The sequence below is a fragment of the Streptomyces sp. DvalAA-14 genome (genome assembly GCF_900091855.1).
GTDB lineage: Bacteria > Actinomycetota > Actinomycetes > Streptomycetales > Streptomycetaceae > Actinacidiphila.
The window spans coordinates 1-57,671 of the sequence record NZ_FMCH01000423.1 but is presented as its reverse complement, the minus strand read 5'-3'; the positions used below and the strand labels follow the sequence as shown (position 1 = coordinate 57,671).

General features: G+C 71.4%; 45 protein-coding genes, 1 tRNA gene and 1 pseudogene (1 of these 47 running past the window's edge). 24 read left to right on the top strand and 23 right to left on the bottom strand.

The window, feature by feature from the left end; all coding sequences use genetic code 11:
* From GA0115240_RS22790 to GA0115240_RS22760, 7 genes are all read right to left on the bottom strand, one after another.
* Window positions 1-293 carry the beginning of a DedA family protein gene (locus tag GA0115240_RS22790; protein ID WP_093739110.1) on the bottom strand. 595 nt of this gene lie to the left of the window's left edge, so the window shows 293 of its 888 coding nt (coding positions 1-293); it begins with the start codon at window positions 291-293; its stop codon lies off the left edge, out of view.
* Window positions 294-395: 102 nt separating this feature from the next.
* Complete coding sequence (locus tag GA0115240_RS22785) at window positions 396-1,145, bottom strand: SDR family NAD(P)-dependent oxidoreductase (protein ID WP_093739108.1); 750 nt, start codon at window positions 1,143-1,145, stop codon at window positions 396-398.
* 426 nt (window positions 1,146-1,571) lie between these two features.
* The gene (locus tag GA0115240_RS22780) at window positions 1,572-2,861 is read right to left on the bottom strand and encodes a citrate synthase (protein WP_093739106.1); all 1,290 of its coding nucleotides are present in this window, start codon (window positions 2,859-2,861) and stop codon (window positions 1,572-1,574) included.
* A gap of 124 nt (window positions 2,862-2,985) precedes the next feature.
* A complete protein-coding gene (locus GA0115240_RS22775) occupies window positions 2,986-5,211 on the bottom strand; it encodes an SF1B family DNA helicase RecD2 (protein ID WP_093739104.1) in 2,226 nt (741 codons plus the stop codon).
* A 290-nt stretch (window positions 5,212-5,501) separates the two neighbouring features.
* On the bottom strand, window positions 5,502-6,377 hold the full coding sequence (locus tag GA0115240_RS22770) for a sugar phosphate isomerase/epimerase family protein (RefSeq protein ID WP_093739102.1): 876 nt from the start codon (window positions 6,375-6,377) through the stop codon (window positions 5,502-5,504).
* The gene (locus tag GA0115240_RS22765) at window positions 6,374-7,525 is read right to left on the bottom strand and encodes a dihydrodipicolinate synthase family protein (protein WP_093739100.1); all 1,152 of its coding nucleotides are present in this window, start codon (window positions 7,523-7,525) and stop codon (window positions 6,374-6,376) included. Before GA0115240_RS22765 ends, GA0115240_RS22770 begins: the two co-directional genes overlap by 4 nt.
* Entirely contained in the window at window positions 7,522-8,673 is a 1,152-nt protein-coding gene (locus GA0115240_RS22760) for a Gfo/Idh/MocA family protein (protein ID WP_093739098.1), read from the bottom strand. Before GA0115240_RS22760 ends, GA0115240_RS22765 begins: the two co-directional genes overlap by 4 nt.
* Before the next feature lie 292 nt (window positions 8,674-8,965).
* Between GA0115240_RS22760 and GA0115240_RS22755 the strand changes: the two genes are divergently transcribed.
* From GA0115240_RS22755 to GA0115240_RS36305, 3 genes are all read left to right on the top strand, one after another.
* Complete coding sequence (locus GA0115240_RS22755) at window positions 8,966-10,054, top strand: LacI family DNA-binding transcriptional regulator (RefSeq protein ID WP_093739096.1); 1,089 nt, start codon at window positions 8,966-8,968, stop codon at window positions 10,052-10,054.
* 54 nt (window positions 10,055-10,108) lie between these two features.
* Window positions 10,109-10,906, top strand: coding sequence for a sugar phosphate isomerase/epimerase family protein (locus GA0115240_RS22750; protein WP_093739094.1), 798 nt, complete (start codon window positions 10,109-10,111; stop codon window positions 10,904-10,906).
* 309 nt (window positions 10,907-11,215) lie between these two features.
* Window positions 11,216-11,566, top strand: a complete 351-nt coding sequence (locus GA0115240_RS36305; RefSeq protein ID WP_141708934.1) for a hypothetical protein — start codon at window positions 11,216-11,218, stop codon at window positions 11,564-11,566.
* 133 nt (window positions 11,567-11,699) lie between these two features.
* Here the strand turns inward: GA0115240_RS36305 and GA0115240_RS22740 are convergent, their stop codons facing one another.
* Together GA0115240_RS22740 and speB are read right to left on the bottom strand one after the other, a co-directional pair.
* Window positions 11,700-15,506, bottom strand: a complete 3,807-nt coding sequence (locus GA0115240_RS22740; RefSeq protein WP_093739090.1) for an ABC transporter ATP-binding protein — start codon at window positions 15,504-15,506, stop codon at window positions 11,700-11,702.
* A 148-nt stretch (window positions 15,507-15,654) separates the two neighbouring features.
* On the bottom strand, window positions 15,655-16,614 hold the full coding sequence (speB, locus tag GA0115240_RS22735) for an agmatinase (RefSeq protein ID WP_093739088.1): 960 nt from the start codon (window positions 16,612-16,614) through the stop codon (window positions 15,655-15,657).
* Window positions 16,615-16,793: 179 nt separating this feature from the next.
* Between speB and GA0115240_RS22730 the strand changes: the two are divergent.
* Window positions 16,794-17,595 (top strand): annotated as a pseudogene (locus tag GA0115240_RS22730) (phosphatase).
* 7 nt (window positions 17,596-17,602) lie between these two features.
* Here GA0115240_RS22730 and tesB read toward each other — a convergent pair.
* The 3 genes from tesB to GA0115240_RS22715 all read right to left on the bottom strand — a co-directional run bounded on the left by tesB (window position 17,603) and on the right by GA0115240_RS22715 (window position 20,411).
* The gene (gene tesB, locus GA0115240_RS22725; RefSeq protein ID WP_093739086.1) at window positions 17,603-18,475 is read right to left on the bottom strand and encodes an acyl-CoA thioesterase II; all 873 of its coding nucleotides are present in this window, start codon (window positions 18,473-18,475) and stop codon (window positions 17,603-17,605) included.
* A 30-nt stretch (window positions 18,476-18,505) separates the two neighbouring features.
* A complete protein-coding gene (locus GA0115240_RS22720; protein WP_093739084.1) occupies window positions 18,506-19,663 on the bottom strand; it encodes an acyl-CoA dehydrogenase family protein in 1,158 nt (385 codons plus the stop codon).
* A 79-nt stretch (window positions 19,664-19,742) separates the two neighbouring features.
* A complete protein-coding gene (locus tag GA0115240_RS22715) occupies window positions 19,743-20,411 on the bottom strand; it encodes an SACE_7040 family transcriptional regulator (protein ID WP_093739082.1) in 669 nt (222 codons plus the stop codon).
* Window positions 20,412-20,495: 84 nt separating this feature from the next.
* On the opposite strand from GA0115240_RS22715, the gene GA0115240_RS22710 reads away from it, so the two are divergent.
* The 8 genes from GA0115240_RS22710 (at window position 20,496) to GA0115240_RS22675 (ending at window position 32,130) form a co-directional block, all read left to right on the top strand.
* A complete protein-coding gene (locus tag GA0115240_RS22710; RefSeq protein WP_176725146.1) occupies window positions 20,496-22,124 on the top strand; it encodes a carboxyl transferase domain-containing protein in 1,629 nt (542 codons plus the stop codon).
* Window positions 22,125-22,222: 98 nt separating this feature from the next.
* The gene (locus tag GA0115240_RS22705; protein WP_093739078.1) at window positions 22,223-24,226 is read left to right on the top strand and encodes an ATP-binding protein; all 2,004 of its coding nucleotides are present in this window, start codon (window positions 22,223-22,225) and stop codon (window positions 24,224-24,226) included.
* Between the two features lie 176 nt (window positions 24,227-24,402).
* Window positions 24,403-25,350 (top strand): hydroxymethylglutaryl-CoA lyase, encoded by a 948-nt coding sequence (locus GA0115240_RS22700; protein ID WP_093739142.1) that lies wholly within the window; start codon window positions 24,403-24,405, stop codon window positions 25,348-25,350.
* A 2-nt stretch (window positions 25,351-25,352) separates the two neighbouring features.
* Window positions 25,353-26,519 carry an acyl-CoA dehydrogenase family protein gene (locus GA0115240_RS22695; RefSeq protein ID WP_176725144.1) on the top strand — a complete coding sequence of 389 codons (1,167 nt, stop codon included), beginning with the start codon at window positions 25,353-25,355 and terminating at the stop codon, window positions 26,517-26,519.
* Window positions 26,520-26,617: 98 nt separating this feature from the next.
* Window positions 26,618-28,069 (top strand): pyridoxal phosphate-dependent decarboxylase family protein, encoded by a 1,452-nt coding sequence (locus GA0115240_RS22690; protein ID WP_093739076.1) that lies wholly within the window; start codon window positions 26,618-26,620, stop codon window positions 28,067-28,069.
* 118 nt (window positions 28,070-28,187) lie between these two features.
* The gene (locus GA0115240_RS22685) at window positions 28,188-29,459 is read left to right on the top strand and encodes a lysine N(6)-hydroxylase/L-ornithine N(5)-oxygenase family protein (protein WP_093739138.1); all 1,272 of its coding nucleotides are present in this window, start codon (window positions 28,188-28,190) and stop codon (window positions 29,457-29,459) included.
* Window positions 29,456-30,028 carry a GNAT family N-acetyltransferase gene (locus GA0115240_RS22680; protein ID WP_093739074.1) on the top strand — a complete coding sequence of 191 codons (573 nt, stop codon included), beginning with the start codon at window positions 29,456-29,458 and terminating at the stop codon, window positions 30,026-30,028. The genes GA0115240_RS22685 and GA0115240_RS22680 overlap by 4 nt, the downstream gene beginning before the upstream one ends.
* Window positions 30,025-32,130, top strand: a complete 2,106-nt coding sequence (locus GA0115240_RS22675; RefSeq protein WP_093739072.1) for an IucA/IucC family protein — start codon at window positions 30,025-30,027, stop codon at window positions 32,128-32,130. The genes GA0115240_RS22680 and GA0115240_RS22675 overlap by 4 nt, the downstream gene beginning before the upstream one ends.
* Here the strand turns inward: GA0115240_RS22675 and GA0115240_RS22670 are convergent.
* Window positions 32,087-33,709, bottom strand: a complete 1,623-nt coding sequence (locus GA0115240_RS22670) for a beta-N-acetylhexosaminidase (protein ID WP_093739136.1) — start codon at window positions 33,707-33,709, stop codon at window positions 32,087-32,089. The two genes, GA0115240_RS22675 and GA0115240_RS22670, sit on opposite strands and share 44 nt — an antisense overlap.
* A gap of 343 nt (window positions 33,710-34,052) precedes the next feature.
* Here GA0115240_RS22670 and GA0115240_RS22665 point away from each other — a divergent pair, with 343 nt between their 5' ends.
* Both GA0115240_RS22665 and glmS read left to right on the top strand, forming a co-directional pair.
* Window positions 34,053-34,328 carry a hypothetical protein gene (locus tag GA0115240_RS22665; RefSeq protein ID WP_093739070.1) on the top strand — a complete coding sequence of 92 codons (276 nt, stop codon included), beginning with the start codon at window positions 34,053-34,055 and terminating at the stop codon, window positions 34,326-34,328.
* 194 nt (window positions 34,329-34,522) lie between these two features.
* Window positions 34,523-36,337, top strand: coding sequence for a glutamine--fructose-6-phosphate transaminase (isomerizing) (gene glmS, locus GA0115240_RS22660; protein WP_093739068.1), 1,815 nt, complete (start codon window positions 34,523-34,525; stop codon window positions 36,335-36,337).
* A 162-nt stretch (window positions 36,338-36,499) separates the two neighbouring features.
* On the opposite strand, the gene GA0115240_RS22655 is transcribed toward glmS, so the two are convergent.
* Entirely contained in the window at window positions 36,500-37,021 is a 522-nt protein-coding gene (locus tag GA0115240_RS22655; protein WP_093739066.1) for a universal stress protein, read from the bottom strand.
* A 711-nt stretch (window positions 37,022-37,732) separates the two neighbouring features.
* On the opposite strand from GA0115240_RS22655, the gene GA0115240_RS22650 reads away from it, so the two are divergent.
* The 3 genes from GA0115240_RS22650 to GA0115240_RS22640 all read left to right on the top strand — a co-directional run bounded on the left by GA0115240_RS22650 (window position 37,733) and on the right by GA0115240_RS22640 (window position 39,893).
* Window positions 37,733-39,052, top strand: coding sequence for a helix-turn-helix domain-containing protein (locus GA0115240_RS22650; protein WP_093739064.1), 1,320 nt, complete (start codon window positions 37,733-37,735; stop codon window positions 39,050-39,052).
* A gap of 5 nt (window positions 39,053-39,057) precedes the next feature.
* Window positions 39,058-39,696 (top strand): oligoribonuclease, encoded by a 639-nt coding sequence (orn, locus tag GA0115240_RS22645; protein ID WP_093739063.1) that lies wholly within the window; start codon window positions 39,058-39,060, stop codon window positions 39,694-39,696.
* A 124-nt stretch (window positions 39,697-39,820) separates the two neighbouring features.
* Window positions 39,821-39,893 (top strand) — tRNA-His (locus GA0115240_RS22640).
* Between the two features lie 370 nt (window positions 39,894-40,263).
* On the opposite strand, the gene GA0115240_RS22635 is transcribed toward GA0115240_RS22640, so the two are convergent.
* Window positions 40,264-40,479 carry a hypothetical protein gene (locus GA0115240_RS22635; protein WP_141708933.1) on the bottom strand — a complete coding sequence of 72 codons (216 nt, stop codon included), beginning with the start codon at window positions 40,477-40,479 and terminating at the stop codon, window positions 40,264-40,266.
* A 71-nt stretch (window positions 40,480-40,550) separates the two neighbouring features.
* Window positions 40,551-40,853, bottom strand: a complete 303-nt coding sequence (locus GA0115240_RS22630; RefSeq protein WP_093739059.1) for a hypothetical protein — start codon at window positions 40,851-40,853, stop codon at window positions 40,551-40,553.
* A 233-nt stretch (window positions 40,854-41,086) separates the two neighbouring features.
* Here GA0115240_RS22630 and GA0115240_RS22625 point away from each other — a divergent pair, with 233 nt between their 5' ends.
* The gene (locus tag GA0115240_RS22625; protein ID WP_093739057.1) at window positions 41,087-42,901 is read left to right on the top strand and encodes a discoidin domain-containing protein; all 1,815 of its coding nucleotides are present in this window, start codon (window positions 41,087-41,089) and stop codon (window positions 42,899-42,901) included.
* 153 nt (window positions 42,902-43,054) lie between these two features.
* Here the strand turns inward: GA0115240_RS22625 and GA0115240_RS22620 are convergent, their stop codons facing one another.
* The 3 genes from GA0115240_RS22620 to GA0115240_RS22610 form a co-directional block, all read right to left on the bottom strand.
* Complete coding sequence (locus GA0115240_RS22620) at window positions 43,055-43,486, bottom strand: PaaI family thioesterase (protein WP_093739134.1); 432 nt, start codon at window positions 43,484-43,486, stop codon at window positions 43,055-43,057.
* Between the two features lie 166 nt (window positions 43,487-43,652).
* Entirely contained in the window at window positions 43,653-44,669 is a 1,017-nt protein-coding gene (locus GA0115240_RS22615) for an acyltransferase domain-containing protein (protein ID WP_161302380.1), read from the bottom strand.
* An 85-nt stretch (window positions 44,670-44,754) separates the two neighbouring features.
* Window positions 44,755-45,663: an inositol monophosphatase family protein gene (locus GA0115240_RS22610; protein WP_202451645.1), complete on the bottom strand. Its 909-nt coding sequence runs from the start codon at window positions 45,661-45,663 to the stop codon at window positions 44,755-44,757.
* A gap of 193 nt (window positions 45,664-45,856) precedes the next feature.
* Between GA0115240_RS22610 and GA0115240_RS22605 the strand changes: the two genes are divergently transcribed.
* Window positions 45,857-46,882, top strand: coding sequence for an Lrp/AsnC family transcriptional regulator (locus tag GA0115240_RS22605; protein WP_093739053.1), 1,026 nt, complete (start codon window positions 45,857-45,859; stop codon window positions 46,880-46,882).
* 158 nt (window positions 46,883-47,040) lie between these two features.
* Here GA0115240_RS22605 and GA0115240_RS22600 read toward each other — a convergent pair whose 3' ends face one another.
* On the bottom strand, window positions 47,041-48,063 hold the full coding sequence (locus tag GA0115240_RS22600; protein ID WP_093739051.1) for a LacI family DNA-binding transcriptional regulator: 1,023 nt from the start codon (window positions 48,061-48,063) through the stop codon (window positions 47,041-47,043).
* Between the two features lie 392 nt (window positions 48,064-48,455).
* Between GA0115240_RS22600 and GA0115240_RS22595 the strand changes: the two genes are divergently transcribed.
* The 4 genes from GA0115240_RS22595 (at window position 48,456) to GA0115240_RS22580 (ending at window position 53,445) form a co-directional block, all read left to right on the top strand.
* Window positions 48,456-49,805: an ABC transporter substrate-binding protein gene (locus GA0115240_RS22595; protein ID WP_093739049.1), complete on the top strand. Its 1,350-nt coding sequence runs from the start codon at window positions 48,456-48,458 to the stop codon at window positions 49,803-49,805.
* Window positions 49,806-49,920: 115 nt separating this feature from the next.
* Entirely contained in the window at window positions 49,921-50,874 is a 954-nt protein-coding gene (locus tag GA0115240_RS22590) for a carbohydrate ABC transporter permease (protein WP_093739047.1), read from the top strand.
* Complete coding sequence (locus tag GA0115240_RS22585; protein WP_093739045.1) at window positions 50,871-51,800, top strand: carbohydrate ABC transporter permease; 930 nt, start codon at window positions 50,871-50,873, stop codon at window positions 51,798-51,800. Before GA0115240_RS22590 ends, GA0115240_RS22585 begins: the two co-directional genes overlap by 4 nt.
* A 94-nt stretch (window positions 51,801-51,894) precedes the next feature.
* Window positions 51,895-53,445, top strand: a complete 1,551-nt coding sequence (locus GA0115240_RS22580) for a GH1 family beta-glucosidase (RefSeq protein ID WP_093739043.1) — start codon at window positions 51,895-51,897, stop codon at window positions 53,443-53,445.
* A gap of 164 nt (window positions 53,446-53,609) precedes the next feature.
* Here the strand turns inward: GA0115240_RS22580 and GA0115240_RS22575 are convergent, their stop codons facing one another.
* The 3 genes from GA0115240_RS22575 to GA0115240_RS22565 all read right to left on the bottom strand — a co-directional run bounded on the left by GA0115240_RS22575 (window position 53,610) and on the right by GA0115240_RS22565 (window position 56,707).
* Window positions 53,610-55,124, bottom strand: coding sequence for a cellulose binding domain-containing protein (locus tag GA0115240_RS22575; protein WP_093739041.1), 1,515 nt, complete (start codon window positions 55,122-55,124; stop codon window positions 53,610-53,612).
* Window positions 55,125-55,325: 201 nt separating this feature from the next.
* Window positions 55,326-56,048: a class F sortase gene (locus GA0115240_RS22570; protein WP_093739039.1), complete on the bottom strand. Its 723-nt coding sequence runs from the start codon at window positions 56,046-56,048 to the stop codon at window positions 55,326-55,328.
* Window positions 56,049-56,317: 269 nt separating this feature from the next.
* Window positions 56,318-56,707, bottom strand: a complete 390-nt coding sequence (locus GA0115240_RS22565) for a hypothetical protein (RefSeq protein ID WP_093739037.1) — start codon at window positions 56,705-56,707, stop codon at window positions 56,318-56,320.
* Between the two features lie 335 nt (window positions 56,708-57,042).
* Here GA0115240_RS22565 and GA0115240_RS37655 point away from each other — a divergent pair.
* A partial coding sequence (locus GA0115240_RS37655; RefSeq protein WP_202451644.1) for a multicopper oxidase domain-containing protein occupies window positions 57,043-57,671 on the top strand: 629 nt, incomplete at its 3' end.

The window sequence follows — 57,671 nt, the reverse complement described above, 5'->3', positions numbered from 1 at the left end:
AGCAGTGCCGTCTGACGCGGGCGGCGCTGGATGCGGCGCAGCACCCTGCCGCTCACCGCGTGCCCCGCCCGGTGGATCAGCAAATCGCCCATCAGGGCACTGCCGGCCACCACCAGCAGGACGAGCGCGAGATTCAGCCGCCCTTCGGCCGCCATCACCCCGCCGGTGACAAGCAGCACGGCGTTGGGTACGAGCGGCGGGGCCGTCGTCGCGGCCAGCAGCGCGTACGCCCAGACGACATGTCCACCCCGTAGGTACTCGGCGAGTCCAGAGGTGAAATCCAGTGACGACACCTTTAGACCAACGTGCGCCTCGCCACTCCTCTTCCCGCCGACGCCGACATTCGTGGCGCGTTTTGCCCGCCGGGTGACTCGGCGCCCGAGCGGCCGGGCAGCTCAGCGGCCGAGCAGCTCGCCGCCGTTGCACTGCAGGATCTCGCCGGTGATGAAGCCCGCCTCGGGCGAGGCGAGAAAGAGCACGGCCGCGGCCACATCCGCCGGTCGCCCGACCCGCCCCACCAGGGTGCGGCCGGCCCGGCGCGTCAGTTCGGCCTCATTCAGGCGCGAACCGAAGAACTCGGTGCCCGCGACGGTGCCCGGCGCCACGATGTTGCAGGTCACGCCCTGAGGGCCGAGCTGGGCGGCGAGCGAGTGGTTCCAGGCGTGCAGGGCGGCCTTGGACGCCCCGTAGGAGCCGCCGCCCCGCAGCGCCGCCACCGAGGTCACGGTGACCACTCGGCCGCCGTCGGTGGTGAAGCGGTCCCGGAGCGACTCGGTCAGCAGTACCGCGGTCAGTACGTTCCGTTCGAAGTCACCGCGCCAGCGGGCCAGCACGCCGTGGGGGCCGGCGCCGACCGCCAGCTCGCGGCTTCCCGCGTTGTTCACCAGCACATCCACCCGGTCGGGGAGCTTCGGCAGTACGGCCTCGACGTCGTCGGGATCGGCGAGATCGCAGACGACGGGGGTGATGTCCAGCCCGCGGGTGACACGCAGATCCTCGGCGGTGGCTCGGAGCACTTCCCGGCGGCGGCCGACGATCGTGACGCGGTGCCCGTCCTCGGCGAACCGGGTGGAGATGGCCAGCCCGATGCCGGTGCCCCCACCGGTGACCACGACGTTGCGGACCGCTGTCCCGTTCTCTGCCATGTGCTCCGCCCCTCGAGAAGAACAGCACGCTACGGGATCGCCCGTCGCCGACCGCGCGCGGGGGGTAGCCTGCGAGAGGGGCGTTTCAATGAAGAGACGTAGATCACAGGGCTTGGAACGTAACCATTACGGTGGTTCGTGGGTCTTATGTCTTGAGCACTGCACTCCCGGCGGAGTCAGTGCGGGGGATGCGGTGCGGGCTGTCTTGGGGGACGGTCCGAGTCGCGTCGCCGGGGCGATGCCCGGGGAGCTTTGAGCGGCCCTCCCGGGTCCTCCGTCCCGGCTGCGACGCTGCCGCCCATAAAACGCCCGGTACGGACCCGTGGGGGGATTCGCGCCGGGAGACGGGAGCGCCCCGTGCCGGACCCGTGGGGGGATCCGTCGCGGGGCGCTCCTTTGCTTCCGTCGAGCCGCTAGGCCCTCGGGTCAGCGGGCTTCGACCGGTACGTAGTCGCGGGTGACGACGCCGGTGTAGATCTGCCGCGGACGGCCGATCCGGGAGCCGGGCTCCTTGATCATCTCGTGCCACTGGGCGATCCAGCCGGGAAGCCGGCCGATCGCGAAGAGCACGGTGAACATGCTGGTCGGGAAGCCCATGGCCCGGTAGATCAGGCCGGTGTAGAAGTCCACGTTCGGGTAGAGCTTGCGCGACACGAAGTAGTCGTCGCTCAGTGCGTGCTCTTCGAGCTTGAGCGCGATGTCGAGCAGTTCGTCGGACTTGCCGAGCGCGGACAGGACGTCGTGCGCCGCCGCCTTGATGATCTGCGCCCGGGGGTCGAAGTTCTTGTAGACACGGTGCCCGAAGCCCATGAGCTTCACACCGTCTTCCTTGTTCTTCACCTTCGCGATGAACGAGTCGACGTCGCCGCCCTCGGCCTGGATGCGCTCGAGCATCTCCAGCACCGACTGGTTGGCGCCCCCGTGCAGCGGGCCCCACAGCGCGCTGATGCCCGCGGAGATCGAGGCGAACTGGTTCGCCTGCGAGGAGCCGACCAGGCGGACCGTCGACGTCGAGCAGTTCTGTTCGTGGTCGGCGTGCAGGATGAACAGCTTGTCCAGTGCGCTGACCACGACCGGGTCCAGCTGGTACTCCTCGGCCGGCACCGAGAAGGTCATCCGCAGGAAGTTCTCGACGTAGCCGAGATCGTTGCGCGGGTAGACCACCGGCTGGCCGACCGACTTCTTGTAGGCGTAGGCCGCGATCGTCGGCAGCTTGGCGAGCAGCCGGATCGTGGACAGGTGGCGCTGCTTCGGGTCGAACGGGTTGTGGCTGTCCTGGTAGAACGTGGACAGCGCGCTGACCACCGACGACAGCATCGCCATCGGATGCGCGTCGCGCGGGAAGCCGTCGTAGAACCGTTTGACGTCCTCGTGCAGCAGGGTGTGCTGAGTGATCTCACCCTTGAACTCGGACAGCTGGTCCACGGTCGGCAGTTCCCCGTTGATCAGCAGGTAGGCGGTCTCCAGGAAGCTCCCGCGCTCGGCGACCTGCTCGATCGGGTAACCCCGATAGCGCAGGATGCCCTGCTCACCGTCCAGGAAGGTGATCGCGGACTTGTAGGCCGCGGTGTTGCCGTACCCGCTGTCCAAAGTGACCAGGCCCGTGTCGGCACGCAGCTTGCCGATGTCGAAGCCCTTGTCGCCGACGGTGCTGTCCACAACCGGGTAGCTGTGTTCGCTGTCCCCGTATCGCAGTACTACAGAGTTGTCGCTCACGTCATTCCCTCACCGACGGTGTTGCCTCTTCTTCGAGGTGCCCTGACTACATCCACTGTCCCCCATTTGACACCGAGGTGTGCACTCGGGGTCGGCCATCAAGCCGAAAAGTGGCACGGAGTGCCTATTCTGCGCCCGGGGAGAGCCGGTGGTCGAGAGCTGTGAAACGTCTTCCGGCGGACACCGTGCGCACCGCCTGCCCGATGGCGCGCCGTGACCCGACCAGCACCACCAGTTTCTTCGCCCTGGTCACAGCCGTGTACAGCAGATTTCGCTGGAGCATCATCCAGGCACCGGTGGTGACGGGGATGACCACGGCCGGGTACTCGCTGCCCTGGGATCGGTGGATGGTCACCGCGTAGGCGTGGGTCAGCTCGTCCAACTCGTCGAAGTCGTAGTCGATCTCCTCGTCCTCGTCGGTGCGCACGGTCAGTTTCTGCTCGTCGGGATCGAGGGCGGTCACCACGCCCACCGTGCCGTTGAAGACGCCGTTGGCGCCTTTGTCATAGTTGTTCCTGATCTGGGTGACTTTGTCGCCCACCCGGAAGGTCCGGCCCCCGACGCGTCGCTCGGGCAGGTCCGGGCGGCCCGGCGTGACGGCCTGTTGGAGCAGACCGTTCAGCACCCCGGCACCGGCCGGGCCGCGGTGCATAGGGGCGAGCACCTGCACGTCCCGCCGCGGGTCGAGGCCGAATTTGGCGGGAATCCGCCGGGCCACCACATCGACGGTGAGCCGGCCGGCCGCCTCGGAGTCCTCCTCGGCGAAGAGGAAGAAATCGGGCAGGCCCTGGGTGACGGGCGGCTCGCCGGCGTTGATCCGGTGCGCGTTGGTCACCACGCCGGACTGCTGCGCCTGGCGGAACACCCGGGTGAGGCGCACCGAGGGCACCGGGCTGCTCGGCGCGAGCAGGTCCCGGAGCACCTCCCCGGCGCCCACGCTCGGCAGTTGGTCCACGTCCCCGACGAACAGCAGGTGGGCGCCGGGCGGCACCGCCTTGACCAGCTTGTTCGCCAGCAGCAGGTCGAGCATCGACGCCTCGTCCACCACCACGAGGTCGGCGTCCAGCGGCCGGTCCTTGTCGTAGGCGGCGTCGCCGCCCGGCTTGAGTTCCAGCAGCCGGTGCACGGTCGAGGCGTCCGCGCCGGTCAGCTCGGCCAGCCGCTTGGCCGCGCGGCCGGTGGGTGCCGCGAGGATCACCTTGGTCTTCTTCGCCAGGGCCAGGGCCACCACCGAGCGGACGGTGAAGGACTTGCCGCAGCCCGGGCCGCCGGTGAGGACCGCGACCTTCTCCGTCAAGGCCAGCCGGACCGCCTGCTGCTGCTCGGGCGCGAGGTCGGTCCCGGTCGTGGTGGTGAGCCAGGCCAGCGCCTTGTCCCAGTCCACGTCCTGGAAGGCGGTCAGCCGGTCCTCCGATCCGCGCAGCAGCCGCAGCAACTGGCCCGCCAGCGATATCTCCGCCCGGTGGAAAGGCACCAGGTAGACGGCTTTCACCGGCTCCCGGTCGCCGTCGGCGGCCGGGACGTCCTCGCGCACCACCCCTTGCTCGTCGGCCAGTTCCCCCAGGCAGTCGATGACCAGGCCGATGTCCACCTGGAGGAGCTTGACCGAGTCGGCGATCAGCCGCTCCTGCGGCAGGAAGCAGTTGCCCTGATCCGTGGCCTGCGACAGGGCGTACTGCAGGCCGGCCTTGACGCGCTCCGGACTGTCGTGCGGTATCCCGACCGCCTGCGCCAGCCGGTCGGCGGTGAGGAAGCCGATGCCCCAGACCTCGGACGCCAGCCGGTACGGCTGGTTCTTCACCACGGAGATCGACGCGTCCCCGTAGCTCTTGTAGATCCGCACCGCGATGGATGTGGAGACGCCCACGCCCTGCAGAAAGACCATCACCTCCTTGATCGCCTTCTGCTCCTCCCAGGCAGCGGCGATCAACTTGGTCCGCTTCGGGCCGAGTCCGGGCACCTCGACCAGGCGCTTGGGCTCGGACTCGATGACCTCCAGGGTGTCGGTGCCGAAATGCTCCACGATGCGCTCGGCGATCCTCGGCCCGATGCCCTTGATCAGGCCCGATCCCAGATAGCGGCGGATGCCCTGGATCGTGGCCGGAAGGACCGTCGTGTAGTTCTCCACGGTGAACTGCTTGCCGTACTGCGGGTGCGAGCCCCAACGGCCGTGCATCCGCAGGGACTCTCCGGGCTGCGCCCCGAGCAGCGCCCCGACCACCGTCAGCAGGTCCGCCGCGCCGCGGCCGGTGTCGACCCGCGCGACGGTGTAGCCGTTGTCCTCGTTGGCGTAGGTGATGCGCTCCAGGACGCCTTCCAGAACGGAAAGGTGCGTCGCGGTCTCCGCCATGTCCGGCCTCCCTTCGGGCTGCGGTGGTGATCTGCTCAGAAGGTACCGCCCGCCGAGGACACTTCGTCGGCCCCGGGGCCCGCCCTGTGGAAAACCCGCGGCCGGGCAAACGAAAGGGGTCCGGCACGAAGCCGGACCCCTTTCGCGTTCCCCCTCTTACCCCCGAAGCCCCCCTCGGGCGTTTCTTCCGTCCTGACTCCCTGAACCCCTCCCGGGAGCCTTGATGCCATGTATGACCGACCACCCCCCACAAGGGTTGTAGTACGACCATCAAATTTCTCAAGATTTTTTCAGCGGACGTGCCGCCGGTACCTTTCGGCGATCTCCGCCAGCACCTCCGCGCCGTCCCGGGCCCACAGCGCCGGGCTGAAGATCTCCACCTCGACGGGGCCGCGGTAGCCGGCCGCGTCCACCTGTTCGCGAAATCCCCGCAGGTCGACGCAGCCGTCGCCGAGCTGCCCGCGTCCGAGCAACACCCCCTCGGGCAGCGGGGTCACCCAGTCGGCGACCTGGAAGCAGGCGATCCGGCCGCCGGTCCCGGCCCGTACGATCTGCGCCGCGGCCGTGTCGTCCCACCACACGTGGTAGGTGTCCACGACGACACCGACCTGCTCCGCGGGAAAGCGCTCCGCGACGTCCAGGGCCTGGCCGAGGGTGGAGACCACGCACCGGTCCGAGGCATACATCGGATGCAGGGGTTCGACGGCGAGCCGCACCCCGCGTTCGGCCGCGTACGGGGCCAGGACGGCGATGGCCCCGGCCACCCGCTCGCGGGCCGCGGCGATGTCGCGGTCCCCCGGCGGCAGGCCGCCCGATACCAGGACCAGGGTTCCGGTCCCCAGGGTCGCCGCCTCGTCGATCGCCCTGCGGTTGTCGTCCAGGGCCGCCGCCCGGTCCCCGGCGTCCGACGCGGTGAAGAAGCCGCCGCGGCACAGGGATGTGACGGTCAGTCCGCTGTCCCGCATCAGCCGCGCGGCGCGCCGGACCCCGTACTCCTGCACCGGCGCCCGCCAGAGCCCGACCTGGGTGATGCCCGCCGCGGTGCAGCCCGCCGCCAGGTCGGGCAGCGACCACTGCTTGATCGTTTCCTGATTGATGCTCAGCCGCGCCAGGGGACCGGGCGCCTTCCCGGAGGTCGCCTTCCCGGGGGTCGCTCCGTCGCTCACGCGTCCACCCCGTGAACTGCGAGCAGGCGCCGCATCCGGTCCTCGGCGAGCGCCGGATCGGGGAAGAGGCCGATGCGGTCGGCCAGTTCGTAGGCTCGTGCCAGGTGCGGCAGCGAGCGGGCCGACTGCAGTCCGCCCAGCATGGTGAAGTGGTCCTGGTGCCCGGCCAGCCAGGCGAGCAGGACGACGCCGGTCTTGTAGAAGCGGGTCGGCGGGCCGAACAGGTGCCGGGACAGTTCCACGGTGGGATCGAGGACACGCCGAAAGCCCGGGATGTCGCCCGTGTCGAGGAGGCTGACAGCCGATGCCGCCAGCGGCGCCAGGGGGTCGAAGATGCCCAGCAGGGCGTGGCTGAAGCCCTGTTCGTCGCCCGCGATCAGCTCCGGGTAGTTGAAGTCGTCGCCCGTGTAGCAGCGCACGCCGTTGGGCAGGCGGCGGCGCAGCGCGACCTCACGGTCCGCGTCCAGCAGCGAGACCTTGACGCCGTCGACCTTCTCGGGATGGGTGGCGATGACGTCGAGAAAGGTCTCGGTCGCCGCGTCCAGGTCGTCCGAGCCCCAATAGCCGGCCAGCGCCGGATCAAACATCGGACCGAGCCAGTGCAGGATCACCCGATCGGAGGACTGCCGCAGCAGCCGCTCGTACACCTCCAGGTAGTCGTCGGGCCCCTTCGCGACGGCCGTCAGGGCGCGGGACGCCATCAGGACCGCCTGGGTGCCGGCCTCCTCGACGACGGCCAGCTGCTCCTCGTAAGCGGCCACGACCTCGCCGAGGCTCGCCGGGCCGGCCAGTTGATCGGTGCCGACGCCGCACACGATGCGCCCGCCGACGGACCGCGCTTCGGCCGAGGACCTGCGGATCAGCTCCGCGGCCCCGGCCCAGTCCAGCCCCATGCCGCGCTGTGCGGTGTCCATGGCCTCGGCCACGCCCAGGCCGTGCGCCCACAGGTGGCGGCGGAAGGCGAGAGTGGCCTCCCAGTCGACGACCGCCGGTGCGTCGGCCGCCGCGCACAGCGGGTCCGCCACGACGTGCGCGGCCGAATACACCACGCGGCTGCGCAGCGGCAGATCGGGGGTCCAGGAGACGGCTTCCGAACGCGGCGCATAGGGGCGCGGGAGTCCGGACCCGGACGGCAGCAGGATGCTCACAGGGACAGCTCCGGAACCTCGATGCGACGGCCCTGCTCGGAGGATTTCAGGCCGAGTTCGGCCAGTTGCATCCCCCGGGCGCCGGCCAGCAGATCCCAGCGCCACGGCTCGTCGAGCACCACGTGGCGCAGGAACAGCTCCCATTGCGCCTTGAAGCCGTTGCCGAACTCGGCGTTGTCCGGGACCTGCTGCCACTGGTCGCGGAAGGACTCGGTGACGGGCAGATCCGGATTCCACACCGGCTTCGGGGTGGCCGAGCGGTGCTGCACCCGGCAGTCCCGCAGCCCGGCGACGGCCGACCCGTGCGTGCCGTCGACCTGGAACTCCACCAGTTCGTCCCGGTTGACGCGCACCGCCCAGGAGGAGTTGATCTGCGCGATCGCTCCCCCGTCCAGCTCGAAGATGCCGTAGGCGGCGTCGTCGGCGGTGGCGTCGTACGGCTTGTCCTGCTCGTCCCAGCGCTGCGGGATGTGCGTGGTGGCCAGGGCCTGCACGCTGCGCACCCGGCCGAACAGCTCGTGCAGCACGTACTCCCAGTGCGGGAACATGTCGACGACGATGCCGCCGCCGTCCTGGGCACGGTAGTTCCAGGAGGGGCGCTGGGCGCTCTGCCAGTCGCCTTCGTGCACCCAGTACCCGAACTCGCCGCGGACGGACAGGACGCGGCCGAAGAAGCCGCCTTCCACCAGCCGCCGGAGTTTGAGCAGGCCGGGCAGGAAGAGCTTGTCCTGCACCACGCCGTGCTTGATCCCGGCGGCCTCGGCGAGCCGGGCGAGTTCCAGGGACCCCGCCAAAGTGGTGCCGGTGGGCTTCTCGCAGTAGATGTGCTTGCCGGCCGCGATCGCCTGCGTCACGGCCGCCTCGCGGGCCGCGGTGACCTGGGCGTCGAAGTAGATCTCCACGGACGGATCGGCGAGCACCGAGTCGAGGTCGGTGGTCCAGTGCTCGATGCCGTGCCGCTCGGCGATCGCCCTGAGCGCGGGCTCACGCCTGCCGACGAGTACCGGCTCGGGGACCAGTACGTCGCCGTCCCCCAGCTCCAGCCCGCCTTGATCACGCAGGCTCAGGAGGGAACGGACCAGGTGCTGCCGGTAGCCCATGCGTCCGGTGACGCCGTTCATGGCGATCCGCATCGTCCTGCGTGTCATGGCTGCTCTCCTCGGAGCCGGATGGTGACCCTTGGCAGGGATCAATAGCAAGCGCTTTCTTCCCGATGCACGCTAACCTGCGGCCTCCGTCGGGGCAAGGCCCATCCTGGAGGGGATAGAAAGCGCTTGCTAGAACTTGCTAGAGTCCAGCGGCCAAGGCGAGCAGCGTCCGGGCCGGCCGCTCCCCTCCGCTGCCGCGAAATGAGAGCATGTACCCCGCCGGACGGCGGTCCCCGCCCATCGACCGCGGTCGGCGGCCCAGCGCCCATCCCCCGAGGAGGACCGGACCGAGATGGCAGTGACCCTGGCCGACGTCGCGGCGCGGGCCGGGGTGTCGTCGGCGACCGTCTCCCGGGTCCTCAACGGCAACTATCCGGTGGCCGGCTCCACCAAGGACCGTGTCCAACGGGCGGTCGAGGAACTCGACTACGTCGTCAACGGCCAGGCCCGCGCGCTCGCCGCGGCCACCTCCGACCTCGTCGGGGTACTGGTGAACGATGTCGCCGACCCCTTCTTCGGCCTCATCGCCAGCGCGCTCCAGGCGGAGATCGGCGCCGGCGGCACCCAGCCGGGCGGCAGCAAACTCGCTGTGGTCTGCAACACCGGCGGATCGCCCGAGGCCGAACTCACCTACCTGACGCTGCTGGAACGCCAGCGGGCCGCGGGCGTCGTGCTCACCGGCAGCACGGTGGAGAGCAAGGCGCACGCGGCGGCCGTCGCCACCCGGCTGACCCGGCTGGCCGCCTCCGGCACCCGGATCGTGCTGTGCGGCCGTCCCCCGCTGGAGCCGGCCAGTGACGCGCTGGGCCTGATGACGATCGCCTTCGACAACCGCGGCGGCGCCCGGCGGCTGACCGAGCACCTGCTGTCGCTGGGTCACCGCCGGATCGGCTACGTCGCCGGGCCCGCCGAGCGCAGCACCACACGGCATCGGCTGGAGGGCCATCGCGCGGCGCTGCTGGCCGGCGGTCCCGGACCGGACACCGGCGCGGGAGCGGCGGCCGACCGGCTGACGGTCCACGGCGGCTACGACCGTTCTTCCGGCTACGACGCCACGCTCGAACTCCTGCGCAGGGAGACCGGAGTGACCGCGATCGTCGCCGCCAACGACACCGTGGCGCTCGGGGTGTGCGCGGCGCTGCGGGACAGCGGCCTCAGCATTCCCGGCGACGTCTCGGTGGCGGGCTTCGACGATCTGCCGTTCAGCGTGGACGCGTCCCCCGCGCTGACCACGGTCCGCATTCCGCTGCAGGAGGCAGGGGCGCGGGCCGGAAGGCTGGTGATGGGGCGCCAGGCGCCTCCGCCGGGCGGGGTGGCGACGGTCGCCACCGAACTGATGGTCCGCGGGTCGACGGCGCCGCCGTCACCCGGGCGCCGCTGACATCGCCGCGGAGTCCGGTTGACCTGGCACCACGCGGTGCCTAGTGTCCGGCGAATGAGATTCGCCTTCTCCACCCTCGGGGTCCCCGCACTGCCGATCGACCAGGTGGTGCGGCTCGCATCGGAACACGGCTACCACGGCGTCGAATTGCGCGCGAGCGAGGAGGGACCGGTCCACACCGGGTTGTCGGCCGCCGAACGGGCCCGGGTGGCTGAGCAGTTCGCGAAGGCGGGGGTGGAGATCCTCACGGTCGCCGCCTACGCCAAGGTGGCCGCCCCGGGAGAGGACCGGCCGGTGCTGGACGAGATCTGCGCCGCGATGGAGTTGGCCGCGGACCTGGGGGCGTCGTTCGTTCGGGTCTTTCCCGGCGGCGGGGACCTGCCCCAGGCTTCGGCGGACGGATTCGCGGCACGGCGGCTGGCCGCGGCCGCTCCGATCGCGGGCGACCTCGGGGTACGGGTGCTGCTGGAGACCCACGACTCGCACCGGAACGGGGCGGATGTGGCCAGGGTGCTGGGTCTGGTGGGGCATCACTCGACCGGGGCGATCTGGGACATCATGCACACCTGGCTGGCCGGGGAGCAACCGTCGTCCACCTATCCGGTACTCGCCCCCTACCTGGGCTACGTGCAGGTGAAGGACATCGCTTCCGTGGCCGATACGGCGCCGCTGCCGCTGGGCGCCGGGGTGCTGCCACTGGCCGAGACGGTCGAGGTGCTCAGCCGGGCCGGATGGGACGGCTGGTTGTGCTGGGAGTACGAGAAGCGGTGGCACAGCGCCGCACCGGAACTGCCCGGCCTGCTGACGGCCGGCCGGGAGCTCCTGGAGCGGCTGCTGGTCGAGTCGGCCTGACCGGCTCGGCCCCGGTGGCCGCCGCGCGGGCCGGCCTTCGCCGCTCCCTCGTCGTCGTCCCCCGCCGCCCCAGCAAGCGGGACGGAACCGGTCGGGGGCGGCCGGCGTCCGATCGGCATGCTGACGGTGAGCCCGCGCAAAGTGTTCACGGCCGCCTTGATGGCCGCATCGCTGACGGCGTTCGCCGCCGGGTGCGGTACGGGGGCCGGGAACGGCGTACATCCCGGTGGCGAACCGGCGGACAGCACTCCACCCCCCACACGCGTCGAGTCGTCGCCCTCCGACGGGAAGCCACCCGTCGGCAGGATCGTGTACTTCTCGTCCGCCGCGCCGAGGTCCACCGGGGTGAAGGCGGTGCTGCACGACCAGGCAGAGCTCGGCCGCTTCGCCGAGCGGGCCGCGCCGGGGGACGCCCGGGCGGCGACGGAGATCGCGGCCGGTGGCAAGGGCGCCGACTTCTCGCGGGACCTGCTGGTGGGCTGGACCGCCACCACCGGGTGCAGCGCGGCAACGGCGGCGAACCTCGTCGTGTCGGGGGAGCGGCTGCTCCTGCGGGTCAGCCGGCCGGTACCGCCATCCGAGTGTTTGCGGCCGTTCGCCCTGACAGTCGTGTTCGAGGTGCCGAAGGAGCGCCTGCCGGCCCGGCCGGTGTTCGGCTGAGCGGGATCCGGACCGGCGCCCGGGCCCGCTGGGAGGCAGAGACCCGGGCGAGGACGGAGCCGGGGCGGTGGTGGGGGCCGGGGCGGTGGCCGGAGGTCGGCAGGCGGCGGGGCGGGTGGCGGGCGGCGTCCCGTCAGGCGGCCTCCTGCAGTTCGCCGGTGAAGGTCCGCCAGAGTTCGGCGTAGCGGCCGTCGTGGGCCAGCAATGCCTCGTGGGTGCCGTCTTCGATCACTCGGCCGCGGTCGAGCACCACCACCCGGTCGGCGCGCGCGGCGGTGCTGAGCCGGTGGGCGACGACCAGTGTCGTACGGCGTATGGCGAGCCGGTCGGAAGCTTGATTGACCAGCCCCTCGGAGGCGAGATCGAGGGCGGCGGTGGCTTCGTCCAGCAGCAGGATCACCGGGTCGACCAGCTCGGCCCGGGCCAACGCGATCAGTTGCCGCTGTCCGGCGGACAGATTGCGGCCGCGCTCGGCCACTTCGTGCAGATAGCCGCCTTCCAGCGTGGCGATCATGGCGTCGGCGCCGACCGCACGCGCGGCCGCTTCCACCTCGGCGTCGGTGGCGTCCATCCGGCCGTACGCGATGGCGTCGCGCACGGTGCCCGCGAACAGGTACGGCTCCTGGGGGACGACACCGAGCTGCCGGCGGTAGTCGGTCAGCTCCAGTCCGCGGATGTCGGCGCCGTCCACGAGGACCGCGCCGTCGGTCGGGTCGTAGAACCGGGCGACCATCTTGACCAGGGTGGACTTGCCGGCGCCGGTCTCACCGACGAAGGCGACGGTCTGTCCGGCCGGCACGCGCAGGGAGATCCCCGCGAGAGCCTCGGTGCCGTCGGCGGCACTGCCGTAGCGGAAGTGCACGTCGCGGAAGGTGATCTCGCCCCGGAGCCGGCCCACCGGCTCGGGCCGTTCGGCGGCCGGGGTGGTCGTCGGCTCGCGCAGCAGCTCGCGGATCCGGCCGAGCGAGACGGTGGCCTGCTGATAGCCGTCGAAGACCTGCGAGAGCTGCTGCACGGGTGAGAAGAACAGGTCGATGTAGAGCAGGTACGCCACCAGGGCGCCCGCCGTCAACGTGCCCTCGGTGACCCGGTGCGCTCCCATGGCCAGCACCAGGGCCGCCGCCACGCTCGACAGCAGTTGCACGAAGGGGAAGTAGACCGAGATCAGGAACTGGCCCCGCACCCGGGCGGTGCGGTACTCGTCGCTGCGGCGCAGGAAGCGTTCCGCGCCGAGTCGCTCACCGCGGAACGCCTGGACCACACGGAGACCGGCGACGTGCTCCTGCAGGTCGGCGTTGACGACGGCGACCCGTTCGCGGGCGAGTTCGTAGGCCCGCTTGGACTTGCGGCGGAAGATCCAGGTGGCGACCACCAGAATCGGCAGCGTGGCGAAGACCACCAGGGCCAGCTCCACGTCGATGGCGAGCAGCGCGACCAGGATGCCGGCGAAGGTGAGCAGGCTGACCAGTGCGGTGACCAGACCGGTCTGCAGGAACGTGGACAGCGCGTCCACGTCGGTGGTCATCCGGGTCATGATGCGGCCGCTCAGCTCGCGCTCGTAGTAGTCGAGTCCGAGCCGGTGCAGGTGGGCGAAGATCTTCACCCGCAGGGTGTACAGGACACGTTCGCCGGTCCGTCCGGTGAGCAGCGTCGAGCCCCATTCCACCGCCCACTGGGTGATCACCAGACCGAGGCCGAGCAGCGACGCCACCCACACCGCGCCGAGCGCGGCCTGGCGAACGCCGGCGTCGATGCCGTGCCGGATCAGGATCGGCAGCAGCAGTCCGGCGACGGCGTCCACCGCGACCAGCAGCAGGCTCAGCAGCAGCGGGGTCCGGAAGCCGCGCAGCATGCTGCCCAGACCGAAGTCGGGATCGGCCGCCTGGGCCCGCTGCTCGTCCACGTCGGGGGTGTCGAGCGCGGGCGGCAGGGCGGCCACCTTGGCCAGCAGTTCGGGCGTGGCGGGCATGCCGGCCAGCGCTCCCGCCAGGCCGCCGGGACCACCGGCGCCGGCGTTGCGCGGGGTCATCACACCGGCGGCGGTCGCCGCCGCGTCGCTTTCGGAACCGGCCGGACGGCGGTCCGCCGGCCACAGCTCAGGGGTGATCCCGCCGTTGGCGCGCTCCCGCTCCTCAGCGGCTGCCGCCGCACCCGCCGGGTCGAGCTGCACCACGTCCGCGCCGAGTGCCTCCGGATCGGTGAGCAGCGCGCGGTAGAGGGCGCTGCGCTCCTCCAGTTCCTCATGGGTGCCCACATCGGCCAGCCGTCCGGCATCCAGCACCGCGATCCGGTCGGCGAGCGCGAGCGTGGAGCGGCGGTGGGCGATCAGGACCGTCGTCCGGCCGCGCATGACCTCGCGCAGCGCGTCGAAGATCTCGGCTTCCACGCGGGCGTCGACCGCTGACGTCGCGTCGTCGAGCAGCAGGAGTCCGGGGTCCATGAGGATGGCGCGGGCCAGCGCGACCCGCTGCCGCTGACCACCCGAGAGGGTCAGGCCCTGCTCGCCGACCACCGTGTCGTAGCCGTCGGGCAGCGCGGTGATGAATTCGTGCGCCTGGGCGGCCCGGGTGGCGGCGACGATCTGCTCGTCGGTCGCCTCGGGATGACCGTAGGCGATGTTGGACCGCACGGTGTCGGAGAACAGGAAGCTGTCCTCGGGGACCAGGCCGATCACCGATCGCAGCGCGTCGAAGGTCAGCTCCCGCACGTCGGTGCCACCGACGCGCACCGCGCCGCCGGTGACGTCGTAGAACCGGGGCAGCAGCAGGGAAACGGTGGACTTTCCCGATCCCGAGGAACCCACGATCGCGACGGTCTCACCCGGCGCCACGTGGAGGTCGAAGCCGGCCAGGACGGGCCGCTCCTCGGTGTAGCCGAAGGACACCTGGTCGAAGTCGACGGTGGCGGGCGCGTCGGCCGGCAGGGTGCCGCTGCCCTCCGTCATAGTCGGCTCGGTGTCGATGAGCTCGAAGACGCGCTCCACACCGGCGCGGGCCTGCTGGCCCACGGTGAGGATGACGGTGAGCATCCGCACCGGCCCGGTGAGCTGGGCGAGGTACGTGGAGAAGGCGACGAATGTACCCAGGGTGATCTGACCCCGGGTGGCCATCCAGCCGCCGAGCGCCAGCATGCCGATCTGGCCGAGCGACGGGACGGCCTGGAGCGCGGGGGTGTAGCGGGCGCTGAGCCGGACGGTACGCACCCGCCCGGCGAACAGGCGGCGGCCCACCTTCTCCAGCTTGCCCATCTCCTGCTGCTCCTGGCCGAACCCCTTGACCACGCGGACGCCCGTGACCGATCCGTCCACGATGCCGGCGACGGCGGCGGCCTGCCCCTGGGCGTACCAGGTGGCGGGGAAGAGCCGCTTGCGGCTGCGGTTGGCGATGAACCACAGGGCCGGGGCCACCGCCAGCGCGACCAGGGTCAGCAGCGGGGAGAGCACCAGCATCACGACGAGCGAGAGCACGAAGAGCAGCAGATTGCCGACGACCATGGGCAGCATGAAGAGCAGGCCCTGGATGAGCTGGAGGTCGCTGGTGGCCCGGCCGACGACCTGACCGGTGCTCAGCTCGTCCTGGCGGCGGCCGTCGAGGCGCAGGATCGAGCGGAACATCTCATTGCGCATGTCGTGCTGGACGTCGAGGGCGAGGCGTCCGCCGTAGTAGCGGCGCACGTATGTCAGCGCGTAGACGACGAGCGCGGCCACCACCAGAGCGATCGCCCAGGGCAGGAGCGGCTTGTCGTGCTTGACGATGACGTCGTCGATGATGATCTTCGGGACGAGCGGGACCAGGGCGGTGACGGCCATGCCGCCGAGCGAGGCGCCCAGCGCCAGCAGGACTTCGCGCTTGTACCGCCAGCTGTACGCGGTCAGTCGCCGGAGCCAGCCCTGCTCCGGTTCGTCCTTCGCCCTCGTCACGCGATTCCTCCCACTGATCATCGGATGGGCGGGGCCTGCTCTGCTGCCCCGCCCGACCCTTCCGCCCGAGGCTGCAACGCGCCGGACTGCGCGTTTCATCCTCCCGCAACAGAACCAACGACCAAAGTCGCACATGAGTACGACATCGGTCGTAGTCCCTTCGGGTGATTCAGCGGGAGGCCGCGATCTGCCGGGACATGATCGTCGTCAGCTCGTAGGCCGTGTGGGAGGCGGCCACGGAGGTGATCTCGGCGTGGTCGTAGGCCGGGGCGACCTCCACCACATCGGCCGAGACGAGCCGGCAGTCGGACAGGCCGCGCAGGATCTCGAGCAGTTCGCGGGAGGTCAGCCCGCCGGCCTCGGGAGTACCGGTGCCGGGCGCGTGCGCCGGGTCCAGCACGTCGATGTCGACCGAGACATAGAGCGGCCGGTCGCCGATCCGCTCGCGGAGCTGCTGGGCGATCTCGTCCACGCCCCGGCGCATCACGTCCGCGGAGGTGACGATGCCGAAGCCCATCCGCTCGTCCTCGTCGAGGTCCTTCCGGCCGTACAGGGGTCCGCGGATGCCGACGTGGCTGAGCGCCGAGGTGTCGAGGATGCCTTCCTCGAAGGCCCGGCGGAAGGGCGTGCCGTGGGTGTAGGCGGCGCCGAAATAGGTGTCCCAGGTGTCCAGGTGCGCGTCGAAGTGCAGCAGCGCGACCGGGCCGTGCCGGCGGGAGACCGCGCGCAGCAGCGGCAGCGCGATGGTGTGGTCGCCCCCGAGGGTCATCAGCCGGGCGCCGGTGCCGAGCAGGTCATCGGCGGCGGCCTCGATGGTCGCCACGGCCTCATCGATGTCGAAGGGGTTCGCTGCGATGTCCCCGGCGTCGGCGACCTGCGCGAGCGCGAAGGGCGAGGCGTCCTGCGCGGGGTTGTACGGACGCAGCAGGCGGGATGCCTCGCGGATGGCGTTGCCGCCGAACCGTGCGCCGGGCCGGTAGGAGACCCCCGCGTCGAAGGGCACCCCCACCACCGCGATGTCCGCGGCGCCGACCTCGTCCAGGCGCGGCAGCCGGGCGAAAGTCGCGGGGCCCGCGTAGCGCGGGACGCGGGAGGAGTCGACGGGGCCGCGCGGATCTGCGCTGCTCATGGGCCTGCCTTCCTGGTGGGGTGGGTCCCCGGGACCCTACGTCGCCGCTCGGCCGTCCCGGAATGTACGTTTCCTCCAATTCGGGGCGGCGATTGCGCCTCGGCGTCGATCTTGGGTTCGAGTTGTCCACAGGCCGTCGCACGCGTGTGCGCCGGACGCGGGACAATATCCGCATGCCCATGGATCCCGCGCCCGTCGCCCCCAGCCGTCAGGACCTCGCCGACCACCTCGTCCGTACCCGGATAGCCGGGGACGTGGCGACCAGCCGCGAGAACAACCTGGACCACTACCGCGCGCTCGCCGAGGGCAACCGCTACTACTGGCTGGGACTGGATCTGGGTGACCGCTGGACCGATCCGGCCGACGTGCTGGAGCTGATGGCCGAGCGCTGTGGAGTCGTCGCCGACCCCGGGCACCGGCAGGGACAGGACACCATAGATGTCGAACTGACGATCGACGCGTTGGACCGGATGGCCGAAGTGCTGCAGAAGGCGGTGCGCAACGGCTCCCGGGTGCTGCTGGCCACCGGGCACCCGGCCGGGCTCTTCGCCGTCCACCACGCGCTGGCCGCCGCTCTGCGCAGCGCGGGCTGCTCACTGGTCGCCCCGGCCGAGCGCCACCTGTACGCGGACGGGGGCGAGATACGTCATCTGGCCGGCGTGTTCATGCTGCACCGCGGTGGCGGCCTGGTGCACACCCCACTCCCCCGACCCGATGCGGGAGATCCTGGACGCCCTGGGGCGGGACGGGGAGCCGCTGCCCGACCTGGTGATAGCCGACCACGGCTGGGCCGGCTGCGCGGGCGGGCGCGGCCTGGAGACGGTGGGCTTCGCCGACTCCAACGACCCGGCGCTGTTCGTCGGTGAGGCGGAGCAGAGCATTCGGGTGAGTGTGCCCCTGGACGACAATGTGGCGCCGCACTACTACGCACCGCTGACCGCGTACCTGCTGGAGGCTGCGGGGCTGGACCCCGCGGCATAGGTCCCCGTCAGCGGCGCGGCACGCGGACCAGGCCCTCCTGGATCACCGACACAGCGAGCCGCCCGTCCTGGGTGTAGATGCGGGCGGTGCCCAGACCGCGCCCGCCCGAGGCGGACGGGCTCTGCTGGTCGTAGAGCAGCCACTCGTCGGCCCGGAACGGCCGGTGGAACCACATGGCGTGGTCCAGGCTGGCGCCGACCACGTCGCCGACGGCCCACCCGCCGCGGCCGTGGGCGAGCAGTACCGAGTCGAGCAGGGTCATGTCCGAGACATAGGTGGCCAGGCAGACGTGCAGCAGCGGATCCTCGGCGAGCTTGCCGCGGGTGCGGAACCAGACCTGGGAACGGGGCTCGCGGGCGACGCCGGCGGTGAGGAACGGCGGGGCTTCCACGTAGCGCAGGTCAACGGCGGCGCGGGCCTCCAGCAACCGGTCCACCACCGTGAGGTCGGGGAACTTGTCGGCGTGCGCGGGCAGGAGTTCCTCGGCAGTCGGCAGGGTCTCGGGGTCGGGCGCGGACGGCATCGGCTCCTGGTGTTCCAGGCCGTCCTCGTGGATCTGGAAGGACGCGGAGAGGTGGAAGATCGGCAGGCCGTGCTGGACGGCCACCACTCGCCGGGTGGTGAAGGAGCGGCCGTCGCGGATGCGGTCGACCTGGTAGACGATCGGCGCGCCGGGGTCGCCCGGCCGCAGGAAGTAGGCGTGCAGGGAGTGCGCGCCGCGTTCCTCCGGTACGGTGCGGCCCGCGGCGACCAGGGCCTGCGCCGCGACCTGGCCGCCGAAGACCCGGGGGACGACCGCGGAGCGGCTGACGCCGCGGAAGATGTCCTGCTCGATCCGCTCCAGGTCGAGCAGATCGAGCAGGGACTCGAGCGGGGGCAGGTCCGTCGCCGAGCGGCCGGTCGGCGTCGCTCACAGGCCCATCGACTTGGCGATGATCGACTTCATGACCTCGCTGGTGCCGCCGTAGATGCGGTTGACGCGGTTGTCGGCGTACAGGCGGGCGATGGGGTACTCGTTCATGTAGCCGTAGCCGCCGTGCAGTTGCAGGCAGCGGTCGATGACGCGGGCGGCGACCTCGGTGCAGAAGAGCTTGGCGGAGGCGGCGTCGGCGGCGGACAGCTCACGCTTGTCGTGGGCCTCCAGGGCACGGTCGACGACGGCTTCGGCGGCGTCGACCTCGGCCTTGCAGGCGGCCAGTTCGAACTTGGTGTTCTGGAAGGAGGCGACGGTCTTGCCGAAGACGGTGCGGTCCAGGACGTAGTTCTGGGCGAAGCGGATCGCCGCAGCTGCCTGGGCGTAGGCGCCGATGGCTATGCCGAGCCGTTCCTGCGGCAGGTTCTGGCCGAGGTAGGAGAAGCCCTTGCCCTCCTCGCCGAGCAGGTCCTCGACCGGCACCCGCACGTCGGAGAAGGAGAGCTCCGCCGTGTCGGAGGCCTTCAGGCCCAGCTTGTCGAGCTTGCGGCCGACCGCGTAGCCCTCGGACTTGGTGTCGACGACGAACAGCGAGATGCCGGCCCGGCGGTCCTCGGCGGTGAGCGGAGCGGTGCGGGCGCAGACGATGACGCGGTCGGCGTGGACGCCGCCGGTGATGAAGGTCTTGGCGCCGTTGAGCAGGTAGTGGGTGCCGTCGGCGGAGAGCTTGGCGGTGGTCTTCATGCCGGCCAGGTCGGAGCCGGTGCCGGGCTCGGTCATGGCGATGGCGAACATGATCTCGCCGCTGGCGAAGCCGGGCAGCCAGCGCTTCTTCTGCTCCTCGGTGGCATACGCGACGACGTAGGGCAGGCACAGGCCGACGTGGACGCTGCTGCCGCCGAAGCTGACGCCGGCGCGGGCGCATTCCTCGCTGATGACGGACTGGAATTTGAAGCTGTGCTGGCCGGCGCCGCCGTACTCCTCCGGAACCTCGATACCGAAGACGCCCAGCTCGCCGAGCTTGTAGTAGAACTCGCGGGGGACCTGGCCCGCGGCCAGCCACTCGCCGTAGACGGGGACGACCTCGGCCTCGATGAAGGCCCGGATCGTCTCGCGGAACGCCTCGTGGTCCTCGTTGAACACCGTACGACGCACAGCGCGCCTCCCATCGACCAGCGGTCCCGGCCGCTGCCCGAGGGGCGGCCGATCGTCAAACCAACAAATAAGCAAGCGCTCAGTAAGTTACCGGTCGGTCCTTATCGCTGTCCAGAGCGGTCCCCCGGCGGGCGGCCGGCCGACCGGGGGGACCGGCGGGACCGCCGTCCAGGGCCGCCAGGGCGCTGAGCGCCAGCCGGTGCAGCAGCGCCGCCATGGCGGAACGATCCGGCAGCCCGGCCTGGGCCCCCAAGTGCGGGGTGGAGTTGAGCAGGCCGAAGACGGCGTGCACGGCCGCGCGCACCTCCAGTTCGGTCGCCTGCGGGTACACCCGCCGCACCACCGCGACCCATTCCTCCACGTACTGCCGCTGGAGCTGGCGGACAAGCTTGCGGTCGGCGTCGCGCAGCCGGTCGAGTTCCCGGTCGTGCAAGGTGATCAGCGGCCGGTCGTCGATGGCGAAATCGATGTGGCCGCGGATCAGCGCGTCGAGCGCCTGTCCGGCGTCGGCGGTCTCGGCGACCCGCATCCGGCCGGCCGTCAGCAGCCGGTCGCTGATCCCGATCAGCAACTCGGCGAGCATCGCGTCCTTGCCCGCGAAGTGCCGGTACAGGCCGGGGCCGCTGATGCCGACCGCGGCGCCTATCTCGTCCACACCGACACCGTGGAAGCCGCGCTCGGCGAAGAGCCGGGCCGCCTCGCGAAGGATCTGCTCACGGCGGTTCTCTGCCGTCTTCGTCGGGTTCATGGAATTGAGTCTAGACAATCCGGTTAGCGAGCGTTAACGTAGATCCATCAGGTTAACGCTCGCTAACATCCGGGGGGCCGAATCATGGCAGCACCCGCCCTGTCCAGCGCCGCCGATCCGGCGTCGGAGGCGTACCGCGCCAATACAGAGGCACATGCCGCGCTCAGCGCCACGCTGCGCGACAAGCTGGTCATCGCGCGCCTCGGCGGCGGCGAGAAGGCGCGGGCCCGGCACACCGCGCGCGGCAAGCTGCTCCCCCGCGACCGGGTGGACGGGCTGCTCGACCCCGGTTCGCCCTTCCTGGAGCTGGCCCCGCTCGCCGCCGAGGGCATGTACGACGGGCAGGCACCGGCCGCGGGAGTGATCGCGGGCATCGGGCGCGTCTCCGGGCGGGAGGTGGTCGTGGTCGCCAACGACGCGACCGTCAAGGGCGGCACCTATTACCCGATGACCGTGAAGAAGCATCTGCGCGCCCAGGAGGTGGCCCTCGACAACCGGCTGCCCTGCGTCTACCTGGTCGATTCCGGGGGCGCCTTCCTGCCCCGGCAGGACGAGGTCTTCCCCGACCGCGACCACTTCGGCCGGATCTTCTTCAACCAGGCCAGCATGTCCGCCCGGGGCATCCCGCAGATCGCCGCGGTCATGGGCTCGTGCACGGCGGGCGGCGCCTACGTCCCGGCGATGAGCGACGAGGCGGTGATCGTCCGGAACCAGGGCACGATCTTCCTCGGCGGGCCGCCACTGGTGAAGGCCGCCACCGGTGAGGTGGTCACGGCCGAGGAACTCGGCGGCGGGGAGGTGCACGCGCGCATCTCGGGCGTCACCGATCATCTGGCGGAGGACGACGCGCACGCGCTGAGCATCGTCCGCGACATTGTGGCGACCCTGCCCGCCCGTGAAGGTCCGCCCTGGACGGTGCGGCCCGCGGAGCCGCCGGCCGTCGACCCGGCGGGGCTGTACGGGGCGGTCCCGGTGGATTCCCGTACGCCCTACGACGTGCGGGAAGTGATCGCCCGGCTGGTGGACGGCAGCCGGTTCGCGGAGTTCAAGGCGGAGTACGGCGCCACGCTGGTCACCGGATTCGCCCATCTGCAGGGGCACCCGGTGGGGATCGTCGCCAACAACGGCATCCTGTTCGCCGAATCGGCCCTCAAGGGCGCGCACTTCATCGAGCTGTGCGACCAGCGCGGCATCCCGCTGCTCTTCCTGCAGAACATCTCGGGCTTCATGGTGGGCCGGCAGTACGAGGCGGGGGGCATCGCCAAGCACGGCGCGAAGATGGTCACCGCGGTCGCCTGCGCCCGGGTGCCGAAGCTGACGGTGGTGATCGGCGGCTCCTACGGCGCCGGGAACTACTCGATGTGCGGCCGGGCCTACAGCCCCCGGTTCCTGTGGATGTGGCCCAACGCCAAGATCTCCGTAATGGGCGGGGAGCAGGCCGCCTCCGTGCTGGCCACCGTCAAGCGGGACCAGTTGGCGGCGGCCGGGGAGAAGTGGACCGAACAGGCCGAGGAGGAGTTCAAGGCCCCGATCCGCGAGCAGTACGAGGCACAGGGCAACGCCTACTACGCCACCGCCCGTCTGTGGGACGACGGAGTGATCGACCCGCTGGAGACCCGCACGGTGCTGGGTCTGGCACTGACCGCCTGCGCCAACGCCCCGCTGCCGACCGCCGATCCGACCGCGCCGGGCTACGGCGTCTTCCGGATGTGAGCGCCATGACGAACTCCGCGACGCCCGCCGCGAACACCATGCCGACGAAAGCCACTCCCGTGAACGCCAGGTCCGTGCCCGCTGCCCCTGTTCGCCCCATGTTCGACACGGTGCTCGTCGCCAACCGGGGTGAGATCGCGGTCCGCGTGATGCGCACCCTGCGCGAGTCGGGAGTCCGGTCGGCGGCCGTCTTCACCGACGCGGACTCCGACGCCCGCCATGTCCGGGAGGCCGACACAGCCGTCCGGGTGAGCAGTTACCTCTCGGCCGCCGAGCAGGTGCGAGCCGCCGCCGTCGCCGGGGCGCAGGCCGTCCATCCCGGCTACGGCTTCCTCGCCGAGAACGCGGGTTTCGCCCGCGCCTGTACGGAGGCCGGGCTGGTCTTCATCGGTCCGCCGGCCGAGGCGATCGAGCTGATGGGCGACAAGATCCGGGCCAAGGCGACGGTACGGGCCGCCGGGGTGCCGGTGGTGCCCGGCAGCAGCGGCAGCGGCCTGACCGACGCCGAGCTGGCCGAGGCGGCCCGGGAGACCGGGATGCCGGTGCTGCTCAAGCCGTCGGCGGGCGGCGGCGGCAAGGGCATGCGGCTGGTGCGCGACGCCGGGCTGCTGGCCGAGGAGATCGCGGCGGCCAGGCGGGAGGCGCGCGGCTCGTTCGGCGACGACACGCTGCTGGTCGAGCGGTGGGTGGATCGCCCCCGGCACATCGAGATCCAGATCCTCGCCGACGGCCACGGCGGGGTGGTGCATCTCGGGGAGCGCGAGTGCTCGCTGCAGCGGCGCCACCAGAAGGTCATCGAGGAGGCGCCCTCGGTCCTGCTGGACCCGGCGACCAGGGCGGCGATGGGTGAGGCGGCGGTACAGGCGGCGCGCTCCTGCGGGTACACCGGCGCGGGCACGGTGGAGTTCATCGTGCCGGGCGACGATCCGGGCGCCTACTTCTTCATGGAGATGAACACCCGGCTGCAGGTGGAGCACCCGGTGACCGAACTTGTCACCGGCCTGGACCTGGTGGCCTGGCAGCTGCGGGTGGCCTGCGGGGAGCGGCTGGACTTCGGCCAGCCGGACGTCGCGCTGACCGGGCACGCCATCGAGGCCCGGATCTGCGCGGAGACGGCGCGGCCGGCGGACGGGCGGGTGGACTTCCTGCCGTCGGCCGGGACCGTGCTGAGACTGCGCGAGCCGGCCGGCCCGGGGATCCGGGTCGACTCCGGGCTGGCGCTCGGCACCGAGGTCGGGACCGCCTACGACCCGATGCTGGCCAAGGTGATCGCCTACGGCCCGGACCGGGCGACGGCGCTGCGCCGGCTGCGGGCGGCGCTGGCGGACACCGTGGTGCTGGGGCTGGACACCAACACCGGTTTTCTGCGGCGCCTGCTGGCTCATCCGGCGGTGGTGGCCGGTGAGCTGGACACCGGACTGATCGACCGGGACGCGGCGGCCCTGGTACCGGACCGGGTACCGGACGAGGTGTACGAGGCCGCCGCGCTGCTGCGGCAGCGGGCGCTGGCCCCGGCGCCGGGCGTGGGCGGCTGGACCGATCCGTTCTCGGTGCCGAGCGGTTGGCGGCTCGGCGGGGAGGCGGCCTGGACCGCGCACCATCTGCGGATCCCGGCGCACGAACCGGTGACGGTCCACGTCAGGGACGGGCTGGTGCGGGTCGGCGCCGGCCCGGCGGTGGAGGTGCGGCTCGCCGTCGACGGGGAGCGGGTGCTGCTGCACCGCGAAGGCACGGTGACCGCATTCCAGCAGGCCGGCGAGTGGCTGGGCCGGGACGGTGACAGCTGGCGGGTGCAGGACTACGACCCGGTGGCGGCGGCGCTGCGCGGTGGCGCGGCCGGCGCCGCGGGTGGCGCGCTGACCGCCCCGATGCCCGGCACGGTCACGGTGGTGAAGGTCGCCAAGGGCGACGAAGTGACGGCCGGGCAGAGCCTGCTGGTGGTGGAGGCCATGAAGATGGAGCACGTGATCACCGCCCCGCACGACGGGACGGTCGAGGAGATCGATGTCACCGCCGGGACGACGGTGGCCATGGACCAGATACTGGCCGTGGTGACACCGAGCGGGGCAGCGGCCGCCGCGGGCGGCGGGGAGGCGTCATGACGAGCACCCCGCTCACCCCGCCGAGCAACGGCAGCCCCGGCAGCCCCGCCGCCGCCGGGGCCGCCCCCGCCGGCACCCCGGACCCGGCGGCCCTCGCCTCCACATCGCCGGCCTTCACGGCGCCGGCCTCCACCGCACCCGCCTCCACCGCCGGCACCCTGCCCGCGGGGCTGCCGATGGCCGTGCCGTTGGACGGCCTGCCGCCGGAGATCCGCATCCACGAGGTCGGCGCCCGGGACGGGTTGCAGAACGAGAAGACGACGGTGCCGACGGGGGTGAAGGCGGAGTTCATCCACCGGCTGGCCGCCGCCGGGCTGAGCACGATCGAGGCGACCAGTTTCGTCCACCCGAAGTGGGTGCCGCAGCTGGCGGACGCGGGTGAGCTGATGCCGCTGCTGGCGGATCTGGCCGACCGGGAGCCCGACCTCCGGCTGCCGGTGCTGGTGCCCAACGAACGGGGTCTGGAGCGGGCGCTGGAGCTGGGCGTCCGGGAGATCGCCGTGTTCGGCAGTGCCACCGAGAGTTTCGCCCGGGCCAATCTCAACCGGACGGTGGACGAGTCGCTGGCGATGTTCGAGCCGGTGGTGGCCAGAGCCAGGGCAGCGGGGGCCCGGGTGCGCGGCTATCTGTCCATGTGCTTCGGCGATCCCTGGGAGGGCCCGGTGCCGGTGGCTCAGGTCGCCGGGGTGGCGCGGCGGCTGTACGAGCTGGGCTGCACCGAGTTGAGCCTGGGCGACACGATCGGAGTGGCCACGCCCGGCCACGTCACCGCCCTGCTGGACGAACTGACCGGCGCCGCCCTCGGAGGCGGCGTCCCCGTCGCGCATCTCGCCGTGCACTTCCACGACACCTACGGCCAGGCCCTGTCCAACACGCTGGCCGCGCTGCGGCGGGGCGTCACGGTGGTGGACGCATCGGCCGGCGGCCTCGGGGGCTGCCCGTACGCCAAGAGCGCCACCGGAAATCTCGCCACCGAAGACCTCGTCTGGATGCTGCAAGGGCTCGGCATCCGCACCGGGGTCGATCTCGGCCGCCTCAGCGCCACAAGCGTGTGGATGGCGGAGCAGTTGGGACGGCCCAGCCCGTCCCGTACCGTCCGCGCCCTGACTCACCAGGAGCAGTAGCCATGTCTATCGACCACCGGCTGTCCGATGAGCACGAGCACCTGCGTGCCACTGTCGCGAAGTTCGCCCGGGATGTGATCGCCCCGAAGATCGGGGAGTTCTACGAGCAGGGAGAGTTCCCGTACGAGATCGTGCGGGAGATGGGGCGGATGGGCCTGTTCGGGCTGCCGTTCCCGGAGGAGTACGGCGGGATGGGCGGTGACTACTTCGCGCTGGGGCTGGCGCTGGAGGAGTTGGCCCGGGTGGACTCGTCGGTGGCGATCACGCTGGAGGCGGGGGTGTCGCTGGGCGCGATGCCGGTGTTCCGGTTCGGCACCGAGGAGCAGAAGCGGACCTGGCTGCCGAAGTTGTGCTCGGGCGAGATGCTGGGCGCGTTCGGATTGACCGAGCCCGAGTGCGGTTCGGACGCGGGCGGCACCCGGACCACCGCGCGGCTGGACGAGGCGAGCGGCGAGTGGGTGATCAACGGCACCAAGTGCTTCATCACCAACTCCGGGACGGACATCACCGGGCTGGTCACCGTGACGGCGGTGACGGGCCGCAAGGAGGACGGCAAGCCGCGGATCTCGTCGATCATCGTGCCCTCGGGGACGCCCGGGTTCACGCTGTCGAAGAAGTACAGCAAGGTCGGTTGGAACGCTTCCGACACCCGGGAGCTCTCCTTCGACGACTGCCGGGTGCCGGCCGCGAATCTGCTGGGTGAGGAGGGCCGGGGCTACGCCCAGTTCCTGCGGATCCTGGACGAGGGGCGGGTGGCGATCTCGGCGCTGGCGACCGGGCTGGCGCAGGGGTGCGTGGACGAGTCGCTGACGTACGCGCAGAGCCGGCAGGCGTTCGGCCGGCCGATCGGGGCCAACCAGGCGATCCAGTTCAAGATCGCGGACATGGAGATGCGCGCCCACACCGCTCGGCTGGCCTGGCGGGACGCGGCGGCGCGGCTGGTGCACGGGGAGCCGTTCAAGAAGGAGGCGGCGCTGGCCAAGCTCTACTCCTCGGAGGTCGCGGTGACCAATGCCCGGGAGGCGACCCAGATCCATGGCGGGTACGGATTCATGAACGAGTACCCGGTGGCCCGGATGTGGCGGGATTCGAAGATCCTGGAGATCGGGGAGGGCACCAGCGAGGTGCAGCGGATGCTGATCGCACGGGAGTTGGGGCTGGTGGGCTGAGGGCGCGGACCAAGGGAGAGGGTAGGGCGCGCGGGATCGTTGCGACGGAAAGTTAGGTTAGGCTAACCTAACTCAACCGACGAACGAGAGGTCTGCCCATGCGCTCGCACCTGCTCAACGACGCCACGACGGACCATTACCGCCGCTGCATCGCCCTCGGAGTCGAGCGGGTGGCGGCCCGCCTCGCCGCGACCGACCGGCCGTTCACCGGGATCACCCCCGACGCGCTCGCCCCGCGGGTCGACGCGGTCGATCTGGACCGCCCGCTCGGCGACACCGCCGCCGCTCTGGAGGAGCTCGAATCCGTCTACCTGCGTGACGCCGTCTACTTCCACCATCCCCGCTATCTCGCCCACCTCAACTGCCCGGTGGCCATCCCGGCGGTCACCGCCGAGGCCGTGCTCAGCGCGGTCAACTCCTCGCTGGACACCTGGGACCAGAGCGCCGGCGCCACCTTGATCGAGCGTCGGCTCATCGACTGGACAGCGGCACGGATCGGCCTCGGCCCGGCGGCCGACGGGGTCTTCACCAGCGGCGGCACCCAGTCCAACCTCCAGGCGCTGCTGCTGGCCCGCGAAGAAGCCCTCAGTCGCGGCGCCGACCCGGCGGGTCTGCGCATCCTCACCTCGGAGTGCGGCCACTTCAGCGTGGCGAAGTCCGCCAAGCTGCTGGGGCTGCCCTCCGAGGCGGTGCTCACTGTGCCCTGCGACCAGGACAAGCGGATGCAAACGAGGGCGCTGGCGGGCGAGTTGGAGCGGTGCGGGCGCGAGGGCCTCACTGCGATGGCCGTGGTGGCCACCGCCGGCACCACCGATTTCGGCTCGATCGACCCGCTGCCCGAGATCGCCCGGCTCACCGCCCGCCACCGGGTCTGGCTGCACGTGGACGCCGCGTACGGCTGCGGGCTGCTGGCCTCCCGCACCCGCCGCGGGCTGCTGGACGGTATCGAGCACGCCGACTCGGTGACCGTCGACTACCACAAGTCCTTCTTCCAGCCGGTGAGTTCGAGCGCGGTCCTGGTGCGCGACCGGACCACGCTGCGGCATGCCACGTACCACTCCGAGTATCTGAACCCACGGCGCGCGGTCACCGAGCGCATCCCCAACCAGGTGGACAAGTCGCTGCAGACGACCCGCCGTTTCGACGCGCTCAAGCTGTGGATGACGCTCCGGGTGATGGGCGCCGACGGGATCGGCGAGTTGTTCGACGAACTCCTGGACCTGGCGGAGCAGGGCTGGAAACTGCTGGACGGCGACCCGCGCTTCGAGGTCGTCACCCGGCCGGCGCTCTCCACCCTGGTCTTCCGCTGGATTCCGTCCACCGCCACCGGCCCCGCGGAGATCGGCCGGGCCAACCTGCATGCCCGCAAGGCGCTGTTCGCCTCCGGCCGGGCCGTCGTCGCGGGCACGACGGTACGCGGCAGCCACTACCTGAAGTTCACCCTGCTCAACCCGCGGACCACCACCGACGACATCAGCGCCGTGCTCGATCTGCTCGCCGGGCACGCGGAAGAGTACCTGCACCTGGGAGAGACGCTTGTCCACGCCTGACACGCCCCCGGCAGCCGGCACCGGCCGCGGGCCCGCCGCGCCCGAACCAGGCACACCCCGGCACGCCACCCTCCGACCCGCGCCCCGGCAGCCCCCCACCCCGCAGTCAGCCGATTTCATCGCGATCGGCCTCGGCCCGTTCAATCTGGGGCTCGCCTGCCTGACCGAGCCGATCGACGGGCTGAACGGTGTGTTCCTGGAGAGCAAGCCGGACTTCGACTGGCACTCCGGCATGTTCCTGGAGGGCAGCACCCTGCAGACGCCCTTCCTGTCCGACCTGGTGACCCTCGCCGACCCGACCTCCCCGTTCAGCTTCCTCAACTACCTCAAGGAGTCCGGCCGGCTCTACTCCTTCTACATCCGGGAGAGCTTCTATCCGCTGCGGGAGGAGTTCAACGACTACTGCCGCTGGGCCGCCGCCCGCATCCCCGGGATCCGATTCGGGCGCACCGTGACCGAGGTCCGCTACGACGAGGGGGACGAGCGGGACGGGCGGGACGGGCGCTATGTGGTCGCCACCGCGAACGGGGAGACGTACCGGGCCCCGCGGCTCGTCCTGGGCACCGGGACCCCGCCCCACTGGCCTGCCGCCTGCGAGGGGCTCGGTGGCGACGCGGTGCACAACTCCCGTTATCTGGCGGCGAAGGAAGGCCTCCAGGCCAAGCGCAGCATCACCGTCGTGGGCAGCGGCCAGAGCGCCGCCGAGATCTACCACGACCTGCTCCAGGACATCGACACCCGCGGCTACGAGCTGACCTGGGTGACCCGCTCGCCGCGTTTCTTCCCGCTCGAATACACCAAGCTCACCCTGGAGATGACCTCACCGGAGTACGTCGACTACTTCCACGGCCTGCCGGGCCCGGTCCGCGACACGCTGAACGTCTCGCAGAAGAATCTCTACAAGGGGATCAACGCCGAGTTGATCAACGACATCTTCGACCTGCTCTACGTCAAGAACCGCCGCGGCAAGGTGCCCACCCGGCTGCTGACCAACACCGAGCTGCACCAGGCCAGTTGGGACGACTCGACGGGTACCGGCGTCTACACGCTGGGCCTTCGCCAACGCGAGCAGGGCCGGGAGCACACTGTGAGCACCGAGGGTCTGGTGCTAGCGACCGGTTACCGCTACCAGGTGCCGGACTTCCTCACCCCGGTCCGGGACCGGATCCGCTGGGACGAGCAGGGCCGCTACGACGTGAGCCGTGACTACGCCGTCGATGTGACCGGGCAGGGCATCTACGTCCAGAACGCGGAGTTGCACACACACGGCTTCGCCACACCCGACCTGGGCATGGCCGCCTACCGCAACTCCCGCATCATCCGCCACCTGCTCGGCCGTGAGCCCTACCGGGTGGAGACGGCCATCGCCTACCAGGAGTTCACCGCATGACCGCGCCCGCCGGCCGACCCGGCGCCTTCAGCCCGCTCGACCCCGCCCGTTTCTCCTTCCGCCCGGTCGACCCGGTCTCCGACGCGCCCCTGCTGCATCCCTGGGTCACGCATCCCAAGGCCGGCTTCTGGCTGATGGGCGACGCCGGGGTGCTGGATGTCGAACGCGCGTACGCGGACATCGCGCAGGCGCCGTACCAGGACGCGTTCATCGGACGGTACGACCGCACGCCCGCCTTTCTGATGGAGCGGTACGACCCGGCGCGGGTCGAACTCGACGGCCTGTACGACGCCGAGCCCGGCGACATCGGCATGCACTTCCTGGTGGCACCGGCGCCCGCCGGGAAGCAGATCCACGGCTTCACCCGGGCGGTGATCGCCGCCGTGATGGCCGAACTCTTCAGCGACCCGGCCACCCGCCGGGTCGTGGTGGAACCGGACATCCGCAATGCCGCCGTACACGTCCTCAACAAAACCGTCGGCTTCGAGATCGTCCGGCAGATCAGCAAACCCGAGAAGGACGCCTACCTCAGCATCTGCACGCGCGAACAGTTCGAGGCCACCCGATGACGCCGACCGCACCCTCGTACGGCCCGCCCGTCGCAGTTCCCGGCGATCCCGACGGCGCCGAGAGCTCCGATGGCCTCGACAGCCCCGACGACGCCACCGCCCATCTCACTCCCGCCCTGTGGGCGCGGGCCACCCGCCACCTGGTCCGCAAGGCGCTGGCCGAATTCGCCCACGAGCGCCTGCTGCAGCCGATCCCGGACGCCCGCCCCGACCCCCGCCCCGACCCCAACCCCGGCGCCGACCCCATCGCCGATCCCCGCGCCGAGAGCACGTACAGCCTGGCCAGCGACGACGGCGCCACCACCTACCGCTTCACCGCCGCCCGCCTCGCCCTCGACCACTGGCACATCGACCCGGAATCGATCACCCGCCACCACGCCAGCGCCCACCGCACCGCCGCCGGCCACCGCACCGCCGGCCGCGACCGCCGCGGCACCACCACCGGCAGCCCCCTCGACGCCCTCGCCTTCTTCACCGAGTTCCGCGCCGCCCTCGGCCTGAGCGACCGTGTCCTCCCCCTCTACCTGGAGGAGATCACCGCCACCCTCGCCGCCCTCGCCTTCAAATACGCCGCCCAGGACCGCCGTCCCCGCAGCGCCGAGGAGCTGGCCGGCGCCGGCTTCCAGGCCATCGAGAGCGGTATGACCGAAGGCCACCCGTGCTTCGTCGCGAACGCCGGCCGGCTCGGCTTCGGTGCCCATGACCTGCTGCGCTACGCCCCCGAGGCCGGCGCGCCGGTCCGCCTCACCTGGCTGGCCGCCCGCCGCGACCTGGCCACCTTCACGGCCGGCCGCGGCCTGGACTACGACACCCTGATCGCGGCCGAGCTCGACGAAGGCACCCGCCGGCGGTTCTCCGGGCAGCTCACCGCCCACGGCCTCGATCCGGCCGACTACCTGCTGCTGCCCGTCCATCCGTGGCAGTGGGAGCACAAACTCGCCGTCAGTTTCGCCGCCGAGATCGCCCAGCGGCACCTGGTCCACCTCGGCTCCGGCGACGACGACTACCTGGCCCAGCAGTCCATCCGTACCTTCTTCAACGCCAGTCGCCCCGGCCGCCATTACGTCAAGACCGCGCTGTCCGTCCTCAACATGGGCTTCACGCGCGGCCTGTCCGCGGCCTACATGGAGGCGACACCGGCGATCAACGACTGGCTGGCCGCGCTGATCGCCGCGGACCCCGCTTTCACCGCCGCCCGCTTCACGATCATCCGCGAGCGGGCCGCGATCGGCTACCACCACCCCGCCTTCGAGGCCGCCACCACCCCGGGCTCCCCCTACCGCAAGATGCTGGCCGCGCTGTGGCGGGAGAGCCCGGTGGCGGATCTGGAGCCGGGGCGGTCGCTGGCCACCATGGCCTCACTGCTCCATCTGGACGCCGACGGCGGCTCGTTCGCCGCCGCGCTGATCACCCGCTCCGGCCGGTCCGCCGAGCAGTGGCTCCGCGGCTACCTGGACGCGTATCTCGTCCCCGTCCTGCACAGCCTCTTCGCCTACGACCTCGCCTACATGCCGCACGGGGAGAACGTCATCCTGGTGCTCGGCGAGGACGGCGGGACCGTGGAGCGGGTGGTGTTCAAGGACATCGCCGAGGAGATCGTGGTCATGGACGCCAGGACGCCGCTGCCGCCGCGGGTCGAGCGCATCCGGGCGGCCGTACCGGAGGGCGAGCAGGTGCTGGCCGTCTTCACGGACGTCTTCGACAGCTTCCTGCGCTTCCTCAGCGCGATCCTCCATACCGGGAACGTCCTGCACGAAACCGTCTTCTGGCAGACGGTCGGCGCGTGCGTCACGGACTACCAGCAGGCGCATCCCGAGTTGGCGGCGGCGTTCCGGCGCCACGACCTGTTCGCGCCCGAGTTCGCGCTGTCCTGCCTGAACCGGCTGCAACTGCGCGACAACCAGCAGATGGTGGACCTCGCCGACCCCTCCGCGGCGCTCCAGTTCGCCGGCACCCTGCCCAACCCGCTGGCCGCCGCGGGGCCGGACCCCAGGCCCGTCCCGCCCCCGGCCGACCCCACACCGGCCACTCCGCCACCGGCGGCCGACCCCGCACCGGTCACTGCGCCGGCCAGTCCACCTGCGGCGACCGGTAGTAGCTGATCCCCAGCGCCGCCCAGCGCGGCGCCTGCGCGGCCAGCCGCACCCGGTAGGCGTTCCAGTCGTGCGTGTCCGCCGGGGACCAGCCCAGTTCGGCGATCCCCGGCAGGCGCGGGAAGGCCATGTAGTCGAGATCCGCGCTGGTGGCGAGCGTCTCCGTCCACAGCGGCGCCTCCACCCCGTAGACCGCCGACGCCGGCACGCCCGCCACGAAAGTCGACGGGTCCCAGTCGTAGGAGGTCTTCGCCTCCACATAGCCGGCCCACGACTTTCCCAGCGGGGTCGTGGCGGTGTACTTCATGTCGAGGTAGGTCCGGTTGGCCGGGGACATGATCACCCGGGCGCCCGCTCGGGCGGCGGCGGCCACGTCCTGTTCGTTGCCCGCGGTGCCCCAGTACTGGAGGACGGTGCCCGGCGCGAGGTGGGCGGTGCCGATCTGGTGCCAGCCGATCGCCGTCTTGCCGTGGGCGGCGACGATCTGCTGGGCCCGGTCCACGTAGGCGACGTAGTCCGCCGGGGCGGTGGACTGGGCCTCGTCGCCGCCGATGTGCAGGTAGGGCCCGGGGGTCAGGGCGGCCACCTCGCCGATGACGTCGTCCAGGAAGTCGTACGTGCTCTGGCCGGGCACGCACAGCGAGCTGAAGCCGACGGCGGTGCCGGTGTAGAGCGCCGGGGCGGTGCCGTCGCAGTTCAGCGCGGGGTAGGAGGCGAGGGCGGCGTTGGTGTGCCCGGGGCCGTCGATCTCCGGTACGACATCGAGGAAGCGGGCGGCGGCGTACCGGACGATCTCCCGGTAGTCGTCCTGGGTGTAGGAGCCACCGGGTCCGCCGCCGACCTGGGTGCTGCCGCCGTAGCTCGCCAGCCGCGGCCAGGAGCTGATCGCGATCCGCCAGCCCTGGTCGTCGGTGAGGTGCAGGTGCAACGTGTTGATCTTGTAAAGGGCCAGCTCGTCGATGTACCGCTCCACTTGAGCCACCGTGAAGAAGTGCCGGGCCACATCCAGCATCGCGCCGCGATAGGCGTAGCGGGGCACGTCCCGGATGGCCGTGCTGGGCACGCTCCAGGCGGTGTCCCGCACCACGGAGCGGCTCTCGATCGAGGCCGGCAGCAGTTGCCGCAGCGTCTGGACGCCGTGGAAGAGGCCGGCCGGCGTCCTGGCGCTGATCAGTACCGAGTCCGCGTCGGTCCGCAGCTGGTAGCCCTCGTCGCCCAGGCTCTGGTCGGGGTCGCCGAGTGCCAGCACGATACCGGCCGGGTCGGCCTCGGTGACGACCGGCAGCGCGTAGCCGGTGGCGGGCCGCAGCAGCCCGGCCGCGTAGTCCGCCACATCGTGCGCGGTGGCGGCGGAGTCGGCGGTGCCCGAGCCGGCGGCATCGGACCCAGCGGCGCCCGAGCCGGCGGCCAGCTCGATCCGGGTGCCGGACTCGATCCGGAAGGCGCCGTCGCCGGGCTGGACGGAGGCCGGGACCGGGATCACTCGGGCGGTGACCGCCGCGACCGCCGGATCGGTGGCAGCCCCCGCCCGCACGGCCTCCGGGGACGCGGCCCGTGCCCCGGCCGCCGAGGCCCCGGCCGCCAGCATCACCGCACACAGCACACGCAGCAGCGGCCCGCGCAGGGCGCGCCCATCGAGTCGGTTCACGCCTTGATGGGTACTCGTGGCCCCGCGCCCGGTCAAGGCGGCTCCCCGCGACCTGGCCCCGGATCACCCGCCGGGGTTCCGCTGCGGGTGCCCACGGAGCCCTGCGGCCGAGAAGTCCCGAGCACCGCCGGACCCTCCAGGCCTCCCCGGACCCCCGGGCCTCACCTGGGGAATCCACCTTCCTCGCAGCTCCCTCACCCGTTCAGCCGCGGAAATGCAGAAGAGCTGCCCGGAATCGGGCAGGATTCTTGCAAAGCTCAGGTGATCACACCAGTATCGACAAGTGCTTGAACGCCGGACGTCCCACGAGGACCTCATCGACCACCTGGTGCGGACCACGCCGCTGCACCGCGGTGAGGCCGTCCGCGTGGTGCTGGACGTCCTGGCGTACTTCGACGAGACGACGGAGGAGTTCGTCCGCAGAAGGCATCGCGAACTCCAGGCGAAGGGCCTGGTGAACAACGAGATCTTCGAGCGGATCGGCGAGGAGCTGCCGCACCGGGCGGTGGCCCCGGCGGGACTCTCCCAGCGCCAGCTCCGCCGGATCGTCTACGGCTGAGTCCAGTCGGCTGACCCGGTCGGCAGAGCCGGATCGGCCGTACCTGATCCCCAGCAGGACCGAGCAGGACCCAGCAGGAACCCGGCAGGACCCAGCACCCTCCAGCAGCACCCCCGCAGGACCAGCCGGAAGACAACAGGCCGGAAGACAACAGGTCGGGACCACCGGCCGAGGACGACCGAGAGGGACGACACATGTGCGGAATTGTCGGCTACATCGGCAGGCGTGACGTCGCGCCGCTGCTGCTGGAAGGCCTGCAGCGGCTGGAGTACCGGGGCTACGACTCGGCCGGCGTCGTCATCACCGGCAAGTCGGGCGATCTGCGGACGGTGAAGGCCAAGGGCCGGGTCCGCGACCTGGAGGAGCGCATCCCCAAGCGGTTCGCCGGCACCACCGGGATCGCGCACACCCGCTGGGCCACCCACGGAGCCCCCAGTGACGAGAACGCCCACCCGCATCTGGACGGCGAGCAGAAGGTCGCGGTCGTCCACAACGGGATCATCGACAACGCGTCCGAACTGCGGGCCCGGCTGCTGATCGAGGGCGTCGTCTTCACGTCCGAGACCGACACCGAGGTCCTGGCCCACCTGATCGCCCGCTCGCCGGCCGAGACGCTGGAGCAGAAGGTCAGCGACGCGCTGCACACGATCGAGGGCACCTACGGCATCGCGGTGCTGCACAAGGACTTCCCGGACCGGATCGTGGTGGCCCGCAACGGTTCCCCGGTGGTGCTGGGCATCGGCGAGAAGGAGATGTTCGTCGCCTCGGACGTCGCCGCGCTGGTGACCCACACCCGGCAGGTCGTCACCCTCGGGGACGGCGAGATGGCCACGCTCAAGGCCGACGACTTCCGCACCTACACCACCGAGGGGTCGCGGACCACCGCCACGCCGACCACCGTGGAGTGGGAGGCCGAGTCGTACGACATGGGCGGCCACGACACGTACATGCACAAGGAGATCGCCGAGCAGGCCGAGGCGGTGGACCGGGTGCTGCGCGGCCGGATCGACGACAAGTTCGCCACCGTGCACCTGGGCGGGCTCAACCTGGAGCCGGGCGAGGCGCGCCGGGTGCGGCGGATCAAGATCCTGGGCTGCGGCACGAGTTTCCACGCCGGCCAGATCGGCGCCCAGCTGATCGAGGAGCTGGCCCGTATCCCCGCCGACGCCGAGCCGGCGTCCGAGTTCCGCTACCGCAATCCGGTGGTGGACCCCGACACGCTCTATGTCGCGGTGTCGCAGTCCGGTGAGACCTACGACGTGCTGGCCGCCGTGCAGGAGCTCAAGCGCAAGGGCGCCCGGGTGCTGGGCGTGGTGAACGTGGTCGGTTCGGCGATCGCCCGGGAGGCCGACGGGGGCACCTATGTGCACGCCGGGCCCGAGGTGTGCGTGGTGTCCACCAAGTGCTTCACCAACACGGTGGTGGCCTTCGCCCTGTTGGCACTGCACCTGGGCCGGATCCGGGACCTGTCGGTGGCCGACGGCAAGCGGATCATCGCGGGCCTGCGCCGGCTGCCGAACCAGATCGACGAGATCCTGAAGACCGAGCCGGAGATCCAACTGCTGGCCCAGCAGTACGCGGACGCCAAGTCGATGCTGTTCATCGGGCGGGTACGCGGCTACCCGGTGGCCCGCGAGGCGTCGCTGAAGCTGAAGGAGGTCAGCTACATCCACGCCGAGGCGTACCCGGCCTCCGAGTTGAAGCACGGACCGCTGGCGCTGATCGATCCGGGCATGCCGACGGTGGCGATCGTGCCGGACGACGATCTGCTGGAGAAGAACCGGGCGGCGATGGAGGAGATCAAGGCGCGCAGCGGCCGTATCCTCGCCGTCGCCCACCAGAAGCAGGAGAAGGCCGATCACACGATCGTCGTACCGAAGAACGAGGACGAGCTGGACCCGATCCTGATGGGCATCCCGCTGCAGCTGTTCGCCTACCACACGGCACTCGCCCTCGGCCGGGACATCGACAAGCCGCGCAACCTGGCGAAGTCGGTCACGGTGGAGTAGCCGCAGGACCGGCAACCGTACGAGCGGCGGCCCGGCAACCGTACGAGCGTCCGGGCCGGCGCGCCGTACGGGTACCGGGCCGACGGCCGTACGGGAGCCGCGGCCGTCGCGCCGGTGAGCCGTACCGGTGCGGGAGCAGGGCCCCACCGACCGGTGGGGCCCTTAGGGGATCACCACCACTGGCCGCTGGGCCCGCCGCGCGAGCCGCCCGGCCACCGAGCCGAAGATCCGGCCGACCAGGCCCTGCGTACCGCCGACCACGATGGCGTCGGCCTCGTACTCCCGGCCGACCTCCTCCAACTCGTGGCAGATGTCGCCGCCGCGCTCCACCAGCACCCAGGAGATCTCGGCGAGATGGTCCGAGCAGGCCAGCTCCAGGCCCAGCAGTTCGGTGCGGTGGTCGGGAACGTCCACGAAGACCGGCGGCTCGCAGCCGGCCCATACGGTGGCCGGCAGCCGATTGGCCACATGCACGATGATCAGCGCGGAACCCGTTCTGCGCGCCATGCCGATCGCATAGGAGAGGGCGCGCTCGCTGGACACGGAACCGTCGAACCCGACCACGACGCCGTGCCGGAAGGCCGGATCGCAGGCGTGCCGCGCCGCGAGGGCCGGCTCGGTCGGCGCCGTCGCATCGGCGAGCGGCCTGCCGTCGGCGGGTTCGGAAAACTCATGACCGGCCATGATGCGGATTCTCGTCGGCGAAGGCGGCGCTGACGCGCCGAGCAGCGGACAGGACGATGAAAGGGAGGCGGGGCGTCGCTGCGGCCGGTTTCGGCCAGTTCGCCACTTCCCGTCCCACTCTCTCCAGAGTACGGCCGTGAAGTCCGCCTGCACAGAGTCGGCGGGGTCCTCACAGCTTCTCCGGTACCCGGAGTTTCCAGGAGGATGCCGGAGCGGAGCCATGAACGCAACGCCATCCCGCCAACTCGCAGCATGGTTCAGCGCATGGGCGCACCGCGGGGGCGCACCCTTTTTCACCCGTACGGCCTAGGTCAGGCCCCGGTCGCCCTGCCGACCGGGGCACCCTTGGCGCCCTTTTACGCACACCGGTCCGACGAACAGCGATTTTCGGCCAACTTCTGTGCGTGGTGCGGGCGTTGGACTTCGGCCCGGCTAACACCTCCGCCACCTGCGGTTCTACGATGCGCGGTGACCCAGGAGGTGACTTCCGGGGCCCGAGTGACGCGAGGCGTACTTCCCAGCGAGCGCTCGGAGTGAAACGCTTCGTGATCGAACGCTTTACGCCACGTTATCTTGTCGACTAAGCGTCAGATGGTGAACTTGTCACTAACGTCCCACCTGACACAGTAGATTTGATCATGGGTGGCCTCGCGGGGGAGAACATGCAGGACCGAGGGGACGACGCGTCGATTCGAGGGGGGCTTGAGCTCCATGAGCCAGGAGTCCAGTTCCGGTACGGCGACGGACAGTCCGTCGCAAGCACCATCGGCATCGCCTCGCGCCATTCGCAAACTCTCCGCGCGACGCCGACCGGAAGTCGTCGCGGTGCTGCTGTTCAGCGGCGGGCCGATCTTCGAGAGCTCCATACCGCTCTCGGTGTTCGGCATCGACCGCCAGGACGCGGGCGTGCCGCGCTACCGGTTGCTGGTGTGTGCCGGTGAGGAAGGTCCGCTGCGCACCACCGGCGGCCTCGAACTGACCGCGCCCTACGGGCTGGAGGCGCTGTCCAGGGCCGGCACCGTGGTGGTGCCGACCTGGCGCTCGATATCCCAGGCGCCGCCGCCCGAGGCGCTGGACGCGATCCGCCGCGCCCACGAGGAAGGCGCCCGGATCATCGGGCTGTGCACCGGCGCCTTCGTGCTGGCGGCGGCCGGACTGCTGGACGGCCGGCCGGCCACCACCCACTGGATGTACGCGCCCACCCTCGCGAAGCGCTATCCGTCGGTTCATGTGGACCCGCGCGAGCTGTTCGTGGACGACGGGGACGTGCTGACCTCGGCCGGCACGGCCGCCGGTATCGATCTGTGCCTGCACGTGGTCCGTACCGACCACGGCACCGAGGCCGCGGCGGCGCTGGCCCGGCGGCTGGTCGTACCGCCCCGGCGGTCGGACTGGCAGACCGGGCAGCGGCACCTGGACAGGTCTTTACCCGAGGAGATCGGCGCCGACCCGCTGGCCGAGGTCGTCGCCTGGGCGCTGGAGCACCTGCACGAGCAGTTCGACGTGGAGGCGCTGGCCGCGCGCGCCTACATGAGCCGGCGGACCTTCGACCGGCGGTTCCGGTCGCTGACCGGCAGCGCGCCATTGCAGTGGCTGATCACCCAGCGGGTGCTGCAGGCGCAGCGGCTGCTGGAGACGTCCGACTACTCGGTGGACGAGGTGGCCGGCCGCTGCGGCTTCCGCTCCCCGGTGGCGCTGCGCGGCCACTTCCGGCGGCAGCTCGGCTCCTCCCCCGCGTCCTACCGGGCCGCCTACCGGGCCCGCCGGCCGCAGGACGAGCCGGATCGGCCGGACCGACCGGACCGGCCGGACCGCCCACTGCCCCCCGCGGAGCTGCCGGCCCTGCGCCGGGGGCCGGTCTCCCAGATCCTGGCCGCACCGGCGAAGGCCGACCCGGACACCTACACCGCGCGGGTTCCCGACCAGCCGGCCCGGCCCGAGGTCTCGGACCCCTCGGGCCGCAACCGGCTGCGGACCGCACGCGGCCTCGGCGCCGCACTGCCGGGACCCCGTGATCGCCCCGTAGGGTGAGACATATGAACGACCGGATGGTATGGATCGACTGTGAGATGACCGGGCTGTCACTGGCGCACGACGCGCTGATCGAAGTGGCGGCACTGGTCACCGACTCGGAGCTGAAGGTGCTCGGCGAGGGGGTGGACATCGTGATCCGCCCGCCCGCCGAGGCGCTGGAGTCGATGCCGGACATCGTCCGCCAGATGCACACCTCCTCCGGCCTGCTCAAGGAGCTGGACGACGGGGTGACGCTCGCCGAGGCGGAGAAGCTGGTCATGGCCTATGTGCGCAAGCACGTCAAGGAGCCGCGCAAGGCGCCGCTGTGCGGGAACTCGGTCTCCACCGACCGGGGCTTCCTGGCCCGTGACATGCCCACGTTGGAGCAGCACCTCCACTACCGGATCGTGGACGTCTCCTCGATCAAGGAGCTGGCCCGCCGCTGGTACCCGAGGGCCTACTTCAACAGCCCGGAGAAGAACGGCAACCACCGCGCGCTGGCGGACATCCGCGAATCCATCGCCGAGCTGCGCTACTACCGCGAGGCCGTCTTCGTCGCGCCGCCCGGGCCGGACACGGACACGGTCCGCGCGATCGCAGCGAAGCACGTCCTGCCGGCCGACGTGACCGCCGACCGGTCTGCCGCCAAGCCGGGCCACTGACCTGCGGTTTTCCACCCTCTGCGGGCCTGCGGCGGGCCGCCGGGAAAGTCTGGCGCGACCACCCCTCCAAACCCTGTACACTTTTTCAGGCGGCGCCACCCCAGTAGGAAAAGCGCCGCTCATGGTGGGTGTAGCTCAGCTGGTAGAGCACCTGGTTGTGGTCCAGGATGCCGCGGGTTCGAGTCCCGTCACTCACCCTGCCGAATGAGGCCGCCGCCCCGCGAAAGCGGGCGGCGGCCTCATTCTTGTGTCCCCGCGCCGGCCTCCTGGTCGCTGCCCGTGCGGGGGACGGCGGGTGCGACCGGCCGGTATCAGGGTCCGATTCCTTCACTTGCGCCCGGTACTTACAGATATGACCCGGCGGAAATCCACAGGCCCGGCCGCCGGCACCGCTCGGCGCCGGGACAGCGGGTCAGCGAGGCGCCGGCCGGCGAGAAGGCCAAAAACCGACCTTCCGCTGGGCCGGGGCGGAGTTGGCCTCTAAGGGCTCCCCGTCGCCCGGGTGACACGGTCCGGCCGGGGGATCCGCCGGGCACGCCGATGGGGTGCGCCTGTCCCCGCGCACCCTCATACGTCGTCCAGGCCGTCCACCATGGCCGCGAGCTGCCGGCGGTCGAAGGCGTCGAGGAAGGGGAAGACCGCCCCGCAGTCGAGACAGGCCCGGGCGAGGTCGGCGTCGACGGTCGGCCGCCGCTTGAAGAGGGCCGGACGGGCGAACTTCAGGCGCAGGCGATCTCTAGCCTGGAGTCCTGAGACCAGGCGCGCGACAGGGCTCAATCGCACGGACCCGCATATCCCACAGCGCATGCCGGAACGATAGCCCCCGGGCTTCGGCGCGGGCGCCGAGCCGTCGGTCAGCTTCGACGTGCTCCGTCCGGTCCGGTGCACCAGCGAGGCGCACCGGAGCAGTTCGTCGTACAGAGCGTGATGGGACGGCGGGAGACTGCGCGGTAGTCCTCGGCCGGGATCACGGCCTCGATCCGTCCGCCGCGGTCCAGCACGGACCGGGCGAACCAGGCGTCCGGCCCGTCCGCGAGACAGGAGACGCCCACCAGTCCGTCCGCGTCGTACTCGCTGATCACCGCGGCGAGTTCGGGGCGCAAGGTCCGCGCCAGGTCCTGCGGCAGTCCGCGGTGACCGGTGATGCCGACGCGCACGTCCTTTCCCCTCCGTCGCACCGGTACACCGGTTTTTCGGGCCCGGCCGCACCGATGGTCGCTGAACAGGCACTTGTCCGTTCGAGACTCGAAATCGCCGAGGCGCCAACACACCAGTATTGAACAACTTATTGACGGGGGTGTACGCGCCTTGTAAACATCACCTCGCTAGAGAGCGCTCTCAGTGGCGTTCCGGCCTCCATCACGGACCCCCACCCGGTTGAGGAGAACACATGTCAGGCAGCACAGCCACATTGGTGCGCCGGCGGCCAGGGCGGCACGACAGATCCCGGCCGTACTTCATCCTTGCCCTGCTGATCGCCCTCGTGGCCGGTGTCGCGCTCGTCGTCACCGCGCAGTCCCCGGCCCGCGCGGCCGGCTCGCTGCTGTCGCAGGGCAAGCCCGCCACCGCGTCCTCCACCGAGAACGCGGGTACGCCCGCGTCGGCGGCCGTGGACGGCAACACCGGCACCCGCTGGTCCAGCGCGGCGTCCGATCCCCAGTGGCTCCAGGTCGACCTCGGTTCGTCGCAGACGATCTCGCAGGTGACCTTGAACTGGGAGACGGCGTACGCCAAATCCTTCAAAATCCAGACCTCCGCCGACGGCACCGCCTGGACGGACGTCTACTCCACCACCACCGGCACCGGCGGCGTGCAGAATCTGGCCGTAAACGGTTCCGGCCGCTACGTCCGGGTGTACGGCACGGTCCGCGCCACGCAGTACGGCTACTCCCTGTGGGAGTTCCAGGTCTACGGCCCCGGTGGCGGATCCACCCAGCCGGCCACCTGCAGCACCGACAACGCGGCGCTGAACCGTACCGCCACCGCCTCCTCCACCGAGAACGCCGGCACGCCCGCCTCCGCGGCCGTGGACGGCAACACCGGCACCCGCTGGTCCAGCGCGTTCAGCGACCCGCAGTGGCTCGAAGTGGACCTCGGCTCGTCGCAGCAGGTCTGCGGGGTCGGCCTGAACTGGGAGGCCGCGTACGCCTCCGGCTTCAAGATCCAGACGTCCACCGACGGCACCACCTGGACGGACGTCTACACCACCACCACGAGCACCGGCGGCGTGCAGAACCTGAACGTGACCGGCACCGGCCGCTACGTCCGCGTCTACGGCACCGCCCGCGCGACGGCGTACGGCTACTCCCTGTGGGAGTTCCAGGTGCACGTGCAGGGCGGCACCGGCACCACCCCGCCGCCCACCTCGCCCACCTCGCCGCCCAGCGACGCCTTCTGGGGCACCACCAGTGACATCCCGGCCGCGCACAACGTGATGGAACTGAAGATCCTCAACCGGACCAACGGCCAGTACCCGGACAGCCAGGTGTACTGGAGCTTCAACGGCCAGGTTCACTCGATCGCCGACCAGCCGTACTTCGACATGCCGGCGAACTCGTCGGGCCGGATGTACTTCTACCTCGGTTCGCCGAACAGCCAGTACTACGACTTCATCGAGTTCACCATCGGCGCCACCGTCTTCAACGGGAACACCACCCGGGTGGACGCCTGGGGCCTGCCGCTGGCGATGCGTCTGCACTCGCACGACGGCTCGGAGATCCAGCTCGGCGACAGCCAGGACCTGTTCAACCAGAGCCGGGACGCCACCTTCGCGCAGTTCCAGGCCGCGGTGCCGCAGCAGTTCAAGGTGCTCGCGCAGACCCAGGCGCCTTACCGGATCATCGCCCCGGGCAGCGACCCGAGCTTCCAGACCGGTGGCGTCAACGCCAACTACTACACGGCGTACGCCAATTCGGTCGGGGTCAACGAGCCCACCTCGAACATCTTCGGCTGCGCCGGCTCGCTGGCCGGCAACCCGACGATGTGCGCGGCGCTCAACCGCCACACCGCGACCCTGCCGACCGCCCAGCAGCAGGACCCGACGAAGTTCTACTCGGGCGACCCGGCCAACTGGTACGCCAAGTTCTGGCACGACCACGCGATCAACCACCTCGCCTACGGCTTCCCGTACGACGATGTGGCCGGTCAGGCCGCGTACGCCTCGCAGCAGAACCCGCAGTGGATGGAGATCGCCGTCGGTTGGTGACGACGATCCCGCTCGGCCGGGATCGTCCCGCTCGGGATGATCCCGGACCTCCCTGAACCATCCTCCCGATCCCCCCACAAAAACCGCCGGGGGCGGGGCGCGGATCCACCCCATGGGTCCGCGTTCCGCCCCCGGCGGCGTGTTCCCGGTCCGCTACGGCGTGATCAGCAGGCAACTGCTGGTGGCGGTGGCCAGCAGGCGGCCGTCGGCGGACTCGATGCGGGCCTCGGCCAGGGCGGTGCGGCGGCCGAGATGGACGACGCGGCCGGTGCAGCGCACGGTGCCGGAGCCGACCCGGATCGCGCCGAGGAACTTCACGCTGAGGTCGAGGCTGGTGTAGCCGGTGCCGGCCGGCAGCCGGGTCTGGACGGCGCAGCCCGCCGCGGAGTCCAGCAGCGTGGCGTAGACGCCGCCGTGCACCGATCCGATCGGGTTGTAGTGGAATTCCGCGGGCTCCAGGGCGAAGACCGCCTCCCCGTCGCCGACCGACTCCAGCCGCATGCCGAGGGTCAGCAGGATCGGCGGCACGGGTATCGCACCGTCGGCCATCGCGCGCAGGAACTCCAGCCCGCTGCGTCCCGCCATGCCGGCCGCCGTGACGAGCGGGTCCTGCCACTCCACCACCCGCCGCCGCTGGGTCTCCTCGTCCGCCACGCCGCTCGCCTTCCGTTGGCCGCCCGCTGCTGTCGGCCGCGCTGCTGAGTCCGCCGCCGGGCCCGCTACTGGGGGCCCGCTACTGGGCCCGAGCCTTTCACAGGGCGAGCCAGGCGCTCGCGGTGTGCCAGTGGCGGCCGGCCCGCAGATGGGAGGTGATCGCGCGTTCGAGGGTGGTACGGGCGGGGAGGGACGCCAGGGGAAGCTCGGGGTCGCCGAAGACGAAGCCGATCGGGGTGCGGTCGTCCGGTTCGGGGTTGGGCCGCGCGGCGTGGAAGAGACGCTGGAAGCCGAGGATGTTGGAGGTCGGCGGCAGGTACCCGGCGAGCTGCGGGTCGAGCAGCCAGGAAAAGCAGACCGCCACCGCGGCCGGCTCGTCGGGGAAATGACGCGGGAAGAACGCACGCGCGGCGGTGAGCGACTCCCGGCAGGCATCCGGCGTCAACGGACCCCGGAAATCCGGGATATGGATCATCAGCGCGGGCGCGTCCGGCCCGGCGGCGGCACCTTCGGCGGCGAGCGTACGGCCCATGGTGCCGCCGAGCCGGACGCGTTCGAACTGGAGCCGGCCGAGTTGGTAGAGCGTGCCGCGGAACGCGCGCGCCAGCCAGTAGGCGTGGAGGACCCCGGGGATGCCGTGCCGGCGGCGGTGCAGGCTGAGGTGGCGGCCGGTATCCGCCAGCGTACGGCGGCTGGTCTCCTCCGGGACGCCGCGGGCGCGGTGGTAAGCCCGGGTGTACGGCAACGCACCGATCAGCGCGAACAGGGCGAACCAGTGCCCGGCGGCGCCCAGTTCGGCGGGCAGCGGCGGCAGCGTGGGGCCGGGCCGCACACCGCCGCCGGGTCCGCCGCCCGGAACGCCCATGTCCCGGGCCAGCACGGCCACGCACCGGTCCAGCAGCCGGTTCAGCGTGGCGTCGCCGGCCAGTTCGGCGCGCGCCGCCAGCACGGGGTTGACGTCGTCGGGCGCCACGCCCAGGTCGAGCAGCACATCGGCCAGCGCCGTCCCGCGCGGCACCGCCACCTCGACGTCGGCGGCCCCGGCGTCCGTCAGTCCGCGCGCCCACGCGGCAAGATCCGGGTCTGCGTCGAGCACGCGCGCGGTGTCCGCCATGCCGAAAACCCTAACGCGGGGTGCTGTCCGGGAGCGCGTGCGGGGCATGCGCGGGCGACCGCGCCCGCCGCCTCGTGGTGCCTGTTCAGCGTGCCTGTTCAGCCTGTTCGGCGCGCCCGGGCGCCGGGTCCGCGGACCCCGGCAGGAGTCGCAGCAGGGCGGCCCGCAGGGTTGGGGCGGCGGCCAGGAAAGAGGGGGACGCGGGGGTCCAGGGGCGGCCGGCCGCATCGGTGACGGCGGCGCCCGCCTCGCGGGCGATCAGGGCGCCGGGGAGCAGGTTGGTGGCGTCCTGGCCGTACTGCCAGAAGGCGTCGAGGCGGCCGGCGGCGACATCGGCGATCTGCCAGGAGGTGGGGCCGAGGTTGCGGACGGCGCCGACGTGCGGGAGGACGGCGGCCTGGGAGCGGCCGCTCAGTTCGGCGGCGGCGGGCCGGCTCGCGATGTCCGGCGGCGCGCTGTTGGCAAGCATCGCGATGCGCAGATCCTGCTTGGCGGCGGGGGCGATCGGGGCGCCGTCGCGGGTCGCGCCGGCCCCGGCGGCGGCGCGGTACGTCTCACCGCGCGTGGGTGCGTGCAGGACGGCGGCCACCGCCTCGCCGTCCCGGATCAGGGCGAGGCTGACGCAGAAGTACGGCAGGTCCTGCAGGTATTGCACGGCCCCGTCGACCGGGTCGACGATCCATGCCTCGCCCCGGGCGGGCAGTTCGGTGCCGAGTTCCTCGGTCCAGGGGACGCCGGGCCGCAGCGCGTCGAGGTGTTCGCGCAGTACGGCGATCACGGGTGCCTCCAGCGCGCGGTAGGCCGCGGCGAACTCCGGGAAGGTCAGGAAGGGGGCGGGGCGGGGTGCCCGGAGCAGGACACGGCCGGCTTCCTCGGCGGCCGCGGCCATCCCGGCCAGCAGGGCGGCATCTGCGGCGGGTGCGGCTGCGGCTGGGGCTGCGGCTGCGGAGGAGGGGGCAGCGGCGGGGGTGGGTGCGGGCAGGGGCGTGGTCATGGCTTCGGCCTCCGGTTCAGTGGCTGCGAGCGGTTCCTCCATCCTGGGTCCGGCCCGCTCGGTAGTGCGGCTCGGCGGCCTCGTAGTGGGTGGATTCGCCGATTCGCCGCTCCGAGGTGGCCTATCCGACGCCTATCGGCGCGTACGGTGAGCGAAAACGCACCCCGCCACCAGCAGATCGGAATGACCCGCCATGTCGCCTCCCGCCCCAGCGGACCGCGTCCTCACCGCGGAGGACCAGCGGCTGGTCGCCGCGCTGCAGTGCGACGGCCGGCTCGGCGCGGAGGCGGCCGGCGAGGCGCTGGGGATCAGCCCGCGCCGGGTGCGGCTGCGGTGGAAGGCGCTGCTGGGCGACGGCACCGTGCGGGTGGTGGTGCCCGCCGCGCCCGGGCCGGACGGGCTCGGCGCGCAACTGCTGCGGATCCGGGTGCTGCGCGGCAAGCTGGACACCATCACGGCCGCGCTGGCGGCCCGCGAGGACATCCCGTTCATCGATGTGACTACCGCGGGGGACGAGATCCTGGCGGTGGCGTGGACCCGGCCGGGGTCGCGGGACCCGCTGGTCTTCCGGCAGCTGCCCTCCACCCAGGCGGTCACGGCGGTGGAGGCGGCGACCGTGCTGCGTGTGTTCCGGCTCGCCACCCAGTGGCGGCACGACGTGCTGACGGCGGCCGAACGCAGCGCCCTCACACCGCCGTTCACCCCGGCGCGAGGGGACCTCGACGACACCGACCGGACACTGCTCGCGGCGCTGGCGGACGACGCGCGGCTGCCCGCCACCACCCTCGCGCACCGCACCGGCCTTCCGCAGTCGACAGTACGGCGCCGCCTGGCCGCGCTCACCGCCGAGGGCGGGCTGGTCACCCAGGTCGTCGTCGACCCGCGCCGGCTCGGGCTGGCCGTCGACGCCAGCGTGATGCTGCGGGTGCCGCCGGACTTCCTCGACGCGGCCGGCCGCAGACTCGCCAAACACCCGGCCGTGCACGGCGCGTTCGCCACCTCGGGCGCGGCGAATCTCTACGCCGCGGTGTGGGTGCGCGATCTCGCGGCGCTCTACGCCTTCCTCGCCGAGGACTTGACCGGCCTCGGCATCACGCACACCGAGACCGCCATCATCAGCCACCCGGTCAAACGCCCGGGCGACCGGCCCGGAGCCGACCGTACGCCGTCGCACCACCGGCCGTCGCACCGTACGCCGCCGGGACAGCCGCCACCGTAACGGGGCCGCCGCGACCGGCCGGCCCCCCGGCGCGGGCCCTCGGGCCGGACCGTGAGCCCAGCCGCGACCAAGGCCCGGACCCCCGGCCCGCCCCCCGGGCCCGACCCTCCCGGCCCGGACCTGCTTCGGGACCCCGGTCCGGACCCCGGTCGCGACCGCTAGACCGAGTCCCGCTGCACCAGTTCCGTCGCCAGCACGACGTGCCGGCGCACCGACGCCCGCTCGGCGATCTCCTCCAGCAGCACCCGGGCCATGGTCCGGCCCATCTCCTCGGTCGGCTGCCGGACGGAGGTCAGCGCGGGGTCCATGTGGCGGGCGATCGCGGAGTCCTCGAAGCCGACCAGGGCCACGTCGTCGGGCACCCGGCGGCCCATCTCCCGCAGCACCGCCCGTGCGCCCGCCGCCATCACGTCGGAGGCGGCGAAGACGCCGTCGATGTCGGGGCGTCGCGAGAGCAGCTCGCGCATGGCCCGCCGGCCGCCCTCCTCGGTGAAGTCGCCGCCGGCCACCAGCGAGTCGGCGGGCCGGACGTCCGCCTGCGCGACCGCCTGGTGGTAGCCGTCGAGTCGGCAGCGGGCCACGTACATGTCCAGCGGGCCGGTGATGGTCGCGACCTGGCGGCGGCCCCGGGCGATGAGGTGGGCGACGGCCGCCCGCGCCCCGCCGACGTTGTCGGCGTCCACGTACGAGACGGATTCCAGGTCGCTGCGACGGCCGTTGAGGACGGCCGGCATCTCCAGCTGTTCCAGCAGGTCCGGCAGCGGGTCGTCCTCGTGGACGGAGACCAGCAGGACGCCGTCCACCCGGTGGGCGGCCAGATACTGGCCGAAGCGGGACCGCTCCTTGGGCGTACGGATCAAGGTGAGCAGCAACTGCATGTCGGTGTCGGCCAGTTCGGCGCCGATGCCGCGGATGATGTCGGAGAAGTACGGCTCGGCGAACAGCCGGGTCTCCGGCTCCGGGATGACCAGCGCGATGGCGTCGGTCCGGTTGCCGGCCAGCGCGCGGGCCGCCCGGTTCGGTACGTAGCCCAGCTCGGCGATGGCGGCCTCGACGGCGGCCTTGGCCCGGTCGCTGACCCGGGGCGAGCCGTTGATCACCCGCGACACCGTGCCGCGCCCCACCCCGGCGCGCACGGCCACCTCTTCCAGGGTGGGCCGTCCGCTGTGCCGCCCGTTCATGGCCACTTCCGCCTCCTGCTGGCTTACCGTCGCGCCACCTTAGCGCCCGCCATGGTCGCGTCCGCGGCCGTTTGAGAGCGCTCCCACGATACAAGGCCATGCTTACCGCGCCGCTCAGCGGTAGTGCCGGGGCGTGCGGAGCTCGTGCGGCAGTTGTACGCGACTGGTGGTGACGTGAGTTCAAGAAGTGATCCCGCCTCAGCCGCGGACACGTTCCGGCAACGAAAACGTCTTCACGTCTTGACACTGGACCCCCCGAGGCGTGACTGTTCCGGAAAGCTTAGTGGGAGCGCTCCCATACTTGGGTGGTCCGGAGCAGTCGTCCGGAGCACCTCATCCATGGCGCTCACAGCAGCACCCGCACGCCGACCCACCCTGACAAGGAGAGTGGAATGCGCACTTCCGGCAGAACCCGCAGGGCCGCCGTCATCGCGGTCGCGGGTCTCGCAGCCTGCGCGACCCTGATCACCGGCTGCAGCAGCAACAGCAAGGATTCCGGCAGCGGGGGCAGCGGCAAGTCCTCCGCGAACGAGAAGATCACCCTGCGCATCGGCGACTTCGGATCGTTCGGCTACGACGACAAGACCGGCGCCAAGCTCTTCTCCGAGTACCACGCGCTGCACCCCAACATCACCGTGGTCGAGGACAACGTCTCGGACAGCGGGGCGTACTGGAACTCCCTCAAGCTGCACCTGACCCAGAACAGCGGTCTGGACGACATCCAGGCGATCGAGATCGGCTTCGTCGCCAACGCCGTCCAGCCGCAGTACGCGTCGAAGTTCGTGGACTTCAACACGGTCAAGGGCTTCAAGGCCAGTGACTGGCTGGACTACAAGGAGAAGGAAGCCACCACCACCGACGGGAAGATCATCGGGGTGGGCACCGATGTCGGCCCGACCGCGATCTGCTACCGCAAGGACCTCTTCCAGCAGGCCGGCCTGCCGACCGACCGGGACGCGGTCGCGGCGCTGTGGCAGGGCGACTGGAGCAAGTTCGTCTCGGTGGGCCAGCGGTTCAAGGCGAAGGCGCCGGCCGGCGTGGCGTTCACCGACTCCGCCAGTGGTCTGTTCAACGCGGTTCTGGCCAGCCAGACCCAGCAGTACACCGATGACAGCGGCAAGCTGATCTACGACACCAGCACCGGTGTGAAGACGGCCTGGGACCTGTCCGCCCAGGCGGTGCAGGACGGACTGACCGCCAAGCTCCAGCAGTTCGACGCGAACAACACCTGGAGCGCGGCCTTCAAGACCAACAAGTTCGCCACCGTCGCCTGCCCGAGCTGGATGATCGGCCAGGTCGCGACCAACTCCGGCCCGGCCAACAAGGGCAAGTGGGACATCGCCCAGCCGCCGCAGGCCGGCAACTGGGGCGGTTCCTTCCTCGGGGTGCCGAAGACCGGCAAGCACGTGGCCGAGGCCACCGCGCTGGCCCAGTGGCTGACCGCCCCGGCCCAGGAGGTCAAGGTCTTCCAGAAGTTCGGCAACATCCCGTCGAACAAGGCGGCGCTGAGCGACCCGGCGGTGCTGAACACCACCAACGACTACTTCCCGGGCACTCCGGTGGGCAAGATCTTCACCGCCACCGCCAATGACATCAAGCCGGCCCCGATCGGCCCGAACGACAGCGTGGTGAAGGACACCATCACCCAGAACGGGCTGCTCGACATGGAACAGCGCGGGACCTCGAAGGACAAGGCCTGGTCGAATGTGAAGGCCCAGGTCCAGGACAAGGTCGGCCAGTAGCACCGAGCGCGGCACGGGGCCGCCCGGCAGCGCCTCCCCCGCCTGCCGGGCGGCCCGCACCAGCACGTCCGTACCCTCCCACCCTCGCCCGCTCCCCTACCGGAAGGACGCCCTCGTGGCCACCTCCGTCAGGGCGGCGTCCGACGGCCGCGCCCCAGCCGGCTGGCGCAGCAAGCTGTACCGGCTGGACACCAAGGCGTCGCCGTACGCGTACATCGCCCCCTTCTTCCTCTGCTTCGCGGCCTTCGGGCTCTTCCCGCTGATCTACACCGGCTGGCTCTCCCTCAACCAGGTCCAACTCGGCACCACCGCCCACTGGGTGGGCCTGAAGAACTACACCGAGCTGTGGAAGAACCAGTTCTTCTGGACCGCGCTGCGCAACACCTTCACGCTCGGCGTGATCTCCACCGTGCCGCAGCTGATGATGGCGCTCGGCCTGGCCCACCTGCTCAACTACCAGCTGAAGGCGCGCGGTTTCTTCCGGGTCGCGGTCCTCGCGCCCTACGCGACCTCGATCGCGGCGGCCTCGCTGGTGTTCGTGCAGCTGTTCAATCCCGACTACGGGATGATCAACCAGCTCCTCGGGCACCTCGGGGTCGACCCGGTGCAGTGGTCGTCCTCCAAGTGGCCGGCCCAGATAGCCATCTCGTCGATCGTGACCTGGCGCTGGACCGGCTACAACGCGCTGATCTACCTGGCCGCCATGCAGGCGGTGCCGGCCGATCTGTACGAGGCGGCGGCGCTCGACGGGGCCTCACGGTGGCGGCAGTTCATCAGTGTGACCATCCCGTCGATCCGGCCGACCATCTTCTTCACCATCATCGTCTCCACCATCGGCGCCACTCAGCTCTTCGGTGAGCCGCTCATCTACGGCGGCAACAGCGCCTCGGGCGGCTCGGCGCACCAATACCAGACGCTGAGCCTGTACATGTACGACAAGGGCTGGCAGATCGGCGAGCTGGGCCAGGCGTCCGCGGTGGCCTGGGTGATGCTGCTGATCCTGCTGCTGATCGGCGCGGTCCAGCTGTTCGTGCTGCGCAGGAACAACCGCCGGAAGCTGGGAGGCTGACCGATGGCACAACTCACCCAGCCGGTACTGCCGTCGGGCCGCGAGCAGGCCGCCGTCACCGCCGACCGGCCCCGGCGCTTCCGGCTGCGGGCCGGGGCGCCGGCAAGCAGCAGCACGGCGGACCCTTCGCCTATGTCTTCCTGATCATCGCGACGCTCGTCTCGCTGTTCCCGCTGTACTGGACGGTCGTGGCGGCCTCGCACACCGACACCGACATCGTCACGCCGCCGACGCCGCTGCTGCCCGGCAGCCACCTGATCCAGAACCTGAAGATCGTCTGGGACCAGGTCGACATGACCACGGCCCTGGTCAACTCCAGCATCGTGGCCTGCTGCGTGGCCTTCAGCACCGTGCTGTTCGCGACCCTGGCCGGATTCGCCTTCGCCAAGCTGCAGTTCCGCGGCCGCAACGCGCTGCTGACGGTGGTGGTGGCGACCATGACCATTCCCCCGCAGCTCACCGTCATCCCGCTGTACCAGATCATCACCAACGTGGGCTGGGTCGGCCACATCCAGTCGGTGATCCTGCCGTCGCTGGTGGCCGCGTTCGGCGTGTTCTTCATGCGGCAGTTCCTCGCCGAGGCGCTGCCGGTGGAGCTGGTCGAGGCGGCCCGGGTGGACGGCGCGAACTCGATGCGGATCATCTGGCACGTGGTGTTCCCGATCGCGCGGCCGGCCATGGCGGTGCTCGGGATGCTGGTCTTCGTGCAGTCCTGGAACGACTTCTTCTGGCCGTTCATCGCGCTGAACCAGCAGAACCCGACGGTTCAGGTCGCGCTGGCCGGGCTGGGATCCGGCGACCACACCATCGACCACGCGGTGGTGGTGACCGGCGCGCTGGTGGCGACGCTGCCGCTGCTGCTGGTGTTCGCGGTGCTCGGCCGGCAGATCGTCGGCGGCATCACGGCCGGCGCGGTCAAGAGCTGAGCCCGTGGGCTGCGATCCCCGAGCCGCTCCCGGTGAGCCCGCCGCCCCTGTCCGTCCCCCGACGACCCCCTGATTCCCCTTGGAGTCCCCCGCCATGACAGCTGTCCGTTCCAAGAGCGCCGGGAGCGCCGCAGGCGCCGCCGGCGCCGCGAGTGCCCTGAGCACCGCGAGCACCGCGGCCGCGAGCACCGAAGACGCCGGGGCACCGGCCCCGCTCCGTTTCCCTCCCGGCTTCGTCTGGGGGGCGGCCACCGCCGCCTACCAGATCGAGGGCGCCGCGGCCGAGGACGGCCGCACCCCTTCGATCTGGGACACCTTCAGCCACACTCCAGGCCGGGTGCTCAACGGCGACACCGGTGACATCGCGGCCGACCACTACCACCGCTTCCGCGACGACGTCGGCCTGATGTCCGACCTGAATTTGGGCGCGTACCGCTTCTCGGTGTCCTGGTCGCGGGTGCAGCCGACCGGGCGCGGTCCGGCGGTGCAGCGCGGTCTGGACTTCTACCGGCAGCTGGTGGACGAGCTGCTGGCGCGGGGGATCACCCCGGTCGCCACCCTCTACCACTGGGACCTGCCGCAGGAGTTGGAGAACGTCGGCGGCTGGACGGTGCGGGACACCGCCGAGCGGTTCGCGGAGTACGCCGGCATCGTGGCCGGCGCGATCGGCGACCGGGTGCCGTACTTCACCACGCTCAACGAGCCCTGGTGCTCGGCCTTCCTCGGCTACGGCTCCGGGGTGCACGCGCCCGGCCGCACCGACCCGGAGGCGGCGCTGAAGGCGGTGCACCACCTCAACCTCGCGCACGGCAGGGCGATCGGCGCGCTGCGGGCGGTGCTGCCGGCCACCGCGCAGACCTCGATCACCCTCAACCTGCACCAGATCAGGCCGCTTTCGGACTCGGCCGCGGATCTGGACGCGGCCCGCCGGATCGACGCGGTGGGCAACCGGGTCTTCCTCGGCCCTGTTCTCGGCGGCGCCTACCCGGCGGACCTGCTCGCCGACACCGCGCACCTGGTGGACTGGGACACCCTCGTGCACGACGGCGACCTCGCGGAGATCTCCCGGCCCATCGACCTGCTGGGCGTCAACTACTACACGCCCACGCTGGTCTCGGACGGCCGGGCGCTGGGCGACGGCGCGGACCTGACGCGCAATGACGGCCACGGCGCCAGCGACCACTCGCCGTGGCCGGGTTCGGAGCATGTCGCCTTCCACCTGTCGCCGGGCGAGACCACGGCGATGCGCTGGTCGGTGGACGCGTCGGGCCTGTACGACCTGCTGATGCGGATCGCCCGGGAGCACCCCGAGCTGCCGATGATGGTCACCGAGAACGGCGCCGCCTACGACGACTACGTCTCCCCGGAGGGCGCGGTCAACGACCCGCAGCGGATCGCCTATGTACGCGGCCACCTCGCGGCGGTGCACCGGGCGCTGGCCGACGGCGCCGATGTGCGCGGCTACTTCCTGTGGTCGCTGATGGACAACTTCGAGTGGGGCTACGGCTACAGCAAGCGCTTCGGCGCGGTGTACATCGACTTCCCCACCCAGCGGCGGATCCCGAAGCGGAGCGCGCACTGGTACGCGGCGGTGGCCCGCGACAACGTCCTTCCGGATGTCACGGAGGAAGACGGGGCATCCTGAAGGGACGGGTGCGGTGGGGCAGTTCGAGGGTGCTGTCCCGCCGCACCGCAGCATCGGCGCGCCGCGGCGGCGCCGGACCGTGACCGCAGCACGACAACGAGCCGGCCGCTCCTCTCCCGTGGGGGGGAGAGAGGAACGGCCGGTGGTCTCGGGGTGGTTCGGGATCAGCCCGTGTAGGCGGCGAACGCCTTGGAGAAGGCGCCGGCGCTCTGCGTGATCGAGCTGCAGGAGGCGTCCGCCCAGCTCTGCGCGCCGCCCGCGCACTGCTTGTCACGGGTCGCGGACCACATCGACAGCCAGGCGAGGTGCTTGGTCCGGGCGAAGGTGACCAGCTGGGTGGCGTCGGCGACCGTGAACGTCTCGGTGTTGACGTCGTTCAGGCCGATCATCGGGGTGACCGCGATCTTGCTCCAGGCGGCCGCGTCGGACAGCCCCAGCACGCTCTTGACCTGGGCCTGGGTGGCGGTGGCGCCGTCGATCGCGTACTGGCCCATGTCGCCGTTGAACGAGGAGCCGTAGTCCATCGCCATGATGTTCACCGCGTGCACGTCGACACCGTTGCTCTTGGCGTTGGACAGCAGGTTGATGCCGTCCTGGGTGAGGCCGGTGGGCATCGCGGGCAGCGTGTAGGAGACCTCCAGGCCGCTGTGGCTGCGCTGGAGTTGGGCGATCGCCTGGGCGCGGCGGGTGTTGGCCGCGGTGTCCGGCAGCGCGCCGCCCTCCACGTCGAAGTCCACCTTGGTCAGCTTGTACTGGTCGATGACCTTGCCGTAGGCGTTCGCCAGGTCGGTGACGGAGGTGCAGGCGGAGGCGAGTTCGCTGCCGTTGGCGCCGCCGAAGGAGACCCGGACGTCGCCGCCGGCCGCCCGGACCGCGCCGATCTGCGCTGCCACCGCGTCGCTGCCGAGGTCGGTGACGCCGCCCCACTTGGGGGTGCAGCCGCCGCCGGAGACGACAAAGGCGAGGTTGAACTGCTTGACCCCGTTGGCGCTCATGGCGCCGGTGAGGTTGTAGGCGGGGTACAGCGAGGTGTCCACGTAGGGCGCGAAGCCGCTGGAGGCGGTGGAGCCGCTGCCCGCGGTGGGGGTGGGCGTCGCGGTCGGGGCCGGCGACTGGGTGGGCTGCTGGGTGGGGGTCTGCGTCGGCTTCTGCGTCGGCGTCCGGCTGGGCTGGGCCGTCGGCTGCTGGGTCGGCGGTACGGTCGCTGTCGCCGTCGGGTGGCCGGTCGGGGTCGGCGTGGGCTGGTCCGACACCGAGCACTTGGTGTTGTCGATCAGGCAGTTGACCGGGTCGGCGGCCCGGGTCGCGGCGTGGGTGACGAAGCCGACCGAGGCCGAACCGCCGGGCGCGATGCTGCTGTCCCAGCTCGCCGGGGTGACGGTCACGGTCTGCCCGGAGACGGTGAAGTCGCCGTTCCACAGTGAGCTGATGGTGGTGCCGGCCGGCAGGTCGAACTTCAGCGTCCAGCCCTTCAGGGCGGCGCTGTTGGAGTTGGTGATCGCGTACTGCCCGGTGTAACCGGTCGTCCAGTCACTGGTCTTGGAATACGCGGCACCGACCGTCGCGGCACTGGCCGGCCCGGCGAGGGCGAAGGCGCCGGCGGCGATCGCGGCGGCCGCGGTGACCGCGCCGATGAGTTGGACCTTGCGGCCGGGACGACGGCGGTGGGTGGTTGCCATGGGGGGGTTGCCTGCCTCGTACTCGGGAGTAGGGGACGCGGCATGCACGCTAGCCCCACGCCGAGGGACAAAAGCCCAGTTGGCGGCGGTGCGGCAGGTTCTTATGGCGGGCTTAAGGAAGCGTAAGGAAGGGCTTAATGGAGCCGGCAGTTCCGGGCGGTTTGCGCCGGCCCCCGTCGGCGGGGGCCGGCCGGCGCCGGGTCAGCCCTGGGACGCCTGGTCCAGGTGGGCGAAGACGACCACGTTGTCCTGGTAGTCCTGCTTCTTGTGGTCGAAGGTGCCGCCGCAGGTGATGATCCGCAGTTCGGCGTCCGGGGTGTCCCCGTAGACGCGCTGGTCCGGGAAGTCGTCCTTGGCGAAGGTCTCCACCGAGTCGACGGTGAAGCGCGCCACGCTGTTGTCGGCACGGGTGATGGCGACCGGCTGGCCCTTCTTGAGCAGGGACAGCAACTCGAACACGGCCGGTCCGGTCTTGGTGTCGACGTGCCCGGCCACGATGGCGTTGCCGCGCTCCCCCGGCGTCGGGCCGTCCCCGTACCAGCCGGCCAGATTGGAGTTGTCCTCCGGCGGTGCCTCCAGCCGGCCGTCGGCGCCCAGCGACAGCTTGGTGAACGGCGCGCTCACCCCGATGTCGGGAATGGACAGCAGCGTCGGCTCGGAGCGCGCCATCGACGGGCCGCCGGTGGGCGGCGGTGTGCCGGGCTGCTCCTGCTGCCCTTGCCCGCCCTGCGGGCCCTGCTGGCCGGACGCCGCGGACTGGGAGGTGACGACCGGGCCGCTCACCGGCGCCTGGCCCTGCGCGTGGGTCAGGGAGTTGTACATCATCAGCGCGCCCAGCAGGGCCGCCGCGGCGGCCCAGCGCATCGCCCGCGGCCGGCGTTCGGGGACCGGAGGGGTGTCGCGCTGCGGGGACTGCACGGCCATGGGTGCTGCCTTTCGAGTGCCCCGGCGAGCGGTCGGGGGTGCGGGCGGGGGGTCGGGGCGGGGTGTGCGGGCTGATGCCGGCTGGTTGGGGCCGGCGGGTTGGGGCCGGCCGGTCGCGCAGGCCGGCGCCGGGGAGGCAAAGAGGCCGGCGTGGCCACCGCGGGGGGAGCGGTGGCCACGCCGGGCGGCGCGTGCGGAGTCACGCGCCGGCGGGGCACCCGCGGTGTGTCAGGTCACCGCGAGGCCCCAAGAGGGCGGTCCCGTCCGCGTCAGAGCGCCGCGGTCGCGTTGCTGCCCGCGCCGCGACGGCGAAGCGCCCACGCGCCGGCGCCGAGGCCGCCGAGCAGCAGGACGGAACCGGCGGCCAGGCTGTTGCCACCGGACAGGGCGAGGCCGCCGCCACCGGTGTGCATGCCGCCGTGCGGCTTGTGCCAGTCGCCACCGTCGCCGGCGCGGTCCTCGCCGCCCCGCTCTCCGGGCTCACTGCGCTGGCCTTCGTCGCCCGAGCCCTTCTGCCAGTCCCCACCGTCGTGGGCGGAGGCGGAAGGTCCGCTCGGGTCGTAGGCGTTGACGGCCCCGGTGGCGTGGGCGGCCGGGGCGGCGATGGCGAGGCAGGCGGTGAGGGCGGCACCGGCCAGGATCGAGCGGGCAGTACGCATGGGGACGTTCCTTCCGTCGCGACGTACGCCGGGCCGGCCTCGTACCGTCCCGGGAAAGCGTAGTGGCGACATGCTCACCGTCCGTGAGCCGCAACCGATGTGCCACTCGGGAGGGCCGCGCGGGGGACAGAATGCGCCCTTCGGGTGACGAGGAGGCGCGGGAGATGGTCAACTCCCCCTTCCAGCAGGGCGTATGACCGCTGCCCAGCAGGGCCGGCGGCCCCCGTACCCCGGTCGCCCGTCACCCGCTCGGCCCGGACGGACGGCGCCGGCCGCCGGAAGGCCTCCACAGTGGTGACCACGAGTAGTGCGGCATCCACCTCTGAGAGGACTTCATGGCTTCGCCTCCGGTACGGACCACCTTCTCCGGCAGCGGTCGCCGGACTCTGCTGCGCGCGATGACCGGCGGCGGCGCGCTGGCGGCGCTGACGCTGCCGGGCTCCGCGCCCCAGGCCGCGGCGGCCGGTCGCCCGGCCGCGATCGACCCCTTCGCGCTGGACGGCTTCCAGCCCAGCGGCAGGACCCGCGAATACTGGGTCCAGGCCGACTCGTTCGCGCACAACGCGGCACCGAACGGGTCGGACGGCATGACGGGCATGCGCTTCACCGAAAGCCAGACCACGTATCAGGCGGTCGGCTTCCGGGCCTACACCCCCGACTGGGGCAGTCCGTTGAAGGCCGACACCGGCCCGCACGGCATCGGGGCCAACAGCGGCATCCCCGGTCCGGTGATCCGCGCCGAGGTCGGCGACGTCATCAAGGTGCACTTCAAGAACAACGACACGTACTACAAGTGGCCGCACAGCATCCATCCGCACGGGGTCCGCTACGACCAGGACAACGACGGGGGTTGGATGGCCGACGACCCCGACCGGCCCGGTACGGCGGTGCCGTTCGGCGGGACGTACACCTATACCTGGGTCTGCACCCGTGGCTCGGTGGGCAGTTGGCCCTACCACGACCA

Excerpts from the sequence above, each read along its gene's own strand:
- GA0115240_RS22775 (WP_093739104.1), bottom strand. The coding sequence starts at position 5,211 with ATGGCGGAGACCGCGACGCACCTTTCCGTTCTGGAAGGCGTCCTGGAG.
- GA0115240_RS22715 (WP_093739082.1), bottom strand. The coding sequence starts at position 20,411 with ATGAACCCGACGAAGACGGCAGAGAACCGCCGTGAGCAGATCCTTCGC.
- GA0115240_RS22595 (WP_093739049.1), top strand. The coding sequence starts at position 48,456 with ATGCGCACTTCCGGCAGAACCCGCAGGGCCGCCGTCATCGCGGTCGCG.
- GA0115240_RS22695 (WP_176725144.1), top strand. The coding sequence starts at position 25,353 with ATGTCTATCGACCACCGGCTGTCCGATGAGCACGAGCACCTGCGTGCC.
- GA0115240_RS22750 (WP_093739094.1), top strand. The coding sequence starts at position 10,109 with ATGAGATTCGCCTTCTCCACCCTCGGGGTCCCCGCACTGCCGATCGAC.
- GA0115240_RS22580 (WP_093739043.1), top strand. The coding sequence starts at position 51,895 with ATGACAGCTGTCCGTTCCAAGAGCGCCGGGAGCGCCGCAGGCGCCGCC.
- GA0115240_RS22605 (WP_093739053.1), top strand. The coding sequence starts at position 45,857 with ATGTCGCCTCCCGCCCCAGCGGACCGCGTCCTCACCGCGGAGGACCAG.
- GA0115240_RS22600 (WP_093739051.1), bottom strand. The coding sequence starts at position 48,063 with ATGAACGGGCGGCACAGCGGACGGCCCACCCTGGAAGAGGTGGCCGTG.
- GA0115240_RS22705 (WP_093739078.1), top strand. The coding sequence starts at position 22,223 with ATGTTCGACACGGTGCTCGTCGCCAACCGGGGTGAGATCGCGGTCCGC.
- GA0115240_RS22670 (WP_093739136.1), bottom strand. The coding sequence starts at position 33,709 with ATGCTGGCGGCCGGGGCCTCGGCGGCCGGGGCACGGGCCGCGTCCCCG.
- GA0115240_RS22700 (WP_093739142.1), top strand. The coding sequence starts at position 24,403 with ATGGCCGTGCCGTTGGACGGCCTGCCGCCGGAGATCCGCATCCACGAG.
- GA0115240_RS22680 (WP_093739074.1), top strand. The coding sequence starts at position 29,456 with ATGACCGCGCCCGCCGGCCGACCCGGCGCCTTCAGCCCGCTCGACCCC.
- glmS (WP_093739068.1), top strand. The coding sequence starts at position 34,523 with ATGTGCGGAATTGTCGGCTACATCGGCAGGCGTGACGTCGCGCCGCTG.
- speB (WP_093739088.1), bottom strand. The coding sequence starts at position 16,614 with ATGAGCAGCGCAGATCCGCGCGGCCCCGTCGACTCCTCCCGCGTCCCG.
- GA0115240_RS22655 (WP_093739066.1), bottom strand. The coding sequence starts at position 37,021 with ATGGCCGGTCATGAGTTTTCCGAACCCGCCGACGGCAGGCCGCTCGCC.
- GA0115240_RS22575 (WP_093739041.1), bottom strand. The coding sequence starts at position 55,124 with ATGGCAACCACCCACCGCCGTCGTCCCGGCCGCAAGGTCCAACTCATC.
- orn (WP_093739063.1), top strand. The coding sequence starts at position 39,058 with ATGAACGACCGGATGGTATGGATCGACTGTGAGATGACCGGGCTGTCA.
- GA0115240_RS22760 (WP_093739098.1), bottom strand. The coding sequence starts at position 8,673 with ATGACACGCAGGACGATGCGGATCGCCATGAACGGCGTCACCGGACGC.
- GA0115240_RS22615 (WP_161302380.1), bottom strand. The coding sequence starts at position 44,669 with ATGGCGGACACCGCGCGCGTGCTCGACGCAGACCCGGATCTTGCCGCG.
- GA0115240_RS22620 (WP_093739134.1), bottom strand. The coding sequence starts at position 43,486 with ATGGCGGGACGCAGCGGGCTGGAGTTCCTGCGCGCGATGGCCGACGGT.
- GA0115240_RS22740 (WP_093739090.1), bottom strand. The coding sequence starts at position 15,506 with ATGATCAGTGGGAGGAATCGCGTGACGAGGGCGAAGGACGAACCGGAG.
- GA0115240_RS22690 (WP_093739076.1), top strand. The coding sequence starts at position 26,618 with ATGCGCTCGCACCTGCTCAACGACGCCACGACGGACCATTACCGCCGC.
- GA0115240_RS22565 (WP_093739037.1), bottom strand. The coding sequence starts at position 56,707 with ATGCGTACTGCCCGCTCGATCCTGGCCGGTGCCGCCCTCACCGCCTGC.
- GA0115240_RS22625 (WP_093739057.1), top strand. The coding sequence starts at position 41,087 with ATGTCAGGCAGCACAGCCACATTGGTGCGCCGGCGGCCAGGGCGGCAC.
- GA0115240_RS22755 (WP_093739096.1), top strand. The coding sequence starts at position 8,966 with ATGGCAGTGACCCTGGCCGACGTCGCGGCGCGGGCCGGGGTGTCGTCG.
- GA0115240_RS22785 (WP_093739108.1), bottom strand. The coding sequence starts at position 1,145 with ATGGCAGAGAACGGGACAGCGGTCCGCAACGTCGTGGTCACCGGTGGG.
- GA0115240_RS22710 (WP_176725146.1), top strand. The coding sequence starts at position 20,496 with ATGGCAGCACCCGCCCTGTCCAGCGCCGCCGATCCGGCGTCGGAGGCG.
- GA0115240_RS22650 (WP_093739064.1), top strand. The coding sequence starts at position 37,733 with ATGAGCCAGGAGTCCAGTTCCGGTACGGCGACGGACAGTCCGTCGCAA.
- GA0115240_RS22610 (WP_202451645.1), bottom strand. The coding sequence starts at position 45,663 with ATGACCACGCCCCTGCCCGCACCCACCCCCGCCGCTGCCCCCTCCTCC.
- GA0115240_RS22675 (WP_093739072.1), top strand. The coding sequence starts at position 30,025 with ATGACGCCGACCGCACCCTCGTACGGCCCGCCCGTCGCAGTTCCCGGC.
- GA0115240_RS22570 (WP_093739039.1), bottom strand. The coding sequence starts at position 56,048 with ATGGCCGTGCAGTCCCCGCAGCGCGACACCCCTCCGGTCCCCGAACGC.